Below are 57,671 nucleotides of genomic sequence, written 5' to 3'. Positions count from 1 at the left end.
TTGACGACCAGACCAGCTCCATGAAAGAGACCGTAGGCGATATAGTACCAGGTCACACCATGCCAGAAGCCCATAATCAGCATATTGATTAGATAGGCCACACTAGAGGTCGTGTTGCGGTTTTTAAAGACCTTATTGCGCATCAGGACCATGACCAGCCGCATAAAGACAAAGTCACGGAACCAAAAAGACAAACTCATGTGCCAGCGATTCCAGAATTCTTTCAAATCACGTGAGAGAAAAGGCTTATCAAAGTTGATAGGGCTCTTGATTCCCATGAGATTGGAAATAGCTAGCGCAAACATTGAATAACCGGCAAAGTCAAAGAAGAGATCCAGACCAAAGACATACATGACGCCCAGAGTTCCCAGATTAAAGAAACCGCCGGTATAGAGAGCGTAGGTCTTGACATGCCCCAGCAAGAGATGTCCAAAGATATGGGCTAGGATAAACTTATAAAGGAAGCCTAGCATGATATACTTGACAGACTGCTCCAGCATATCCAGCAGCTCATCTCGCTCAGGAATGTTCAAATAGTCTTCATTGAAACGCTTAAAACGATCAATAGGACCGCTTGAAAAGGTCGGCATGAAGAGCAGGAAACGCAGGAACTCCCAGAGCGTGAATTCTGTCAGAACTCCATCGCGCATCTCAATCATTATCCCTACCGAACGAAAGGTCAGATAGGAAATCCCCAAAAAGCCAAAGAGAGATTGATGGCCGCTGATTGCGGGCTCTACCTTGACAAGCACAAGCGGCAGAACCGCCAGCAAGGTATGCAGATAAAAGATCCACTTGCTGTCCCGCGACCGGCGATAGAACTTGTATGAATAAACCCAGACTATCTGCCAGATAACATAGCCCAGCAGAGCACAAAGCTGCGCCAGACTGGGACCTGTCAGCATCAGGATGATAAAGACCAAACTGACCAAGGCTTCATAAAGGGGGAAACGTTTCTTAAAGAAAAGTCCAACAAAGATTGGCAGAACTGCTAGAACGATATAGACAAAGTAAACTGGATTGCCGTAGGGTTCCAAGTGAGGCAGCTGTTTCAAGAAATCCATCATCGCTTATTGACCTCGCTAATCAGCCCCTTGATGTCAATCTTGCCATTCGGGGTCAGAGGCAGGGTCTCTCGATAGAGGAACTTGGACGGCATCATATAGGACATCATGATATCCTGCAGATCTTCCTTGATTGCCTTGGTAATATCGATTTCCCGCTCAAACTGCTCAGCCACACCGTCTTTGAGAATAACATAGGCCAGCAAATTTTGAACCTTGTGATCCTTGTTGTAGCGGGGCACAGCCACTGCAGATTCAACGTATTTCGATTTGTTGAGGTTCTGAGACACATCCTCCAGCTCAATACGGAAACCATTAAACTTGATCTGGAAGTCCATCCGGCCACCGTAGAGTAGCAGACCTTCATCTGTCATCGAGCCTACATCTCCTGTATGATAGGCTGGCAGACCTTCAAATTCAAAGAAGGCCTCCGCTGTCTTCTCAGGATTATTCAGATAGCCTTTGGATACAGCTGGGCCGCAGACGATGATTTCTCCCTGCTGGCCATTCGGCACCTTCTGCCCTTCTTCGTCAATGACAAAGGTCGGAGAGTCCGCCTTAGTATAGCCAATCGGCAGGCGCTTGCAATTTTGCAGCATCTCATCTGTCACTGCTACTGCAGACAGGGCCACTGTTGCCTCAGTCGGACCGTAAGCATTGATGATGCGAGCTTGAGGGAAGCGATCACGCAGTTTCTGAGCTGTCTTGACTGTCAACTCCTCACCGTCAAAGTAGAAATGCGTCAGCTGAGGCAGCTTCTGACTATTAAAGTCATCCGACAGCAAGGCCATGTCCGCGAAGGAAGGCGTCGAAGTCCAGATAGCAATAGGCAGACTGAGAATCGTCTCAAACAGCTGCTTAAAATCCTGAGTCACAGCCGAAGGTAGGGCAAAAAGAGTCCCTCCCAAAGCCAAAGTCGGTGCCCAGTACATGACCGACAAGTCAAAAGAATAAGGCGGCTGAGCCAACATTTGAGGACGCTCCGGAGTCGCAAACTCCTTATCTGTAATCATCCAATTCGTAAAGCTGAGCAGATTATTGTGGGAAATCTGCACTCCCTTAGGCTTGCCAGTCGTCCCTGATGTGAAAATGATATAGTAGTTATCATCTCCCTGCACTGGATGGCTAAGCTCGTAGGATGCTCCCTCTCTGAAAGCCGTCTGAACTTGCTCCGCACTAAAAATAGGAGCTGCCACATCTGCCAGCAGAAAATCATTGATGGCAATAATCAAGCTTGGCTCAGCAACTTCCACAATCGCTGCCACGCGCTCCAAGGCTGAGTGGCTGTCGATAGGAATGTAGGCATGACCAGACTTGGTCAAGGCCACAAAAGTAGCCAGCATTTCGTATTCCTGACCGCCAAAGACCACAACTGGAGACTTGTCAGGAAGTCCCAAACGGTCAATCTGAGCCGCCAACGAATCGGAATCCTTCTTTAAATCGCCATAAGTATGAACTTGACCTAAAATATCATAAACTGGAAAATCCGGCTGTACCTGAGCAAAATGCTCAATCGCTTCAATCATATCATGTATCACTTTATTTGACATTGTTTCCTACTCTCTCACATTAAAATTCATTATAGATAAAGCCACCCTGACCCTGACCCAGATAGCTAAAGAAATAAAGCAAGGCCAGAAAGATAACAAAATATAGTAGGGTTTGGCCCAAAAACTTATATAGGGTTTGATGTTTTTTCATTGATCTCTCTTATATTTTTAGTTAGACTTACACCATTTTACCATTTTATGGAAGATGTTTTCAACACAAAAGCTAAGGAAGATGTAAAGTTCTTGTAAGGAAGAAAGGTACTTTGATGTGCCTTATAAACAGCCATTAAAAGACTTTTTCAAAAAATATATAAAAATTTTATATATTTTGCTTGACTTTTTCTCTAAGAGGTTGTAGACTATATATAGAAAGATTATATATAAATATTTTACACAAGGAGGTGGTCCTATGTCTTTCCCCACATCATCGGCTTTGATTGAGTTTCTCATCTTAGCCATCCTTGAAAAAGACGATTCCTACGGTTATGAAATCAGCCAGACGATTAAGCTGATTGCCAATATCAAAGAATCAACACTTTACCCTATTCTGAAGAAGCTGGAGCAAAATGACTGCCTCACGACTTATTCGCAGGAGTACCAAGGACGAAAACGAAAATACTATTCACTCACTGCCTACGGGCATGAACATCTACTCACTCTAAAAGAAGAGTGGCAAACTTATACTACGACCATCAGCGGTATCATAGAAGGGAGCATCCGTCATGACAAGAACCGAGTATCTAGCTGAGCTAGAAAAATATCTGAAAAAACTGCCACGCAAGGACTACCAGGAAGCTATGGATTACTTCACTGAGTACTTCGACGAGGTAGGCTCAGAGGGTGAGGCGGCTGCTATTACTGATTTAGGCAGCCCTAAGGAAGCGGCCCACGAGATTATGTTGAATCTTTTGGACAAAAAAGTCGAGGAAGATAATCAAGACAGCAGTTCATCAAAAAACACTAAGAACATCGTCCAGATTGCTATCCTATCCATTTTGGCAGCACCCTTGGCTATTCCGCTCTTTATTGTAGTGGCACTTTTGACTTTCGTTTTCTTCCTCTTAGTCTTTATCTTTGCTCTAGTCATGGCTATAGCTGCCTTTGCCTTCTTTATCTTTGGCATCAGCCTGATCTGGGACACTTTGACAGTGGGACTGACGACATCGATCCCGGCCTTCCTGTTCACTCTGGGGCTCAGTGTTCTAGCTCTGGGACTGTCTGGCATCTTCTACGCAGGCATTTCTCCTGTTACTCAGTTTGGCAAGGCTGGCTTTGTCAAACTAGCTCAACTTTTCGCAAAGAAAGGAGCACGTCATGGCTAACATCAAATTGAAAAAACCTCTTTTATCTGCAGCTATTTTAGCCTGCCTCTTTGGTGGCGCCCTGACAACTATCGGCTCCATTACAGGCGGTGTCAACGACTTGGTCAATTCTGCCAAAAGCAAGGTAAAACTAACGAAAAAAGAAGAAAGCTTCTCTGATCTTTCTTCCCTAAATATTAACTTAGCAGCTAGAAACCTCGTCATCAGCGAATCTCCTGATGACAAGGCTCACTTGACCTATTACCAAAGAGACGGCAACTATCAGATTGGCGGCAGCATGCTTGGAAAAATAACAACAAGTTCTGAAAATGGAAACTTAAACATCAAGGAAGATGGTGCAGACTCCTTCCACATAAGCACTGACATCCGCTCCTTCCACATAAGCACTGGCATCCGCTCCTTACTCAGCTTATTTGACCAAGAATCTCAGGAGAAGCGTACTGTGGAGCTTTCCCTGCCTAAGGGGACCAAGCTTGAGACATTCAGCGGCAGTTCGTCATTAGGAGATGTTACGCTGTCCAATCTATCAGCCAAAAATGCTGACTTCTCTCTATCTCAGGGCTCGTTGACTGTGAATGATGGCCAATTCGCATCTGGTAAATTTAAGAACTCTCTGGGAGAGATTACCATCAATAACAGTCAGATTAGCTCTGGAAAAATCATTGATTCTTCGGGTACCATCACTCTGAGCAACAGCCAGTTCGCATCTGGCGAAATATCAAACTCTCTGGGAGAGGTCAATCTAAACTCGAGCAAAATCTCCGACAGCACTCTGAAAATCTCAAGCGGCTCACTGAACTCTGAACAGTTGGAATTAGCTGGTACAATCTCTATCACTAATCAACTGGGCGATATTAATCTGCATCTGGTTTCTGGCAGTTTGTCGCAGCTATCCTTTGATCTGAAAACGGATCTAGGTGAAATTGACATCCCTAGTAGTATAAGTGTAGAGCACTCCAAAGGCCATGAACTTGGCGGCTCTGCCATCCGTAAAGTCGAAAATCCGACAACTACACTTACTGCCAGCGTCGAAAGCGGTAGCATTAAGCTCAGCGAATAAATCATAGAAAAGAATATATACAATCAGGGAGTCTTCAGCGGCTCCCTTTTTTTGATAAAAATTCCCGCACTGACCTAAGTTTGCTTTACAGGTCTTGGCCTTTGTGCTATGATATTCTATAAAAATTTATCATAAGGAGGTCCCTATGAAAAAACTCGCACCTGGTATGCACATTCGGGTCGTCAGCCCTTCGGCATCAATCGAACACATCGGTGGCTTTGAGGCCAATCTAGCCGCCAAGGAGCGCTTGGAAAAGCTGGGTTTTATCGTGTCTTTTTCGGAGCATTATCTGGAAAATGATATGCTAGACTCTGCCTCCATCGAAAGCCGGGTGGCAGACATCCATGCTGCCTTTTCGGATGACTCCGTTGATGCTATTCTGGCCACTATCGGAGGTTTTAACTGCAATGAGCTCCTGCCCTATCTGGACTTTGAATTGATTGCTAGAAATCCTAAGATTTTCTGCGGTTACTCGGACACGACAGCCTTGCTCAGCGCTATCTATAGCAAGACCGGCATGAAAACTTATATGGGACCGTCCTACTCCAGCTTTAAGATGGATGCCCTGCAGGACTATCAGACTGAGAGCTGGCTCAAGGCCGTCAGCCAGACTTCTTACGAGCTGACTCCTAGTGAAAAATGGGGCGACAATGCTTGGTATCTGCCTGATGCCCCACTGACCTTCCATGAAACGGAGTGGAAGGTCTATCATCACGGGCAAGCCCAAGCCACTGTTATCGGTGGCAATCTCTCCACCTTCTCACTCCTGCGTGGCACCCCCTATGCCCCGACAGATGATAACTATGTCCTCTTTGTTGAAGAGGCGGAGGAAGATGATTATGTGGAGTTTGACCGCAATCTAGCTGCCCTCCTTCAGGCCTATCCCAACCCGCAGGCCCTTCTCATCGGCCGCTTTCCAAAAGAATGTCAGATGACAGAGGAGCTGCTCCTTTATATCTTGGATAAACATCCTATTCTAAAGACAATTCCCGTCCTCTATGACTTGGACTTTGCTCATACTCAGCCACTTTTTACCATTACCATCGGTGCTCAAGTGACCGTGGATACGGAGAAGATCTCTATCAAAATTGATGAATAGCAAGAAATCCTCATTCCAATTGGAATGAGGATTCTTCTCTTTCATTAGACACTATTTCATTGTTATCTTGTCAGCTTTCTTATCGTCCACCAAAACCGCCTTGGCCGCCCGGGACACCGCCGCCACCAGGTCCACCAGAGCCAGGTCCGTCGGCAGTGATTTCTGTCCGGCTTTCACCATTGACCGTGATGGTACCACCAGTATAGGTAGCCGTTCCGTCAAAGTCAAAGGCAGATACCGTAGAAGTAATGTCTAAGTTTCCTCCTGACATAATGACATCGCCGTTGGAGTCTATAGCATCGGTATCGCCTTGGCCGACCTCGACCTTGATATCGCCACCGGTAATCTTGATAAAGATATCAGCTCCAGTTACGTCACTAGCTGCATTGATACCATCATCCGTCGCATAAAGGTCCAGCTTGCCGTCGTTAATGGTAACATTGGTTCCTTCCAGAGCTTCTACACTCTTGGAAACCGTAATCGTTCCACCATCAATCAAAGCAATATTGCTAGCATGCAGACCATCATCACCAGCATTAATCGTGATGGTGCCGGACTGGATATAGAGATTTCCCAGAGAAGTATCTTCATCATTGTCCGCGTGGATAGCATCTTCTGTCGCTGTGATGTCAATAGTAGCATCCTTGATATTAATGGCTGAAGCTGCTGACAGACCATTCTTAGCTGCCTTGAGTGCATAAGTGCCGCCTGTCACCCGCAAGGTCTGCTCAGACTTAATCGCTGTTTCATACTTGCCGTCAACTGTCAGACTTCCAGAGCCATTGAGAGTCAGGTCAGAGTTACTATAGATAGCTGCATCTGCATCCGTATTACTGTGATTTGATGAGTCTGAGATTGTATTTTGGCTGCCGTCAGCCAGAGTCAGGCTTGTTTTACCCGCATTTTCTACTAGAATAGCTGCGTCTGTCCCGCTCATATTTACGCCATTCAGGACGATTTGAACCTTGTCGCTATCACCTGCTTTGACGACAACCTGCACATTTTCACTCGTTCCGGAAACGACATAGGTCCCAGCCTCAGAGATTGTCACGGTAGAGCCGGAGACACTAGCGCCGTCACCAGAGGTCTTAGCACTGGATCCACTCAGGCTGATGGTCGTCACCTTGGACTCATCATAAGAAGCGTCTGAGTCCTCTGAGGCAAAGTAATCAGAAGTATTGGTCTTGGTCTGACTGGTACTGGTAGCATTAGCAGTCTGGGTAGTGCTTGAAGCTGTAGAGCTGTTGGCGTTTGAACTGCATGCTCCCAGCACTGCTGTCATCAAGACCAGTGGAATCATCAATTTAATTTTTTTAAGGGTTGATTTTGATTGTTTCATTTTTCTTTTCCTATCTATTTTATTTGCTGCTGATATAGTTTAACTTTTTGTAAGCAAAACCATATTTGGAGAAAGAGCTCGGAGACAGCTGGTAGCGATCCATGATCTCGCTAAGCCATAACGGACAAGCTTCTGGAATCTTAACTTCCATAATCACGTGGTTGGCTGGCAGGAGATGATCTCCATGGCGACCAGCCAAGAGACTCAGATCATAAGGACGGTAGGTCAGGTCGTGATCAAAGGTAATCCGAATCCGTTCATCCTCAATCCCCTTCATCGAATAACGATTGTAGCCGATATACATCATAGGCTGAATATGGCCAAAATGCCGGGTCAACCAGACCATTTCCTTATCTATCTGAAGGTCAGTCAGCTGACTATAATCACCGTCCAGATAGGCTTCTGCCGTCAGCAAATCTGCTGCAAGACGGCGTTTGGTTACCAGATTCTCAGTCTTTTTCTTGATTTCCAAAAATACTTGACTATCCTCGGTCGGATGCTCTTGATAAGTCCGCAAGCGCACCTTTTCGTCAAAGTGAGGATTTTCCAAAGACTCACAAATGAGCTGATAAGATGGCGTATCGTAGTAGAGATTGTTAATGGTCGAATAAGCTCGCTCATCCTCCACTAGATATCCTTCAAACTCTAGCAATAGATCCAGCAAGGTTTCCTTGGAAATGATGTATTTGGTTTCAAAGCGCTGAAAATGATTTTGAAAAAATTTTTTTGCCATGGGCTTCTCCCCTCTCTATCTTTCTTGAATGTAATGCAATTTTAAAGATGAAAACTTAAAAGAAAGATAAAGAAAACTTAAAGAAAACAAAACACCTCCCTTTTCAGGAGATGTTGATTAGAGAAAAAGTAAAAGAATTACAGATAGACTTTCCATCTACATTTTTACAGATTCATAAAAGCACGTGCACTAAGCTAGCTGTTTTTTATCTGTTCGATAGACCAGAGTACCAAGCGCCATGAAAAGAACTAAAACAAAAGCAAGGAAGAGCACCTGAGTACCTATTTGGCCATTCATGGAAATCGTTTGGCGTAAGCCCGATACAGAATAGCTCATTGGCAGCCAAGGGTTGATAACTTGGAAAATCTTACTAGTCAGCTCCAGCGGATACGTTCCTGCACTAGAAGCCAGCTGTAAAAGCAAAAGAATCAGAGAAGCAAAGGCACCAAGCTTGCTATCCCAAGTAACCAAAGCTGTCACAAGAGCCATAAAGGTCATGCTGGCTAGGACAATCAAACCGAGGGTTGCCCACTCATGGTTAGCAGATAGGCCTATCAAGTGCACAGCACCATAGACCAAAACACCCGCCACGACAGAAATGACTCCATTTACCTCTATACGGGCCTTCAGCCAGTCTCGTCTCGTCTTAGGTTCTTGACCCGATGGAAGTGTGCTAAAGATGATATTGGTTGAAATAGCTGCCACAAATAAAGCTACTGAAATCATATATGGCGCCATCCCAATGCCGTTTTTTTCTACCTTATTCTCATCTGTCTTGCTCAGTGTCAGAGGATCTGCTAGAGTTTTTGCATTGTCTTCCTTGGTTGAAACAGCCGACAATTTATCACCTACATCCGCGAGTCCATTGGACAAATCACTTGTTCCCACAGTAAGTTTGGAGAGATTATCTGTTAAAGCACTGCTGCCATCAGCCAGCTTTTCTGTACCGCTCGCTAATTGATTGGTTCCATCTGCTAATTTCCCGAAACTAGAGGTCAATTCTGGCGATTTATCTGTTAATTGGGCAGCCCCGTTTGCTAATTTTGTTGTATTTGCTAGCAAATCAGGGTTCTTACTTGCCAAAGCTGATGTCCCCTCAGATAGCTGACCGACTGCATTGGTATAACTTGTCACCCCTTGTTCCAATTGTGTCGCGCCAGTCGTTAGTTTATCATTTAAGGTGTCTACACCTGCGACTAGTTGATTGGCTCCTCCGCTTGCTGAACCGAGGCCTGCACTCACTGTTGATAAGCCATTATAAAGGCCATTGATCATGCTAGCTGCCTGTGGCAGAACTTGATTTGATGCACCTTCTAATTGACTAAGTTTTGTTTGACTAGCGCCTTTTATCGTTTCAAGAGAAGCCCTCATCGTATCAACTTCGGATAAAATTGCCTGAGCAGATTGGTCACTTCCCGCTTGACTAGCACTGACTGCTGCATCAATCTCAGCCTTAGCCTCGCTAGAAAGTCCTTGATAAGCACTCGTCCCTTGGACACTTGCTAAAGCTGCAGCCTTTGCATCCTGATTGTTATTGATAATGGCCTGAGCGGATGCTGCTATGCTAGTCAGTGAAGCCTCAATGCTGTCTGTCGAAACAGCTGAGTCACTTGCTGCAGCTTGAATACTTGCATTCAACTGAGTCAAGCCAGTTGCCAAATCATTCACGTTTTGCTGATTGTTAGCTAAGGTTGTATCTACCGATAACTTTAATGTAGCCAAGCCAGTGTTCAGATTCGTTACACCTGTCGATAAGGCCTGAACTCCATCTCCTGACTGGGTGAGCTGTTGGACTCCACCCAATAAGTCTGCTGATCGACCCGACAGCTGATTCGCACCTGTGGCCACAGTACTTACACCATTTGCATAAGTGTTTATCCCGTTTGACAAACTACCCAGTCCAGACGATACTTGTGCAACACTCCCAGTATAAGTCTGTAGTCCTGTATTAAATTGAGCTGCACCGGACGATAATTTGTTCGTAGCTTGATTCAGAGTTCTTAAGTTATCTGCAATTGTCTGACTGCCTGAACCTAGCTGTTGGCTGCCAGATGCTAATTGCTGAGCACCATCAGATGCCTTAACCAATCCCGTTTTTAGATCTCCCATATTCTTAAATATGGCGCTTGTATAAGTATCCGTCACATTTTGCGCCACCGTCTGCTTCAAAGAAGCCATGGCTGAATCACTCATCTTACCAGCAATAAAACTGTGGCCGCTAGACGTTTGATAGTCAATCTTCATTTGCTTAGGATTATCGGTCAAAATACTGGCTGCACGTTCAGATAAATCACTTGGAAGCGTCACAACCATGTAGTAATCACCCTTTTCCAAACCATTTTGAGCATCTTCTTTACTGACGAAGTGAAAATCCAGATTTTTATTTTCCTTGAGGCTGGAAACAACATCCTCGCCTATAGACAAAGTCTTGCCACTAGCAATTACAGCTTTATCCTGATTGACGACCGCCACTGGCAAGTCTGATACCTTTCCATACGGATCCCACATGGAGCTCAAGAAAATAACATTATACAAGGCAGGAATCAAAGATACTCCTAACATCACAATGATAAAAGTCGGCTTTTTTAAAATAGCTTTCCATTCTCTTAACATGTCTACCTCCTAAAATTATACACAGTGTCCAAATTTCGATAAAATTGATTATACACCAATCGAAAATTATTACAAGTTTATTCTTTAAAAATTGGACATGGTGTCTAATTTTGTTTAAAAAGATTATAGGGAAGCGGAATAAATTGGTTCTACTGTATTTAAGCTTTAAATCATGTAGATAAAAAATTTTTGCCACAGGTAGCTACACTGGAAATCAGTATTATGTTAGAATGATAAGCGAGGTAAATGGAGTCAAGCATCGAGCTCTTAACTTGACGATACGGTTCCATGTGAAACACTGCTGCCAGCAGATGCCTCACATCACAATAGCTCAAGTCAGATTGAGCATAGTAAAGAAAGGTTTAAGACAATGAAAAAAAGAACACTATTTAGCTTATTTTCTCTAGTTGCAGCACTATTTCTGCTGTCAGCCTGCAGTTTGTTTTTGCCACAAAGGTCAAATCGTCCAGCTCAGTCTTCTGAGACTAGAAAGCTAGAAAAGAAAGATAGCTCCAACAAGTCTAAAAGTTTTGACAGCAAAAAATCTGAAACAAAAGAATCTTCATCTTCCAGCAGCTCTGAACATCAAGAGGACGGAAAAGAACAAGAAAAAACCACAGATGGTCTTCCAGAAGATGCCGATCATGCTAAGAAAGATAAGATTTATGCGACTGGCGATGCCAAGGTTTATTACCAATCCTATGAATCTGGGGGTTTTGAAGCTCAAATTCCTGAATTTAAAGGATATACCCAAGAAAAAGTTAAAAGTATTTTCGGCGAGCCAGAAAAAGTAAGCACCGACCTCGCTTCTGAATACGAAGCCTTCCAAAACAAAGAATTAGAAAATCTGAAGAGGCTGGTTCAAGAGCAAAAAATCAACACCGAACAAGCGCGTGCTTTCTTAGCAGGTGTAGTTGATATTTCTCAAGCATCAAGGTTACAAAATACCTATACGATTTACTCTTATAAAAATGAACAAATTTCTATTATCTTCTCGCAAGAGGGTGAGTTGCTTTACGTCACTCCCGACCCCGACTACCTCTACTTTAAATAATGCTCAAAACGAAGGCCGAGACTTTGCTTTAAGTCTTGGCTTTATTATTTTACCAGTCTAAGAAACCTAACAAAATAAAATTTTGCCTATCTATGCCTATTTTCGGAATTTAACTCTTTTCCACTTGAAAAACATTTGATATAATAGTACATGGAGAAAAAGAAAAAGTAGTTTGCTATGATAGCTATTAGTTTGAAGAGCAGACTGAGGCTTAGCCTCAAAGGGAGATTTTATGTTAGAAAGCAATAAACGCCGAAAAACCAAGGCTATTATTGAGAGAGCCATGGTTTCACTACTGCATCAGCAGTCCTTCGACCATATCACTACTGTCCAGCTAGCTCAAGCTGCTGGCATCAGCCGTAGTAGTTTTTATACTCACTACAAGGATAAGTACGATATGATTGAACGTTATCAGCAAAACCTCTTTCATCAACTGGGGTATATTTTTGATAACAATCAGGAGGATATTCAAACTGCGATTACGGAGGTCTTTCAGTTCCTCCAGCTAGAGCCGCTTTTAGCTGCTCTTCTGACGGAAAACGGAACGAAAGAAATTCAAAATTTCCTGCGCCATAAGCTGCAGATGATGCTAGCTGATAGCCTTCAGGATCGCTTTAGCAATCGCATTTACAATCATTTTGAAAAAGAATACAGCCGGGTCTTTCTCGCTAATGCCTTTTTCGGCGTCTGCCAGATGTGGGTTTCCAGAGGAAAAAAAGAAAGTCCTGAACAAATAGCAGAATTTCTTTTAAAAATGATATAAGAAGTTGCTTAAGCCCATCGGGCACACTTCTACTCAAATTTTTGAACAATTAAACAGGGTGTACGAAACCAAAAGAGGTTCTGTACACCCTATTTTTATTGTATTATAATTTCATAGCCAACATATTGACTGTCATACCAGCTGCTGTTCCCATCAGAGCGATGGTGTCTCCTTCCTTGACTAGATTGCGCTCCAGAGCATAGCAGAGAGAAAAGGGCACTGCTACTGACACCATATTACCATAGTCTTGCACAATATTAAGGTATTTATCATCAGGAATACCCAAGCTGCGCATGACCATTGGCAGAGCACGACTCGCCTGATGCGGAATGATATAATCCAAGTCAGACAGGCTGAGACCACTCTTTTCCTTAAACTCTTTAAACATTTCTGGAATTTTTCTGGCAGAGAGCAAGAGTATCTTCTTACCATTCATGTCAAACATGTAGTGAGTCTTGGTAGCATCCGAATACTCCTTAGGCTGAAAAGATGTCAAACCACCGCGAATCTCTGTATCATGAGCTCCCTCGGACCAGGTTCGCTGCAGACTGGAGATAACCCCTCTCTCTTCCTCTGTTGCTTCAAAAATCAAAGCTGCTGCTCCGTCACTGAACAACTCAAAACTTTCTTTCTGATTGGGATTAAGCCCTAAACTTCCAACCTCACTAGACACGATGAGGATTCTATGATACTCACCAGCCTCCAACAAATGAGACATGAGACTCAAAGCCGAGATAAAGCTGGTGCAAGTCGTATTGATATCCATGGCTGGAATGGACAAGCCCTTGGCCACCAACTCATGAATCAGAGCCGCAGTGCAGGGAATAGGCTGGACGCCCACTGCACTGGCCGACACGATGCAGTCAATGTCTTTGATTGTCAAGCCCGCTTGCTGCAGGGCTTTTTCAATCGCCTTAACAGCCATAGAAAGCTGGGTTTCTTCATTTTCCACCACTCGATAACGGGTCTGATCCTTAAAAGTCACAGTATTTCTAGGTAGATGCGTACCATAACCAACAATCTTTATATGATTCTTTACTGCAGTCATATTAAACTCCTTCTTGTCAGACTTGGGGCTGCTCAGCAGCTGAGTAAACTGCCAAAGCACTTGAGCCACCAATTCATATGTTTTCCAAATTGGGGCATTCTTAAGCCCGATAGATGCGTTTCAACTTACGGCTTCTGTCCCGCTGATAATCTTTAAAAGAAATAGCAGGCATAAGAAAGTCTTTATCAGTCGCTAAGTTCTGAAACTGCTGGACAAGCTCGTCTTCTCGCTGCTGACTACGATGTTCGATAGCAATGGTCAGCGTATGGTCCTGTTTCTGAGCGACTTGGTATTCTCCAATCCCATCAACTAAGAGCAGGCAGCGGCGAATAAAGTCTGGAAAGACCTCCACCGACTGACCTGCAGCATTTTCAAAAATGAAAATATCATCCGAGCGCCCCTCAATCCTATCAATCCGTGTAAAGACCGAACCGCAGGGGCAAGGTTCAGGATTTTCCACCAAGATATCATTCAGCTCATATTGAAAAATTGGCTGAGATGTCCGCTTGAAATCAGTAATTATTGGATAAAAGCGTCTATCATCCAAGTAGTGCTTATCTACATGGACAATGTCTTCATTTAGATGAAGATTCCCGTGGATACAAGTGCAGGCTAGAAAGCCCTCGGTCGCTTGGTAGACCTGATCCACCTTTTTTAGAGCAAATCCTTCTTGAATCCTCTGCCGATCTGGCTCTTCCAAAATCTCTGCCACTGATACGACTTTGCTAGGGGCAATTTTCAAATTTCCTGCCTGGACTTGTTTAGCCAGATCCAAGAGCATTGATGCTGGCGCTACCAAAATTGTCGGCTGGTAAGCATTCAAGCGCTCTACATGCTCTTCGGCTCCCTGAAAAGTATCAAAATACTCCAGAGAAATCAAGCCTGAATTGACAGTCTGATAGAGCTGGTTGTCTGCCCGAAGAAAGAAAGCTATTTTGTGCCCAAAGAGTTTGCCTGTAGGCAGCATCTTGGCCAAGATGGCTGCCGCCCACATACTGCGCTCCTTTTCAGTGGTGACAAATAAACCTCGGTGACCGGATGTCCCTGAAGACAAGCCGACAGCAATCTCTCCTATCATGGGACTAAAATCACGTGTTCGCTCGCTCTCCAGTGCCAAAGCTAGCAACTCATCTCGATCCAGCCCTTGAGTATTGAGCTCATTGAAATGCTCCATCATAAAGGCCTTATTCATCTTAAAATCTGCTGGGATGCCTGATTTAAAATAAGGTGATTCCTGCTGCAGAAATTCCCGATAGGCTGCTAAAGCCTTGACTTGATAGCTTTCCAGAGCCTGTTGATCTTTAAATCGATGCCCCCAGCGCATGACGCTAAAGGTTTTTAGAAATGTTCCTAGTTTCATACAAAATCTGCTCCGCTCTCTCAGCCGGATCATGACTGACTAGCACCTGATAGCCAACAGCAAGCAACTGCCGCAGCAAGGCCACACCAGCCATGTATTCTTCCTTGTTATCTTGGATTAGTGACGGCAAGAAACGCATCTGCTCCGTATAAGGCAACAGATCCACGCCCCAGCACAAATCAGCTCCGATAAACAGATGATAATCTGGCAAAAAGAGACAAGCTTGACCAGCGGCATGGCCATCAACTGAGGCCAGATATATACTGCCATCCCCAAACAAGTCAACTGTCTTGCGATAGAGGAATTCTGCTTGGACCTGCTGAGGTTCCACCACTTCCAACCGACTCTCAAAATCCTGCGGAAGAAATTCCTTGAAAATCAAATCCTTAAGCTTGGCATGTTGATAAGTTTTGAAGACGGTCTTGGTCAGAATGAAGCGAGCCTTGGGAAAGAAAGCAGCTCCGCCGATATGATCTGGATGCAAGTGCGACAAGATGACATAAGAAATATCTTCTGGCGCAATTCCTTTTTGCTCAAGCAGACGATCTACACGCTCCTCTTCTGACATATCAACAGGCGTTCCCAGACCATAAAGCCAGTATTTAAGTTTGGGCTTCAGAATAGCTGGAGAATAGCCAGTGTCATAGAGAATATAGCCTTTCTCACGATGCTTCAAGAGGAAAACGCCAGCTGGAAAAATTATTTTTTTCTTGGCAACTCCCTTAAACATCTGCTGCAAGTGACTGCTGCAGCGCCCAGGCTGAAGATACTCAATTTTCTCGATAATGTTGGACATATTTTGCAATCCCTTCACTGATTGTCAACTTGGGTTGATAGCCCAAATCCCTTACTGCTGCTGATATATCCAGCGTTTGACTGTAACGCATTAAGTAATAAGTGTAAAGAGTCAGAGGTGGCTCTTTTTCAATGTTAAAAAAGCGATAAAAGCTTTCAAATCCTTGTGCCAGAAGACCTAAAAAAGCAGCAGGTAACTTAATGTAACGTTTACGAACCTGTAAACCTTCCAAAGCTTCATCCAGCATATCCTTGAAACTACGGGATTCTCCGTTGGTAATGTTGTAAACTTGTCCTTGCGCTTCTGGAATTTCCAAAGCCAGACGAACAGCCAAGGCCACATTTTCCACACAGGTCATATCCATCATTTGCTGGCCATTTCTGATGAGTGGAATCGCCAGTTTTTGGCTCAAGCGCAGAATCCTAGGAAAGATACTGGTATCTCCAATACCAAAAAGCCCTCTAGGACGTAAGATAACCGATGGAACTTGAGGATAGCTTCGGACAATCCGCTCAGCCATGAGCTTGCTTTTAATATAGAAATTCAGCTCGTTTTCCTGAGGAGCAGCCTCTTCTTTGATAGCAAGTTGGTCACGCGCCGCAGCATAAATACTCGGAGAGGAAATATAGACCAGTCGTTGCACTCCAAAATGTCGGCAGGCTTCCATAACCAGCTTGGTTCCTACTACATTGGTCTGATAAAACTGCTCCCATGGTCCCCAAATCGTTGAGAGGGCACCAGCATGCACCACTGCATCCACTCCTTCGCAGGCTGCAAAAATCTCTTCTTCTCTGGTAAAATCCCCAGCAAAAAACTCTACTAAGGGACCTTCTAATTGCCGGCCCGCCTTCAGATTGCGTCCAAATGCTCGCACCTGATAGCCTTGTTCAGCCAGCTCTTCAACAACATACTTTCCTAGAAAGCCAGTCGCTCCTGTCACTAGAACCTTCATCGCTACTCCTTTCATACAATTTTCTGTTTCTGTCTTGTCCCCATTATACACCATTTCAGCAAATCTTCCGTAAAAAAGCTGGAAAAAATCTTTACAGAGTGTCTCACCTGATTGGATAGGAGCAGAAAGAAATAAGATAATTTCCCAAAACAGCTGTCTCAATCCATTGACATTTTTTAGTTGGAAATAGCTCTAATTAATTCATTGAGAGTATAAAAAAGAAGCCGGGAAACCGACTTCTGAACAAATACAAATTAAAGCATTTTGTTATAGAATTCAACGATAAGTGCTTCGTTGATTTCTGGGTTGATTTCATCGCGCTCTGGAAGGCGAGTCAATGAACCTTCTAATTTTTCAACATCGAATGATACGAATGCTGGACGTCCAAGAGTTGCTTCAACAGCTTCAAGGATTGCTGGAACTTTCAATGATTTTTCACGAACTGAGATCACTTGACCTGGAGTTACGCGGTATGATGGGATATCAACGCGTTTTCCGTCAACAAGGATGTGACCGTGGTTTACGAATTGACGAGCTTGACGACGAGTAGTCGCAAGACCAAGACGGTAAACAACGTTATCCAAACGACGTTCCAAAAGAAGCATGAAGTTGAAACCTAGGATTCCGCCTTTGATTTTTGTAGCTTGTACGAACAAGTTACGGAATTGTTTTTCACCTACACCGTAAGTGAAACGAAGTTTTTGTTTTTCAGCCAATTGCAAACCATATTCTGACAATTTGCTACGGTTGTTTGGTCCATGTTGACCAGGTACATAGTTGCGGCGAGCCAATTCTTTACCTGTACCAGTAAGAGAAAGACCCAAACGACGAGCTTGTTTCCAAGATGGTCCTGTATAACGTGACATAAAAATGTCCTCCTGTAAAATATTTTTGAGGAAATAGTCACTTGGAAAGCCCTGATTCGTGCAGAACATTTTCGCCCAAACAGCTAAGGCTACTTTTATAGCTGATGTTCTGTTGACGAGCTCCATGCTTTCCTGCTGCTATTTCACACAAGGGCTATTGTACCATGAATAAAGTCAAAAGTAAAGGGGCTCATGCAAAAAATCAAGCCAAAAGGCTTGATTGAAGTTGTTTCTTGAAAGCAAAGGAATTCAGGCAGTTGCTTCATATTCCCAAAATCCTCAAAATCTCCTGCTTGTATCGCAGCTTCTGCAGTTCCTTATCCTCGCCGTCTAACCAGGTCAATTGGAGATCTGCAACGATTTGCCCAGGCCTATTTTTCAGAATATAGATACGGTCACTGAGAGCCAGAGCTTCCTCGATGCTATGAGTGATAAGGAGAGTCGTCAGACCCAGTCTACGATGAATATCCAGATACCAAGTGTGCAGCTCCATCTTGGTCAGCTCATCCAAGGCACTAAAGGCCTCGTCCAGAAGAAATAGCTTGTGGCCGAACATATAGGTTCGCAGCAGAGCCACGCGCTGCCGCATCCCCCCGCTCAGCTCATGTGGATACTTATCTGCCACATCAAAGAGCCCGAACTCCTTCAAAATCTGAGTCGCCTGATCCGTCGCTTCCTTTTTGGATACCTTTCGGATTAGCATGGGCAAGATGACATTGCCCAGCACCGTCTTGTGCTCCAGCAGCAAGTCCTTCTGCAGCATATAACTCACCCGACCCTTGGGATTTTCCTGCCCGTCTAGGACAATCCTGCCCGACTGGACCTCCAAAATCCCAGCAATCAGATTAAAGAGGGTCGTTTTCCCGACTCCACTAGGCCCCAAAATCGCTACAACCTGGCCTGCTTCTACCTCTAGACTGATGTCTTTCAAAATCTGTTGCTCATCGTAAGCATAGCTTACATTTTCAAGTTTGATTTCTGTCATTATTTCACAAATTCATTGCTGAATCCCTTGTCACTCAAGTCATTGTCCACGATATCATTATCCTTAGCCCATTTGTAAAAGGCGTTCCAGCGGCTAGCCTCAAACTGACCCCACTTGTCCTTATTCGATGCATATTGCTCAGACAGATATTTTTGCGAAGCCAAGACAAAGTCGCGCTTGTTTTTCAATTCCGGCGCATGCTTGATTAAAATATCCGCTGCTTCTTCAGGGTGCTCCATGGCATATTGATAGCCTTTCTTGATAGCCTGCAAGACCTTTTTCGCCTCTTCCGGATTCTTCTTGAGATAGTCATTATTAGCAATAATCACTGGAGAATAATAGTCAAACTCCTTTACATAGTCCTTCATATAAAAGAAATTAGTATCCATGCCCTGAGTCTGAGCCATGATGCCGTCCCAGCCATGATAAATCCACGCTGCATCAAACAAACCATTTTCAATCGGCGTAATTGAGTTGGAATCGTTGTTGGGAACCTTTTCTACCTCATCAAACTGACCGCCTTGGCTTTCGACCAAGGTTTTGAGCATGCCCAGCTCCACCGGATCATTCCAGGTGCCGTATTTCTTGCCAGCCAGATCCTTAGGACCTGTAATCCCTGCAGACTTCTTGGAAATGATGCCTGAAGTATTATGCTCAACGATGGCCGCAACAGCAGTGATTTCCGCACCCTTATCCAATTTTTTAGCCATGGAGTCCTGGAAGTAAATACCAAAAGGTGCCTTACCATTGATAATCAGATCCGAGCTGCTGTCTTCTGGTGGCAACTTGATATCCACATCCACGCCTGCTTCCTTAAAATAGCCCTTTTCCTGAGCCACATAAAGGCCGGTATGGTTGGTGTTAGGTGACCAGTCTAGGATAAAATCAATCTTTTTATCCTTGCTTTCAGATGTAGATTTCGACTGACCGCAGGCCGCTAGGCCAACGATAGACACGGCAGCTAAACCTGCCAGCAGCATTTTGTAACTTTTTTTCATCATTATCCTCTTTTCTTTCTTTGGGAAATAGCAGAGCTGAACTCCTATTTCCACTTAATGACATATTTTTCACTGACAGCCACCAGCTTCATTCCCAGAAGGCTGATGACCGAAACCAATATGATAATAGCAAACATGGTGTCGTACTGGAAAAGCTTCTTAGACTGGATCATATAAACACCCAGCCCTTCAAAACCGCCCAGCCATTCGGAAACCACAGTCGTGATAAAGGCATAGGAAACACTGACGCGCAAGCCCGCATAGAAATAGGGCAGACTAGCTGGAATCTTAAAATGCCAGAGAATCTGCCAGCGATTGGCCTGCATAAGCTCAAAGAGAGTCAGAGTATCCCGGTCACAATGCCGAAAACCGTCCAGAATACTGACGATAATCGGAAAAGTTGTCGTCAGAATAATGAGCACAATCTTGGGCAAAATCCCATAACCCAGCCAGAGAACCAGAATTGGCGCCAAAGCAATGGTCGGAATAGTCTGCACCACGACCATCATGGGATAAATCAGATCATTGAGCCAGCTCATGCTGTCCATGAGTATAGCTAGTATACAGGCCAAGATAAGACCCAGCAATAAACCCAACAAGGCCACTTTTAAGGTCGCCCAGCTATGACTTGCTAGAAATCCAGCATCTCTGATAAAGGCCTGACCGATTTCCAGAGGTGTCGGCAGGATAAACTTGGGCAAGAGCTTGAGCCAGCCCATGACCTGCCAGATGACAAGGACACCCAGCATACCTAAGAGACCGATTTGCTGCCGCATCAGCCTTTGTAGTGCTTTCATTAGAACTATTTTCCTCCCTTCCTGCATTTTGGTGCTGCAATTCTTCAAGATATCACCATCGATAAAGATGATAAAAGAAAAGGCCTTTTCCATATATGGAAAAGGCGCACAAATACCACTATTTTCGGTATGATTCCTACGCTGGCATTACCCAGATCAGGTGCGGTCGAAGCTTACACTTCCTCTCAGACTGTACACAGACTCCCATATATAGGACTATGATAGCGCAATCATCAGCAAATGTCAAGGTTGAAGCTTGGACTCACTCCTTTTCAACGATAAGTAAAGCAAACGATCATCAATCAGTCAAACTTCCCTTTCGCAGCCAGCAAAGTCTCCATAGCCCTGATATTCTCTGTCTCGCTTGTGGATAAGATGGTTTCAAAGCCCAATTCAGCTGCCGTATCTAAGTTAGCCTGAATATCATCAATGAAGACGGATTCTACTGGATTCAGATTATATTTTTTCAACAGCTTTTGGTAAATCTCTGCTTCTGGCTTGACGACACCGACCTCTGAGGAAAGGATATAGCCCGACAGCAGTGGGTAAATGGGCAACAAACCAGCTTTTTCAATATGATAAAAAATCTCACAAGTGGTTGACAAGATATAGATTCGATAACCTTGATCAGACCATAGCCGAATCCTTTCCTGTAAACCACTGTAAACATGCACAACCTCATACCAGTGATAGAGGATATTCTTAACGGCAGAATGATAGGAGACGTCCAACTGAGCCAGGACTTCCTCACAAGCTTCTTTCAAACTCCGCTCTCCCCTGTCCGTCTGATGCCAGACACCCGACTCAAAAATGACCTGCCTAAGAACCTGCTGCCGCTCTTTCTCAGGTTCAAAATATGTCAAGATTTTCTCAGAATTCCATTCAATCAGAACATTGCCCAAATCAAAAACCAAATTTTTAATCATGATGACCACCTGTTTTCTTTGCTTATCATCCTCTATATAAGTCGATTTGACTGAGGAATTGCTTCAAATATAAGTAAAAAGGCCCACCGGACCTTTCTATTCATCAAAATAACGGATGAGGTTCTTTTCTGTCAAAATGTCAGAATAAGTATAAGACTCTACATAGGTATTAGAGATTTCCCCTGGCTGACCGCCTTCATTGGAATATTCCACGATAAACAAAGACGGATAGACTTCAATCAGACGGCCTTGCTTGCTTTTTTGGCGCTTACGACCGTTTTCCAGCGTCATCTCAACGATTTGTCCCTCATGCGCCTTGATATCTTCTTTGATTTTTTTCATTTTTGCCACATCTGTAAATGCATCACTCATCTTTATTCGTCCTCTCTTTTGGAAATACTTGAGAATTTATTATACTCTTTCTGGAAAATTAACTCTACTGTACCACGCGCTCCACTCCGGTTTTTCTCGATAATGACTTCAACCTTGTTGTTGGGAATGCCTTCTTCCTCCTCACCAGCTCGATCATAATAATCATCCCGGTAAAGGAAGGCAACGATATCCGCATCCTGCTCAATGGAACCTGATTCCCGAATATCAGACAGCACTGGTCGCTTATCCTGCCGCTGCTCCACGCCACGCGAGAGCTGACTCAGCGCAATGACCGGCACCTTGAGCTCCTTCGCCAAGATTTTCAACTGTCGGGAAATTTCCGAAACTTCTTGCTGGCGATTTTCACGACCAGTTCCTGTGATCAGCTGCAGATAGTCAATCAAGACCAGCCCTAGATTGCCCGTTTCCTGGGCCAGTTTTCGAGCCCGCGAGCGAATCTCCGTAATCCGAATCCCTGGTGTATCATCGATATAAATACTAGCATTGGCCAGATTAGCTGTCGCAATGGTATATTTTTGCCACTCTTCATCTGTCAGTTGCCCCGTACGAATGGAATGAGAGTTAATCACCCCTTCTGAAGCCAACATCCGGTCCACCAAGCTCTCCGCACCCATTTCCAGAGAGAAAATGGCCACAGTCTTATCCAGCTTGGTTCCGATATTCTGAGCGATATTAAGGGCAAAGGCTGTCTTTCCGACCGCTGGCCGAGCCGCCAGAATGATTAATTCTTCCTCATGCAGACCAGTCGTCATCTTGTCCAGCTCACGATAGCCAGTCGCAATCCCAGTGATATCTGATGTCTGCAGAGATCGAGCCTCCAGATTGCCAAAGTTAAGATTCAGCACATCACGGATATTTTTAAAGCCACTGCGGTTAGCTGTTTCACTGACATCAATCAGTGCTTTTTCAGCTCCGGCGATAATTTCCTCTGACAGCCGGTCGCCATCATAGGCTTGATTGATAGACTCTGTCAGACGCGAAATCAGCCGCCTTAGAATGGCCTTCTCTGCAACGATTTTAGCATAGTATTCAGCATTGGCAGATGTTGGCACAGAATTGACCACTTCCACCAAGTAGCTGAGACCGCCGATATTCTGCAAGTCACCCTGGCTGTCTAAAATATTGCGAACCGTCGTTGCATCAATGGCATCGCCGCGGTCAGCCAAGTCAATCATAGCCTTGAAAATCAAGCGATTGGCATACTTAAAGAAGTCAGCAGGCTCGATATACTCACGAACAAAGACCAGTTTGCTCTCATCAATGAAAATGGCTCCTAAGACGGACTGCTCCGCTAAAATATCCTGAGGCTGAGCTCGGAGTTCATCAATCTCTGCCATCGGTAAATCCTTCCTTCAAATCACTATTATCCTTCTTTAACCCGCAAACGGATCACCCCAGTTATATCCTGATAAATTTTCACTGGAACATCTATCAGACCAATGGAACGAATCGGTGAGTCCACCTTAATATGGCGCTTATCAATTTTAATGCCAAACTGCTTCTGTAGCTCTTCTGCTATTTTCTTGCTGGTAATAGAGCCAAAGGTACGGCCGTCCGGACCAACTTTTTCAGTAAATTGAACAAGAGTAGCTTCTGCTGCTAACTTAGCTTTAATAGCTTGAGCTTCTGCCACTAGTTCTGCGTGAGCTTTTTCTTCGGACTTTTGCTTGCCGCGCAGTTCACCAATAGCCTGCGCTGTTGCTTCCTTGGCTAAATTTTTCTTAATCAGAAAATTTTGAGCATAGCCAGTTGGCATTTCCTTGATTTCGCCTTTTTTGCCCTTGCCTTTTACATCTGCTAAAAAAATTACTTTCATCCTTTTTTCTCCTCGTCTATTATTACTTCCTCTTTAATGACTTGGTCCATAATTTCTTGATTCAGCGACTGAAGGACCTCAGAAACTGTTTTACCTTCAATTTGAGCTGCTGCCAGATTGAAATGACCGCCACCGCCCAGCTTTTCCATAATTCGCTGAACATTGATCTTGCTGCGACTGCGAGCCGAAATAGACACATAACCTTTGGTATTCTTGCTCACGACAAAAGTAGCTTCAATTCCTGACATGGAGAGCATGGTATCAGCTGCCTTACTGATGACAACCGTATCATAAGTGTTCTCCTCTGGACCAGCTGCTACAATGACATTAGGCAAAATCTTCTTACCATTTAAAATCAGCTCATTAATCGCACGATATTCCTCAAAATTCGTAGCTGAAATGTCCTGAATCACAACACTGTCACTGCCCCGAGTTCGTAGATAGCTGGCCACATCAAAGGTCCGACTGGTGACTCGAGATGAAAATCCTTTGGTGTCAAGCATAATCCCCGCCATGAGAATGCTGGCTTGCATCTTACTGAGACGGTTCTTTTTAGAATTCTGGAACTGAATCAGCTCCGTCACCAACTCACTAGCACTGCTAGCCCCACTTTCGATATAGGCAATCACAGCATTTTCCGGAAAATCTTCATCACGGCGATGGTGGTCGACTACGATAATCTGACTGAATTGATCAAAGAAATCCTTAGACAGAGTCAGAGATATCTTGGAGTGATCAACCATAATCAAAAGAGAACGATTGGTCACCATATTTACTGCTTCAGAAAGCGGCACCAGATAGTCAGCCCCTTCCTGCTGGAGCTTTGTAATGGACCGCTCAATATCAGAAGCCATCTGAGACGGATCATAGACCACATAAGTTTTCTCGATGATATTACTAGCAAAAAGCTGCATACCAAGAGAAGAACCCAAGGCATCCATATCCAGATTTTTATGTCCGACTACAAATACCTGATCCACACTCTTAATCTTATCAGAGATCGCAGTCATCATAGCCCGAGTTCGGGTGCGCGTCCGCTTAACAGCTGACGCCGTTCCTCCACCAAAGAAAATTGGGTTCATGTTGTCGTTATTTTCTTTGACGACAGCTTGATCCCCACCCCGAACTTCAGCTAAGTTGAGGTTAAGCAGGGCTACCCGACCGATTTCATCATGATTGCCATCACCATAAGAAAAGCCCATACTAAGTGTCAGTGACAGCTCTCGATTTTTAGCTTCCGTCCGGAATTGATCAATGATAGAAAATTTATTTTCCATCAGCTGTTCCAGCACTGTGTAATCCGTAAAAAGATAGAACCGATCCATGCCAACCCGACGGTAAAACATGTGAAACTGCTCAGAAAATTCTGCTACGAAGTTGGCCACAAAGCTATTGATATGACTGATATCCGTGTCTGAAACGACATCTTCCAAATCATCATAATTATCCACAGAGATAATCCCAATCACCGGGCGCGTTGTCACCAGACCAACAGTGGCTTCGTATTCATTGGATGCATCAAAAAAATAAAACACACTGGATGCACGGTCCAAGTAAACCGAATATTTCTTGTCTCCAACCGTAGCATAATGACCAGAGTCTGAATAAGCAGCCTTCATGATATTCTTGAGCATATCAGCATCAAAATCACCATCTTCGGTTGTAAAAATCAGTTCTGCATATGGATTAAACCACTCTACATCACTACTATCTTCACTGATTTTAATGACACCAACTGGCATCTTATCCAGCAAGGAAGCGAGGCTTCCTTCTGCTTGATGATTGACATAATGAATCTGCTCAATCTCATCTAGCTCGGATACTCTCTGTTGCTGGATAAAAAGCACAATCAAAAGAGCCAGCACAAGCATGAGAGCAGCTAGCATGGCCAAACTATCACCGAAAAGCCTCAGACAGATGGCTAAGATTATAAAGGAAATTAGACCCGCCATCGCCAAGTGAATTGGGGCAAAACGAAATTTTTTCATCATAGACCTCTTATTCCGCCATTTTACCATAAATCCTAGAAAAAAGCGAATTTCTCCCAATAATCAAAGCATTTAAGAAGGGTAAAGGAAGCGAAAAATAGTCTTTCAAAGTTTACAAATTTGTAAACCTATTGTAAATTTACACAAAAAGGCTGCTTCCCAAAGGAAACTAAGCCTTTTACAAGAGTTACTTCGCTTGATTTTTAGAAATACTTCTAGATTTGCCTTCTAAGTAAACCATCAAAATAGAAATATCTGCTGGATTGACACCAGAAATACGACTTGCCTGACCAATCGTTTCTGGATTGATTTTCTTGAACTTTTGCCGCGCTTCAGTCGCAATCGAGTCAATATCATCCCAATCAATGTTAGCTGGAATCCGCTTCTCTTCCATGCGCTTCATCTTTTCAACCTGATCGAGAGCTTTAGAAATATAGCCTTCGTACTTAATCTCTGTCTCAATTAGCTCGATAATCTTTTCATCAAGCTCCTCTGCCGCCGGACCAATGAACTGAACTACATCTTGGTAAGATACTTCCGGACGCCGCATAAATTCTTTGGCAGTCACTGCATCCGTCAGAGGCTTAAAGCCAAGCGCTTCTACCTTAGCGTTTGTTTCCTTAATAGGCTTTAGTTTGATAGATTCCAAACGCTTCATCTCGTTGTTAAATTGATTCTTTTTAATCTCGAAACGAGCCCAGCGCTCATCATCTACCAGACCAATTTCTCGTCCCATCTCTGTCAAACGCATATCTGCATTGTCATGGCGGAGAATCAAACGGTACTCAGCTCGGCTAGTCAAGAGGCGATAAGGTTCTACGGTCCCCTTGGTCACCAAATCATCAATCATGACTCCAATGTAACCATCACTGCGCTTCAAGATCAACTCCGGCTTACCTTGGATTTTCAAGGCCGCATTAATCCCAGCGATAATCCCTTGACCTGCAGCTTCTTCATAACCAGATGTTCCATTGGTCTGCCCTGCTGTAAAGAGTCCTGAAATTTTCTTGGTTTCTAAGGTTGCCCGCAACTGGTGGGGCATAATCATATCGTACTCAATGGCATAGCCTGTCCGCATCATCTCAGCATTTTCTAGACCCTTGATAGAGTGAACCAAGTCCTTCTGTACATCTTCTGGCAAACTGGTTGACAGCCCCTGTACATAAACTTCTTCTGTATCACGACCCTCAGGCTCTAAGAAAAGCTGGTGGCGTTCCTTGTCTGCAAAACGGACAATCTTATCCTCTATAGACGGGCAATAGCGTGGCCCCACTCCCTTAACGATACCTGAAAACATAGGAGCCCGGTGCAGGTTATTTTGGATAATTTCGTGACTTTCCGCATTGGTATAAGTCAACCAGCAAGGCACTTGATCTTTCACATAGTCCTCATCACGAGAAGTGTAAGAGAAATGATTGGCCTTTTCATCACCTGGCTGAATTTCAGTCACATCATAATTGATAGATGATGCCTTGACACGCGGTGGCGTTCCTGTCTTAAAACGACCAATTTCAAAACCTAGATCACGCAGATTATCAGCTAAAGGAATGGCTGCTAGACTGTGATTAGGGCCAGATGAATACTTGAGATCACCAATGATAATTTCTCCCCGCAAGGCTGTTCCAGTCGTAACAATGACGGCTTTAGCCGCATACTCCTGATGGGTCGCTGTCTTAACCCCAATGACCTTACCATCTTCTACCAAGATTTCATTAATCATGGTTTGCCGTAGAGTCAGATTTTCTTGATTTTCAACAGTCTTCCGCATTTCTTTGGAATAAAGTTCTTTATCCGCCTGCGCCCGAAGAGCTCGAACAGCAGGTCCTTTGCCTGTATTGAGCATTTTCATCTGGATATAGCTCTTGTCAATATTCTTGGCCATCTCTCCGCCCAAAGCATCTACTTCACGAACGACAATGCCTTTTGCAGATCCTCCGATAGATGGATTGCAGGGCATAAAAGCCAGCATCTCAATATTGATGGTTGCCAAAAGAACCTTACAACCCATTCGACTAGCAGCAAGCGATGCCTCAACCCCAGCATGCCCTGCTCCAATCACGATAATATCATAACTTTCAGTAAAATTGTGTGACATTTCTTTTTCCTTCATTTTTTCACCAAAAAAGGCCAAGTCTCTAGAAGTGCAGGACAAAAAAGCCTGCAACATCCATGAGCTTTGACCATCATAGGTATTGCTTATCTTATTTTAGCAGATTGAGCTGAATTGTCAATCTAAATGTACTGCAAGACTTGACCATTCTTATAAGCTCTGTCAATCAAGCCACCACCTAAGCACTCATCGCCATCATAAAAGACAACTGCTTGACCTGGAGTAACAGCCCTTTGAGGCTGATCAAAGTTGACAACTGCCTTGTCACCCTTTACAGTAACTGTCACTTTGGAATCAGGCTGACGATAACGGAACTTAGCTGTACATTCTATAGTAAATTCTTCTGGCATTTCTTTTGTAAAATGAACCTGACTAGCGTCAAGGCTGGTTGACATCAAATTGTCATGGTAAAAGCCCTGACCGACATAAAGAATATTTTGGCTGAGATCTTTTCCAACCACAAACCAAGGCTCATTATCTCCCCCGTGCTGACCACCAATTCCAAGACCACCTCGCTGGCCAATAGTATAATACATCAAGCCAGCATGCTGGCCCATATCTCGGCCTTCCAAGGTCATCATGCGCCCCAGCTGGGCTGGTAAATATTGACTCAGAAATTCTTTAAAATTCTTCTCACCAATGAAGCAAATACCTGTCGAGTCTTTTTTCTTAGCTGTAGCTAAACCAGCTCTTTCAGCAATTGCTCGAACTTCTGGCTTTTCTAAATGACCCAGAGGAAACATAGTCTTTTGCAGTTGTTCCTGTGATAGTTGGCTTAGGAAGTAAGTCTGATCCTTATTATTGTCCTTGCCACGCAGCATGTGAACCACGCCTTCTTGGTCTCTCTTCACCTGAGCATAGTGACCCGTTGCAACATAATCTGCACCCAGTGTCAAGGCATAGTCAAGGAAGGCTTTAAACTTGATTTCCTTGTTACACATAACATCTGGGTTCGGAGTCCTACCAGCTCGGTATTCCGCCAAGAAGTATTCAAAAACGCGATCCCAGTACTCTTTTTCAAAGTTGACAGAGTAGTAAGGAATGCCAATCTGGTCTGCAACAGCTGCTACATCCTTGTAGTCCTCTGTGGCTGTGCAGACACCAAATTCATCTGTGTCGTCCCAGTTTTTCATGAAGATGCCAATTACATCGTAACCTTGCTCTTTCAAGAGCAAGGCAGTTACTGATGAATCAACACCTCCGCTCATACCAACAACGACACGAATCTTAGAGTTATCACTCATTGTGTTCTCCCATCTTTTCGTTATTTCACGATTGAAGGTCGTGCTGTGCTTTCAACGATTGAAGGTCGCTTGAGCAAGGCCTATTATAGCATGAAAGGCCTAGGAAAACAAATCAGAAATTCAACTAGAATTATCAACTGTAAAGAATGTTTACAAAGTTGTAAATTCATTGATTTTCTCGTTTACTTTCCTATCTAATGAAATTTTATAATCTCCACTTTTAATTCATTTAAAAAATCAGCAGAAAGCCCTTAACTTTGTTATAATGAAAATAATAAATAAGCTGCAAGGAGAAATCATGACTTCACTAAGATTTCAATCTGTTTTTGATATTATCGGACCTGTGATGATAGGTCCATCAAGCAGCCATACGGCAGGCGCAGTCCGTATTGGAAAAATTGTCTCCTCCATTTTTAACGATGAGCCTACGGAAGTAGAATTCCAGCTCTTTAACTCTTTTGCCAAAACTTACCGAGGTCACGGAACTGACTTGGCTCTTGTAGCAGGGATTTTAGGTATGGATACAGATGATCCAGAGATTCCTAACAGTCTTGAAATCGCCCATAAACGCGGTATCAAGATTGTCTGGACGATTCAAAAAGATAGCAATGCTCCCCACCCAAATACGACAAAGATTACAATCAAAAATGACCATAAAACAATCAGTGTGACTGGAGTCTCTATTGGTGGCGGCAACATTCAAGTAACGGAGTTGAATGGCTTTTCAGTATCTCTGAGCATGAATACTCCGACCATCATTATTGTCCACCAGGATGTCCCAGGTATGATTGCCCATGTCACCGAAGCTCTGTCACGCTACAATATCAATATAGCACAGATGAATGTCACCCGTGAGAAGGCTGGGGAAAAAGCGATTATGATTATTGAAGTTGACAGCCGCAGCTGTGAGGAAGCCATCAACGAAATTCGCAATATTCCTCATCTGCACAATGTGAATTTCTTTAAATAGGAGAAAATATGTTTTATTCCATCAAAGAATTGGTAGAGCAAGCTGACTTGGATTACCAAGGAAATGTTGCTGAATTGATGATTGCTACCGAGTATGAATTGACTGGTCGTGAAAGAGATGAAGTCCTGCGGTTGATGCATCGCAATCTGGAAGTCATGAAAGCCTCTGTCCTTCTTGGACTCGATGAGAGCAAGTCTCGCAGCGGATTGACTGGCGGAGACGCAGCAAAACTTGACCACTATATCCAGTCAGGAAAGGCTTTATCAGACCACACTGTGCTGACTGCTGCAAAAAATGCTATTGCTGTCAATGAGCATAATGCTAAAATGGGCTTGGTTTGTGCAACACCTACTGCCGGCAGCGCTGGCTGTCTGCCAGCTGTTCTTACATCTGCCATTGAAAAATTAGGACTCTCAGAAGAAGAACAGCTAAACTTTCTATTAGCCGCAGGTGCTTTCGGCCTCGTCATTGCCAATAACGCCTCAATTTCGGGTGCTGAAGGTGGCTGTCAAGCTGAGGTCGGCTCCGCTTCTGCTATGAGTGCAGCTGCTTTAGTTCTAGCTGCTGGAGGTTCACCTTTTCAAGCCAGTCAAGCTATTTGTTTTGTCATCAAAAATATGCTGGGTTTGATTTGCGATCCAGTAGCTGGTCTAGTGGAGGTGCCTTGTGTCAAGCGAAATGCCATGGGAGCCAGTTACGCCTTTATTGCAGCTGATATGGCTCTTGCGGGAATCGAGTCTAAAATTCCTGTTGACGAAGTCATTGACGCCATGTATCAAGTTGGGTCAAGTCTGCCTACTGCTTTCAGAGAAACAGCTGAAGGCGGTCTAGCTACAACACCTACAGGACGCAGACTTTCAAAAGAAATCTTTGGAGAATAACTTTGACAAATTTGTCAAGTAGATTTACTAGATAGTAAACAAGGAGACAAGATGAATCATTTGAAATATATCTTCTTTGATTTGGATGGAACTTTAGTTGACAGTTCAAAGGGCATCCAAGAATCTTTTGAATACAGCTTCAAACAACTTGGAAAAGTGTGCCCTGAAGAAAGTATTATCAAAAGTTTTATGGGGCCGCCTCTGGAAGTAAGCTTCGCCTCCGTTCTTGAAGAAAGGCAAGTTCCAGAAGCGATTAACTATTATCGTAGCTTCTATAAGGAAAAAGGCATCTGGGGCGTTCGCCTCTATGAAGGGATACCAGAATTACTGACACAGTTAAAAGAAGCTGGTTATAAAATTTATGTAACAACGAGTAAGAATCAACCCACAGCACAAGATTTATTAGCAAATCTAGCTATCTCTGAGCAATTTGATGATATTTTTGGCTCACTGCCAGATTCATTTCACAAAGCAGATGTTCTGCGCCGAGCTCTGCAAACACTAGATGCAAATCCAGAAGAAACCATAATTATAGGTGATACAAAGTTTGATATAATTGGCGGTAAAGAAGTAGGAATCTCAACTCTAGGAGTCCTTTGGGGCTTTGGCAGCCAAAGAGAGTTACTAGAAAATGGAGCAGATTTGCTGGCTAATTCTCCCAAGCACATTTTAAAAATATTGAAAGAGCACTTTTCATAACTTTACATAGCTGTCAATCTAGATAAGATTGTTATCTTTAAATCTTTATCTACACTACCATTTTCTGCTTATAAATTGTCAATTTTATGTAAACTAAAAAAAACACAGGGATTCTGTGGTTTTTTTAGTTTTATCTTAGTAACCCCAAGCTGAAAGTCCTTGAGCACTGTAGGCACTATATGCTGATTGAATTTGATCATCAACAGTAGCTGTTGATCCCCAACCTGGCATCGTTTGGAAAAGACCACTAGCACCTGAAGGGTTGTAAGCATCTACTTGACCATTTGATTCACGGGCAATAATAGCTTCCCAAGTTGATGCAGGAACACCTGTCATTTCTGCCATACGTGATGCTGCATAAGAACCAGTTGCACCAGCGGTATTACCATTGCTAAGTACAAGGCCTCCTGAAGTTGCTGCTGAATTAGCTGTTGCTGCAGGTGCTGCATAATTATTTACGGGAGTTGCAGTTGCTGCTACGCTTGTTTCAGACGTTTTGGCACTATTTCCAAGTTCCAAGATTTGACCAACACGGATGTGATTTGGATCTGCAATCTTGTTTAACTCTACTAATTTCTCAAGAGTTGTATTTTTTTCGTTAGCAATAGCTGATAAAGTATCACCGGCTTCAACTGTATAGGTCTCAGCATTTGCAATACCTGAAACCAAGAAAGCCGCTGCAGCGACTGCACCTGTTAAAGTCCATTTTGCTGTTTTTTTGTTCATTAAAATGTAATTCTCCTTTCGGTGATAATACTATCTTACACATAAAATATTACCAAAAAGTTACATTAACAAGTCAAACGTTACAATAACATTTAGTTTAGACGTTAAAAACAGACTTTTACAGCTTTTTTGCCAAATATTTTCTTTGATCAAGCAAAAAATAGACAAGTTTAACTTATACTATTCTCTAAAAACTCTTTAAACAGCAGGTCAGTTTTTCAATATATAAAGCAGAATGCCTAATATAAGTAAGCTAATAATAGCCAAGCTGTCATTTCTTTTCCATGCCAAGCGGCGAAAACGTGTCCGACCTTCACCTCCATTATAGCCACGCGCTTCCATGGCAATTGCTAGAGCATCTGCCCTTTTAAAACTAGAAGCAAACAAAGGGATTAGAATGGGAATAATAGATTTAACCTTTTGAACAAGCTTTCCCTCGCCAAAGTCAACACCACGCGCCCTCTGGGCGTTCATAATCCGAGTAGTATCATCCATCAAAGTTGGAACGAAGCGCAGGCTCATAGAGAGCATCAGACCAATCTCATGTGCTGGCACCTTGAAAACCTTCAGAGGCTTCAGCAAAGACTCCACAGCATCAGACAAGCTTAAGGGTGTCGTTGTCAGAGTCAGAAGAGTAGAAAAGAAAATAATCAGAATAAAGCGGCTAAAAATAATGCCAGCCTGTGACAGTCCTAGTTCTGTAATTCTGACAAAAGCGAATCGAAAGATTGTGGCCCCTCCCGAGGTCAAAAATAGCTGGAACAAGGTAGTAAAAGCTATGATAAAAACCATGGACTGGATACCCTTTAAAAAGAACTTCAAAGGAACCTTGGACAGCAAGACCAAACTAAAAACGAAAACAAACAGCAGCAGATTGGTCACAAGATTATTAGCCCAGAAAATTAATAGAATAAAAAGAAACATCGCTAGCAACTTGCTCCGCGGATCCAAACGATGAATAATTGAATTTCCGGGAATATAGCGACCTAAAATCAACTTATCCATGCAAGATCTCCTTGAATTCTTCAATTGTAATAGGATAGTGCGAGAAAGTCAACCCCTTCTCCGCCAATTCGTGAGCAAATTTTGTAATCTTAGGAACACCCAATTGAATACTCTCCATAAAATCAAGATCTTGAAAGACCTGAGCAGGCTGACCGCTCTTGACTACTCTGCCCTTATCTAAAACATAGACTGTATCAGCAAAGTTGGCTACATCATCCATTAGGTGTGTTACCAAAACAATGGTCATACCTGCACGATGCAGCTCTTCAAAGAGCCTCATCAGTTCTTTTCGACCAAATGGATCAAGTCCTGCTGTCGGCTCATCCAAAACCAAGATATCGGGCTCCATGGCTAGTATACCAGCGATGGCTACCCTACGCATCTGGCCACCAGAAAGTTCGAAAGGACTGCGATTGAACAAATCCTCAGAAATTCCGACTAAGTGCAGCTTTTCACGCGCCAAAGCTTCCGCTTCTTCCTTAGAAACACCAAAATTCTGAGGACCAAAGGCCACATCTTTCAAAACTGTTTCATCAAAAACTTGACTTTCCGGAAATTGAAAGACTAGACCGACCTTCTTGCGCACCTGTTTAATGTCTTTATTGACAGAATCAGCCGTGATGACTGTACTGCCTACTTCAACACTGCCTTGATTGGGAACTAGTAAGCCATTTAAAAGCTGGAGAATGGTTGACTTACCGCTGCCAGTATGGCCGATAAGAGCGGTATAGCTGCCGGATTTTATCTCCAAATCCACTCCAAAAAGCGCTGGTCCCTCAAAAGGAGTGCCAGCTTGATAAGTATAACTTACATTTTTGAGAGTAATGCCCATAGTTGATCCTGCAATTCTTTTTCTGTTAAGTAAGAGTCTGGCAGAGAAAGCCCAGACTGACGCAAAGCCGCCTTTACCTGATTAACAAATGGCTGATCCAATCCTAGCTCTTCCAAATCTTCTCGAGAAAAAAGTTCTCTCGGGGTAGCGGTAGACTCAACCTGACCCTCTTTCATAACCAAAACACGGTCGCTTAAGGCTATTTCATCCAGGTCATGAGTGATAGAAATGACGGTCAGCTGATTACTATCTTTAATTTTTTTCACGGTCTGAATAAGATCCAAACGTCCCTCTGGATCCAGCATACTAGTTGCTTCATCCAAAATAATAATATCCGGTCTCAGAGCTACTACACCTGCAACAGCTACCCGCTGTTTCTGGCCTCCAGAAAGACGAGCTGGTTCACGCTCCTTAAAATCCTGCATGCCGACAAGCTCTAATGCCTGCTGGACTCGCTCTACCATCAGATTATAGTCCAACCCTTGATTTTCCAAACCAAAGGCTACATCGTCTTCTACAGTTGCTCCAACAAACTGATTATCTGGATTTTGGAATACCATACCAATCTGTCGACGCTTTTCCCAGACGTTTTCAGCTGTTAGCTTATCGCCTGAGATAATAATATCTCCGCTTTCCGCTTCTAAAAGACCGTCAATCAAACGAACAGTGGTTGATTTTCCACTGCCATTATGACCGACAATAGACAGCCATTCTCCTTTTTTTACCTGAAAGGAGACATCGTTTAAAGTGTAATTCTCAGACTCACTATCGTATTTGTACTTAAGATTTCTTACTTCGATGATATTTTCCATATTATTTAAAAGTATCTTTAAAGAGATAGGCACTTCCCTTGAAGTAGTCATATCCAGAATAAATCGTAAAGATTAAAGCGATATACAGAAGGATTTGCCCTAAGAGAGTCCAATGAATCAGTAGAAAAATAATAGCAAACATCTGCGTGAAGGTCTTGATTTTACCAGGCATAGCAGCCGCCAAGACTGTACCGCCTGTTTCCACTAAAAGCAAGCGTAGACCTGTTACTGCCAATTCCCGGCAAATAATAATAGCCACAACCCAGGCAGGAGCCATTTTCATCTCAATCAACATGATAAAGGCAGACATCACTAAAAGCTTATCAGCCATGGGATCAGCAAATTTACCAAAATTTGTTACCACTTCCCACTTTCGAGCCAAATAACCATCTAGATAATCAGTTATACTAGCAAAAGCAAAGATAAAAGCTGCCAAAATATGCATGATGGAAGAATGACCGAATGTTAAAATCACAACAAATACAGGGATTAAAGCAATCCTGACAAGAGTTAAGGCGTTTGGAATATTTTCTTTTTTCATGGGATTCCCTTCGTTTCTATCCTTTCGTAATGTTCAAACTAATGGTTCCACTATCACTAGTCAAAGCCGAAGTATCTAGTTTTTGTCCCTCTATCGTTACAGTTGCCCCTTTAACAGGTGCTAACGTAATAAGATACTTATTGCCTGGCTCAAGAGCAACCGTCTGGCTTGATTTTTCAGGAGATAAGGTGATACCTTCGGCTAGTTCTGAATCGCTTATGCTTACCAAATTGGTCGTTTGCTCCACAGAAACGGTCACTTTGACAGGCTGACTTGCTCCGCTATACTCAGCAATCAAATTATCTCCGCTTCCACCAACTGTCAACTTGCTAGCCGAGGAAGAAACTGACTTAGAATCAGCCGAAGAAAAGGAACCCATCTGACTATTAGTACTTGTAGAAGACACCAGACTATAATTGCTGTTAGATGCTTTGAAACTTACCGAATTAGTGTGAGCATAGCTCCAGATATAGTATGCCACGAAAGCAGCAATAGCTGAAGCCAACAAGAGAAAATAGAACAAGGGCAGAAAAGAGCTTTTATTTTTATTTTTTCTGCTCCTGAATTCCTCATCTGCTGCCAGTGCCACTTCATCAAAGACAATCATCTCACCAGCTTCGTAAGCCTCCAGAATAATGGATTCATCCAAATCTACAGCCCAAGCATATTTCCGCAAGAAGCTGCGGGCATAGAAAGGACTAGGAAGCAAATCATAGTCATTCCGTTCCAGCGCTTCCAACAAATCCTGCTGGATATCTGTCTTTTTTGACAGTTCCTCTAAGCTCAGCCCTTGATTGGTCCGGGCAAGTTTCAACACTTCTCCTATCGTTTTTTTTCTCATACGTACTTTTCCCTTATTTCTATTTTTCACTATTTTAACAAAATTTTAAAAACGATTCTGGAATTATTTTGGAAAAATAGTAAAATCTGTCATATCACACTGATTGATAAATCGATGACCTAGTTTTATCACATCATTCAGGCTGATATCCTGTAAAATTTTCGGCAAATCAAACAAATTCTCACCCGTCAAATGCGGTTCATATTGGGTTGCAATATACTCAAGCGAGTTTAAACCGTGCAGAAAATCACCAAACATCTCACTTTTAATCGTATCCAAATGCTCTTCTGTCACATCCGGATCCTTATCAAAATTCTTGATGGCTGAGCGAAATTGATGAGAAAGTCCCACCGGCTCCTGAGTATCCATCGTCAGCATGACAAAGTGAAAATCTTTTTCTACTTCCACTTCCAGCGTTAAAGAATTATCCATTTTTCCACTTTCATAGAGGGACTGGAAACGCTTGGAAGTCCAGCCAAACATCATGGCAAATAAGAGTTTCAAAGTGATTTTATAGCGATACAACTCCGATTCATCAACAAAATCTGTACCTCGAATCCCAACTGCCAGTTTTGGACTAGCCACCTCCATTCGGTAGGTATCCGTTGACACCACTGGGTGAAGGCTAACAGGAATTTTTTCAATAGGTTCCGAACTCCCAGCAAAAACTAGTTTTTCCTGCTGCTCAGCAATCTCAGCAGCTATCTGTTCCAAATCGAAATTACCAATAACAAACAAAGTCATATTAGAAGGATGATAAAAGTTACTGAAATTTTCCTTTAAATTTTCGACGGTAATCTCAGAGATAGACTCTTTCGTTCCTGCAATGTCTTCTGCCAGAGGTGTTTGAGGATAGAGATTGGCCAAGGCTCCAAAAAAGAGACGATAATCTGGATTATCCTGATACATTTCAATTTCTTGACCGATAATATCCTGTTCCCGCAAAATGGATTCTTTTGTGAAATCAGCCCGATGCACAAGTTCTTGCAAAAGTTGGAGGTTTTCTGAAATGTTATCCGTTGCAGAAAATAAATAGCTAGTCCGAGTAAAGCTTGTAAAGGCATTGCTCTCAGCCCCTAGCTTAGTAAATTCCAGCAGCAAATCCTTTCCCTGCCGGCCTTCAAAAAGCTTATGTTCCAAAAAATGAGCTATTCCAGCCGGATATTGAGTGACCTGCTTGGTTTCACGTGAAACAATCCCTGTATCCACTGAACCAAAATTAGTTGAGATAATCCCATAAGTTTCATTAAAATCATTTTTAGGCAGAAGAAAAACACGTAAACCATTTGCTAATACTGTCTGATAAACAGTTTCTCCCACTGCTGAATAATTGATTTTTTCTAGCACTTCTCCCTGCATTATTTTCCTTCCATAAAGTAAATAGCTTGTAATTTTAAGAGACCAGCTGCTTTGATAATATCATCCTTACGAACCTGTTCCAAAGCTTCCAGCCAAGCTTCAAGAGATAAGAATTTTTTCCCTAAAACAGAAGCCATATAAGCTCTCTCTAAGATTGTATTCTGTCGATCCTGAGCTAACAACACTGAAGTTCTCAGCATTTTCTTGGTTTGATTCAGTTCTTCCAGACTAAAATTCCCACGCTTCAAATCAACAATCTGTCGGTTGATTAAAGCAACTGTTCTGGTCCGATTACTGCGGTCAATACCAGCGTAAATCCGCATCATTCCTGAAAAAATATCAAAATTGCTAGAAATTGTATAAGCCAGCCCTTCCTTTTCACGAAGATTGACAAATAATTTTGAATGGGCAAAGCCACCTAGCAAAGCATTTAAAACAACTAAAGGCAAGTGCTCACTCTCTCCGTACTGAATAGGGAAGTGATAAGCCAACTCAATAATTGACTGATGGACATCTTTCTGCTCCAGTCCTTCTCGCAAAACATTGGAATATTCTTGCTGATGAACTAACTGAAGTTCTTGCTGGCGAGGTGCAAAATTGAAAGATTGAATTTTCTCCCGAACAGCCACTTCATTAAAGTCCCCAATAAAGAAAAAGTCAATCTGATTTTCCTGAAGCATCTGCTGAAAAGCAACAAAACTGCTTGCAGCTGTCTCTTTCTGGATTAATTCAATCGTCCCAACACGAGGCATCTGCATTTCCTCTTCTTCATAAAAGAGTTTGTCTAATTCTCGATGAGCATGATAAAAATGATTCTCAATTTCTGCTTCCAAATCATTCAAGATATTTTTCTTCTCAATTTCAAAAGCAGATTCATCAAAAGCGTCCTGACTTACCAATGGAGAAAACAAGCTAGCTTTCAAAAAATCAAGCATGGCATCAGTCAGGACATTTTTGCGACTCAAAAATTTATCCCGCACAAAAGAAAGATTGATATCTAAATAATGGACCAATCCTCTCCTTGAAAGACTCGTAGAATAATCAGCACCATACAAATTGGCCAAACGCTCCCTGAAGGCCTGCGAAGTAGGATAAACTGCATTGACAGTTTCTAGCATGCTGGCTGTTAAAACCCGACCAGCTACTGTTTCTTTGGACATAGGCGCTGAAAAACGAACCCTAATTTTGTTTGTTTTAAATTTTTCTGATTGAATAAAATGGAGACGAACTCCTTTAGTGATTTCCATGACGCCCCTCATACTGAATAATATAGACTACTATTATATCATGAAATGCCTCTGATTTGTTTGTTCTACCAAGCTTTTTGCTGATTAAAACGTTTTCTGATAACAGGAGAAAATTTCCACTTTTATCCAAAGCACCTCAGCACTTTTTACTAACAAATATGGTATAATGACAGGGTTGAGGTGAAATATGGAATATAAATTATTTGATGACTACATCACGCTACAAGCACTTTTAAAAGAAACAGGAATTATCCAAAGCGGCGGAGCAATTAAAACATTTCTAAGTGAATATCCAGTTCTTTTTAACGGTGAGCGAGAAAACCGCCGGGGAAAAAAACTCCGTGTCAATGACACGATTTCCCTTCCCAAGCAAGGAATTGAAATTAATCTGACAGGTCCTAGTCAAGAAGAAATTCTGCAACACCAAAAAGAAATCGCAGAAAAAAAACGAGTTGCTGAACTTGTCAAAGCCATGAACAAGGATTTAAAAAAATCGCAGACTTCTAAAAAAGAAAAGCGTAGGAATACAGGGGTACCTAAAAAGCAGAAAACTACTAAAAGCCCTGTTCGCTTCCCTGGTATCTAATCATGTGGCTGCAATCATTAAAAATCAAGCATTTCCGAAATTATCAGGAAGCTGATATTGACTTCCATCCTGGCTTAAATGTCTTTCTAGGCCAGAACGCACAAGGTAAAACCAATATTTTAGAAGCTGTTTATTTCCTAGCCTTAACAAGAAGCCACCGTACACGCTCAGATAAGGATCTGATTCATTTTACAGAAAATGACCTCCTTGTTTCTGGCATCTTAGAAAAAAAGACTGGTAAAGTCCCCCTTGACATTAACTTGACACCAAAAGGTCGCATCACAAAAGTCAATCACTTGAAACAAAGTAAATTATCAGACTATATTGGAACTATGAATGTTGTCCTGTTTGCTCCTGAAGATTTACAGTTGATTAAAGGCTCTCCCAGTCTACGCCGTAAATTTATAGACATTGAACTTGGACAAATCAAGCCTGTCTATCTATCCGATTTATCCAATTACAACCATGTTCTCAAGCAACGCAATGCCTATCTGAAAGCTAATGACAAAGTTGATGAAACCTTCTTGACTGTCCTTGATGAGCAGCTAGTTGACTATGGCTGTCGTGTCATAAGGCATCGGTTGGATTTTTTGCAAAAATTAGAAATCTTTGCTCAAGACAAGCACTGGGACATCTCTCAAAATTTGGAAGAATTGACTGTCAAGTATCTGTCATCTATACCTTTACACCAAATTGACAATTTAGAAGAAACTTACCGTTCTTCCTTATTAAGCAGCCGTAAACGCGACCTATTCAAAAAAAATACAGGTGTTGGTCCCCATCGTGATGATATTGCTTTTTTTATCAACCAGATGGATGCCAACTTTGGTAGTCAAGGTCAGCATCGCAGTCTTGTTTTATCACTAAAACTAGCTGAAATCAAGTTAATAGAAAGCATTACAAAGGAGACCCCTATTTTGTTGCTTGACGATGTAATGAGCGAACTTGACAATAACCGTCAACTAAAATTATTAGAAACTATCTCTCAGGATATTCAAACTTTCATCACTACAACAACTTTAGAGCATTTAAAAAATCTTCCACAAGATATTAAAATTTTCACCATTCAGCAAGGACAAATCATGTCTCAATCCTAGCATTACATGAGATTTACGTTTTTGTAAATTTCATTTACAAAATATTGCTTATAGTGTAAACGAATTATATCAAATTATTGTTATAACAGCTTTTATAGCCTTTTGAATTGTAAATATATGTCAATTTAAATCGTAAATTTAAAACGAGGTTAGGAAAAATTCCCGACCTCGTTTTATTTTTTTTATTGAACTGAATAGTTAGGGGCTTCATTTGTAATTTGCACATCATGAGGGTGGCTTTCCTTCAATCCAGCGCCACTCATCTCAATAAACTGAGCATTATCGTGAAGTTCTTGCAGATTTGCAGCACCAACATAGCCCATTCCAGAGCGGATACCACCCAGCATCTGGAAGACAATATCTGCAGCAGCTCCCTTGTACGCCACGCGGCCTTCAATTCCTTCTGGAACTAACTTATTAGCTTCATTAACAGACCCTTGGAAGTAACGGTCACTAGAGCCCTTCTTCATAGCGGCGATGGATCCCATACCACGGTAAGTCTTAAATTTCCGACCTTGGAAAATTTCCGTCTCGCCTGGCGCTTCGTCTGTTCCTGCAAACATTGAACCCAGCATAACAGCATTTCCACCTGCAGCCAAGGCCTTAACAATATCTCCAGAATACTTAATCCCACCATCAGCAATGATGGTTTTTCCATATTCACGCGCCACAGCAGCTGCATCATAAATAGCAGTTACTTGAGGAACACCAACACCAGCAATGACACGGGTTGTACAGATAGAGCCTGGGCCAATTCCGACCTTAACAACATCCACACCTGCTTCATAAAGAGCGCGTGCACCTTCAGCAGTTGCAATATTTCCAGCAATCAAGGTGCGATCAGGGAAATGAGCACGAATCTCAGCAATCTTGCGTAAAACTCCAGCTGAGTGGCCATGAGCAGTATCAATAACAATCGCATCTGCACCAGCTTCAAAGAGAGCTTCCGCACGTTCAAAAGTATCTGAAGTAACACCGACAGCACCAGCTACCAAGAGACGGCCAAACTCATCTTTAGCAGCATTTGGAAACTCAATAACCTTTTCAATATCTTTAATGGTAATCAAACCTGAAAGGCAGCCCTTATCGTCAACCAAAGGCAACTTTTCAATCCGGTGCTCCTGTAAAATGCGCTCTGCTGTTCCTAAATCTGTACCAACAGGCGCCGTTACAAGATTCTCACTGGTCATATGACGAGAAATAGGTTGGTCATAGTCAGAAATAAAACGCAAATCACGATTGGTCAAAATCCCTACTAACTTACGATTTTCAAGAGTTTCTACGACAGGAACACCACTGATACGGTAACGTCCCATCAACTCATCTGCTTCAGCAATCGTATGCTCTGGCGTTAGGAAAAAAGGATCAATAATTACGCCATTCTCAGAACGTTTAACCTTTCGAACTTCATCAGCCTGTTGCTCAATAGACATGTTTTTGTGGATAACTCCAAGACCGCCGGCACGGGCAATAGCGATAGCCATCTGACTCTCTGTAACAGTGTCCATGGCAGCAGTAATGATTGGGATATTCAAAGTCAGATTCTCAGCAAGCTTGGTACTCAAATCAGCATCGTTGGGCAGTACATGGCTTTCAGCTGGAATCAGCAGCACATCATCAAAGGTAAAACCTTTTTTCAAAAATTTAGTGTCCCAGTTAGACATCCACAGTTTCCTCTTTTCCTTCTTATTTGAACTAATACCCAAAGAAAATTGAAGTTCAGATTTCTTTGAATAAGAGCTGGTTTTTTTGTTGTTAATATCATACCATTCTATAGGAAATTGTCAATCATTATTAAGCAAAAAATAAAAACCATCATTTTTAAAACTAAAAACGATAGTTTTTGTGGTTTACAATCAATAATGTTCGTTATTTAAAATAATTAATCCCCATCGCAGACTTCACTTCTGAAAGAGTCTGAGCGGCAGTTTGACGTGCCTTATCACATCCTTCTTGCAGCATCTGATAGACCTGTCCCATGTCTTTAGCAAACTCCACACGACGCTCACGAATCGGACCTAACTCTCGCTCTAAAATTTCTAACAGATAGCGTTTGGTTTTGACGTCTCCCAGACCACCTCTTTGATAATGCTCTTTCATTGCAGCGATATCCGCAGCATCTTCTGGGCGACCAAAAACATCCAGATAGTGAAAGACCATATTTCCCTCAACTTTCCCAGGATCTTCCACTCTGATATGATTAGGATCTGTATACATGCTCATAACTTTCTTTTGCAGAATATCCATATCATCTGCCAGATAAATACCGTTATTGAGAGACTTAGACATCTTAGCATTGCCATCCAAACCAGGCAAACGTCCAGCTGCTTCATTTTCAGGATAAATTCCTTCCGGTTCTACCAAAACATCTGTCTGATAAGCGTTGTTAAAAGAGCGAACAATCTCCCGAGTCTGCTCAATCATAGGCTTTTGATCATGTCCTACTGGTACAAAATTAGCTTTAAAAGCAGTAATATCTGCTGCTTGAGAAATTGGATAAACTAAAAACCCAGTCGGCAAACTTTCACCAAATCCTTTTTGCGCAATCTCAGTCTTGACAGTAGGATTACGCTCAAGACGAGCCAATGACACCAAATTCATGTAATACATTGACAACTCTGCCAACTCAGGAATCTGACTTTGAATAAAAATAGTCACCTTTTCAGGATCCAATCCAGCCGCTAGATAATCCAAAGCTACATTCCCAATGGACTCAACAATTGTCTGAGGATCCTTTGCATGATCTGTCAAAGCTTGCTGATCAGCCAAAAATACGAACATCTCATATTTACCTTGATCCTGCAAAAGCACGCGATTCCGTAAACTTCCTACATAATGACCAATATGCAATTTTCCTGTCGGACGATCTCCTGTTAAAATAATTGGTTTAGTCATTTATTACTCCTCAATTTATAATGAGTTCATTATATCATTTTCAATGAAAATGAGAAAGAAGTTTCTAGAAAAAAGCGAAAATTCCAGTTTTTACAGCTTGATTGACATCCCTTTACAATATTTGTAAATTTAATTGACAAACCATTCTGGCTGGAAAACCTAAAAGTCTTAGTTCATTCTATTCTCCTTTTTTCTTTTTGCTTAGATTTTTTCTTTTTATCTCAGAATTATTTGAAAAAAGTTCTGTTTTCTAGTAAAATTAAGAAGATTATATATATAGGAGAAAGACATTGCTTACAGTATCAGATGTATCACTGCGTTTCAGTGACCGAAAATTGTTTGATGAAGTCAACATCAAATTTACAGAAGGAAATACTTATGGATTGATTGGAGCTAACGGCGCTGGAAAATCAACCTTTTTAAAAATTTTAGCTGGAGATATCGAGCCAACAACAGGCCACATTTCTCTAGGACCAAATGAACGTCTTTCAGTCCTTCGCCAGAACCACTTTGACTATGAAGAAGAACGGGCTATTGATGTTGTAATCATGGGAAATGAGCATCTCTACAACATCATGAAAGAAAAAGATGCTATTTATATGAAGCCTGATTTTTCTGATGAAGATGGTGTACGTGCGGCCGAGCTTGAGGGAGAGTTTGCTGAACTAGGTGGCTGGGAAGCTGAAAGTGAAGCCTCACAATTATTGCAAAATCTCAATATCCCAGAAGATCTTCACTACCAAAATATGAGTGAGCTCTCTAACGGAGACAAGGTTAAAGTACTCTTAGCTAAAGCCCTTTTTGGTAAACCTGATGTCTTACTTCTAGACGAGCCAACTAACGGTTTGGATATTCAGTCTATTACTTGGTTGGAAGACTTTCTTATCGATTTTGACAATACAGTTATTGTTGTATCTCACGACCGTCACTTTTTGAATAAAGTCTGTACTCATATGGCCGACCTTGACTTTGGAAAAATCAAGCTCTATGTCGGAAACTATGATTTCTGGAAAGAATCAAGTGAACTAGCGGCTAAGCTTCTAGCTGACCGAAATGCCAAAGCAGAAGAAAAAATCAAGCAACTTCAAGAGTTTGTTGCTCGCTTTTCTGCCAATGCTTCAAAATCAAAACAAGCAACTTCCCGTAAAAAGATGCTTGACAAGATTGAGTTAGAAGAAATTGTTCCATCTAGCCGTAAATACCCATTTATTAGCTTCAAAACAGAACGTGAGATAGGTAATGATCTCTTGACGGTGGAAAACCTTTCTGTCAAGATAGATGGAGAAACTATTCTTGATAATATTAACTTCATTTTACGTCCTGGCGATAAAACAGCTTTAATTGGCCAAAACGATATCCAAACAACAGCTTTGATTCGTGCCTTGATGGGTGATATTGAGTATGAAGGAACTGTCAAGTGGGGTGTCACAACCAGTCAATCTTACCTACCAAAAGATAATTCTCGTGACTTTGCTAGTGGCGAATCAATCCTTGACTGGCTGCGTCAATTTGCTAGCAAAGAAGAGGATGACAACACCTTCCTTCGAGGATTCCTTGGGCGCATGCTTTTCTCTGGAGATGAGGTTAACAAGTCTGTCAATGTCTTGTCAGGAGGAGAAAAAGTTCGGGTCATGCTATCTAAGTTGATGTTGCTTAAATCCAACGTTTTAGTCTTAGACGATCCAACCAATCACTTAGATTTGGAATCAATCTCCAGCTTAAATGATGGATTGAAAAACTTCAAAGGATCCATTATTTTTGCTAGCCATGACCATGAATTTATTCAAACCTTGGCCAACCATATCATTGTCTTGTCTAAAAACGGTGTGATTGACCGCATTGACGAAACCTATGATGAATTCTTGGAAAATCAGGAAGTTCAGGCAAAAGTCAAGGAACTTTGGAAAGATTAATTCCTTGTCAACTTATATTTACAAAGCTTTACAGAGGCATGAAACAACGTTTCTGCCTCTTTCTATATAAGAAATATGAATCACATTAAAGAATATTTTAAAAAAAATTGGCCTTATTTTTGTGCCTTCTTTCTTCCATTTTTCATCATGTTCTTTGTCTACTTGATGTACGGAATTTACTGGAATAGCGAAACGTCTCCCTTGCTTGGTGATGGTTTTCATCAGTATGTCATTTTTGACACCAACCTAAGAAATATCCTTCATGGCACAGATAGTATTTTCTATACTTTCTCCAGTGGACTTGGGCAGAATTTCTATGCTTTATCCAGTTATTATTTAGGTAGCTTCTTATCTCCCTTGGTTTATTTCTTTGATTTGAAATCAATGCCAGATGCCGTCTATCTATTTACCTTAATCAAGTTTGGATTAATTGGACTCTCTGCCTTTATCAGTGTCAAAGGAATATTTAAAAAGATTCCAGCTTTACTCATCATCACTCTTTCGACCTCATTTTCTTTAATGAGTTTTTCAGTCAGTCAATTGGAAATTAAAACCTGGCTGGATGTATTTATCCTTGCACCTTTAATTATTCTAGGTTTACATAGGTTGATAACTGGAAAAGGAAGCGTACTATACTTTACAACACTGTCAATTCTCTTCATCCAAAATTATTATTTTGGATATATGATGGCAATCTTTTTGGTCTTTTGGTACCTTCTTCAATTATCTTGGGATTTCAAAAATAGAATTAAAAGTTTACTTGACTTTACAATCGTATCTGCTTTAGCAGGTCTGACTAGCCTAATCATGATTCTGCCAACTTACCTAGACATAAGTACTCATGGTGAAACCTTGACAAAAGTTTCTTCTTTGCTGACAGAAAAAAGTTGGTTCTTAGATGTGTTTGCTAAAAATTTTATTGGCAGTTTTGATACAACCAAGTATGGTTCTATCCCTATGATTTATGTCGGCACCTTCCCCTTGATTCTGTCTATCTTATTTTTCACCTTAAAATCTGTTAAGTTTCACGTGAAACTTTGTTACTTTTTACTCATCGCAATTTTCATAGCTAGTTTTTATCTTCAATATTTAGACTTACTTTGGCAGGGAATGCATGCTCCGAACATGTTTCTTCACCGTTATTCTTGGCTATTTTCTCTGGTAGTTATCTATATGTCTGCTGAGACTTTAAATCGTTGGAAAGATGTGAAATTAATGAATGTTGCCATTAGTTTCACTTTACTCAGCCTTGGATTTATTATGACGTTTATTCAGAGAAAACATTATGACTTTTTGGGTCCTGAGAATTATATTCTAACATTAGAATTTCTGCTGGCTTATCTCTTGATTAGCTTTGTCTTAGCAAAATCTTCGATTCAACCAAAAATCATTCTCCCTGTCTTGCTTTTCTTTGTTACTTTTGAATTGTCGCTTAATTCCTATTATCAAGTTGGAGGAATTGCTAAAGAATGGGTATTTGCCACTCGTTCTTCATATGCCAGTCACCTTGACGAGATTGACAAGCTTGTCAATTATTCCAAAAAGGAAAATATTGACTTTTTTAGAACTGAAAGATTGAATCCACAAACTGGGAACGACAGTATGAAATTCAACTACAATGGAATTTCTCAGTTTTCATCTGTCAGAAATACTCAGGCAAGTTCTACTTTAGATAAACTTGGTTTTAAATCAGCAGGAACAAATCTGAATCTCCGTTATCAAAATAACAGTATTTTAATGGACAGTATTTTTGGTGTTCGCTACAATCTATCTGAAACAGATCCTCAAAAATTTGGTTTTCTTCCTGAAAAAACTGAAAAAGAAATGTCTCTCTACCAAAATGATGCTGCACTTGGTTTAGCTTTTCTGACCAATGATATTTACCATGACGTAAAGTTTACAAATTTGACTTTAGATAATCAGACAGAATTTTTGAATCAATTGACTGGCTTTGATTTTAAATATTATGATAAAGTAGATGCTATAACTACTAATGAAAATGTCAAGCAAATTGGTAACAGAGTGACTGTGAATGTTGACAGAGAACAGAATACAAGCTTTGCTAGCGTAGTCTATACTGTCAATGTACCTGCTAACAGTCAACTATATGTTAATGTTGCTGGGATTGATTTTAGTAATGATGATCAGACAGATGTTGACATTACTGTCAATAATTTTACGGAACGTTATACAACTAATAATGTTTTTCCTTTCTTTAATGCTGGCTATTTCAGTCAAAGTCAAACAGTATCTATTCGCTTTACATTCCCAGACAATTCGACAGTTTCATTTGATACGCCAGAATTTTTTGCCGTTAATACTGAGCAATATCAAAAGGTCATTCAAAAATTAAAAGAGCAGCCTGTTTCCACAACTACTGATTTAAACACAGTAAAAACAAACTATAGAGCGGAAAAGGATACTTCATTATTCTTTACCATTCCTTATGATAAGGGATGGTCAGCCACTCTTAATGGGAAGCCTGTCACACTAAAACGAGCTCAAAATGGCTTTATGAAATTAGATGTGAAAAAAGGAGAAGGAAATGTTGTCCTCACTTTCATTCCTAATGGACTGAAAGAAGGTGGCATTGCTTTCATATCTGGCATAATCTTATTTGTTTGCTATAATTTTCTACGTAGGAAACGACATAGAATGTAAATATATAAAAAAATAAGGCTCTTCATTAAAATGCTAGTGAAGGCCTTTTTTGAATAATAAAAAAAAACACTCACAAGGAGTGTCTCTAGCTCCGGCAGTAGGACTCGAACCTACGACATCATGATTAACAGTCATGCGCTACTACCAACTGAGCTATGCCGGATAATATAGTCCGTACGGGATTCGAACCCGTGTTACCGCCGTGAAAAGGCGGTGTCTTAACCCCTTGACCAACGGACCATATGGTATGCTCTCTTTCAGAACATATTCCATTATATCAGGTTTTTAAGCTTTGTCAACTCTTTTCCCTTTATTTTCGAAAATATCTTTCAGATATTTCACTCTTAAACGAGTGACCGGACAGCGATGATTTTCGTAAAAAATAATTTCTCGATTTTTCTTGTCATAATCAACAATGTTGCCAATATTAACCAAATAAGATTTATGTGGTGAAAAAAATCGTTTGGATTGCTGATCCTTTTCTTGAATATCTGTTATCGTTCCATAAAACTCCTTAAGAAAATTTTTACCGACAATCCGAAGTTTATGAGAGCTCCCTGTCGTTTCGATATACAAAATATCGTTATAAGGCATTCGAACATCATTGCCACGATAACTATATTCAAAATAATCTACCATATTGGTATTTTCAATTAGTGTACTCTTAGTGTAAAGAATACTGTCTTTGATTCTATTTTTAAAAGCATCATTGTTGATATCTTTATCGATAAAATCAAGTGCTGATACTTTATATTTAAAAGTCATAGTGGCAAATTCAGATTTTGAGGTTACAAAAACTATAATGGCATAAGGATTATGATGACGGATAAATTGAGCTACTTCCAGCCCTTTTGTTTCCTCCCCCTTAATGTCAATATCCAAAAAATAAAGCTGGTTAACATCTCCATTTTCAATATATTTTTTGAATTCTTTGATTTTTCCTGTAACCTGAACCTGGATGTCAATTCCAAGTTCCTCAGCAATTTCTGCTAATGTCGTTTCCATCCTGACTTGATGAGATACGGTATCCTCTAAAACTAACACTTTCATAAATTCTATCTCCTAATTGTTAAAATCTGTGTAAAATTGTTTGGCTCAATTTGTGTATCAAGAGTGATAAATTCATACCTATCTAAAATTTCCTTGATATTATTCAATCCATAGCCTCTATTTTCTCCTTTAGTTGAAAACTCTGGCTGATAGAGTTCTTCCAAATCCAATTTTCCTTCTTTACGAGAATTTTGAACAACAAAAATGGTTCTATCATCCAGTTGAACCAGAGAAACATGGACAATTTTTTCTAGACTGTCAATGGCACTCTCAATAGCATTATTTAATAAAATACTAGCAATTCTGACCAGATCTAACAACTTGATTGGAAGGCGTTCCACTTTATCCTTAACTTCAAAAGTCAGCTGAATCTGATGTTCACGCGCTTGAAAGATTGTCTCAGTCATGACACTCCTTAAAGCTGAATCTCCTACATTATTCAAATCAAAAACTGTATATTTATCTGAACGCAGGTTCAAATTTGCATCAGCCAAGACCTCTTGATAAATGTGCTCAATTTCCTTGATATCTCCAGTTTGAATAGCCACTTGCATACTTGTCAGCATGCTAGCATAATCATGACGAAATCCTTTGATTTCATAGTACAATCTCACAATTTCATCAGTATATTCCTGAAGTCGAAGCTGTTCAGATTCTTTTTGACGCAAACGCTCTTCTTTTTCGTATTTCTCACGGCTGTCCTTGAACGTCACCAAGGTAGAAAGAAAGGCCAAGAAACAAATAGTAGCAATCATACTGCTAAAACTGTTGAAATGCTTTATATTACTAATCCAGTGAGAGAGATTTAAAATCAGCCAATTCATTGCATATAAACTACTAATCATCAGAATCTGAGATTTAAAGAAACTTCTTTTAAGATAATCTATTCTGAAATCAAAAATATCAATAACTTTTACCATAAAGAACAAGGATATTAAGTTGATACATGTCAGAAACAAGCCCATGTACTGAGCTACAAAATCATCTCCTAAAACAGATGAAATAATAACTGAAAAGAAAGTAGTAGAGCTATCAATTGACAAACATAAAAAGAAGGAAAGTAAGAAAGATTGGTATCTTTTAATCTTTTCAACTCTACAAAAATACCAAACTATAAATAGAGGGAGAAAAAATGACAGCGCATATGATGGAAATGAGATTTCAAATGAAAACACATGCCCTAAAAAAGCAATTATAAACGGAATTATAATCTCAAGACCAAAGCAAACACCTACAAAAAAGTAAGTATGCTTAATTTTAGTGATTTTTGATAAAATCACTAAAAATGCAGCTACATTAATAAAAGGATGAACAATTAATCCTATTATTTCAAGTGACATAAATTTCTCCCCTAAACTTTAAAATTCTTATCTTCCAAAAATCCAATCCCATGGATTTGGAATACCTCTTATATCCCAAAAGGTTTGAACAAGTGAATTGCTATTTGCAGCAATTTGAAAAGAATAGATTTTCATAACTATCTCCTATCTTTTTATCTTGTAAGTCACCTTACATTTATCATTATAGAAAAATAGAAAGAGTTAGTGACAATTTTCCCTGAAATGTCATTTTTTATCCCCAAAATGACATTATACCAAAAAAATAGAAGAAAAAAACACGAAATATTGTAAAATACTTCGCATTTTTTTACCTTTCTGATCTCAGCAGGATTCGAACCTGCGACCGTTCGCTTAGAAGGCGAATGCTCTATCCAGCTGAGCTATGAGACCAATACTATCTCATTCTATCAGAAAATAGGATTGCCGTCAAGATTACTTATGATAAGGACTCCCCTGCTGAATCATAAAAGCTCGATAGATTTGCTCTATTAAAACAAGGCGCATCAGTTGATGAGGTAGCGTTAATTTGCCAAAACTCATCAGAAGATTTGCCCGTTTTTTTACTGCAGGAGATAAACCTAAACTTCCGCCAATAACAAAAGTGATATCAGAAAAGCCATGCACTGTAGTATCCATCATGAGCTGACTAAATTTTTCTGACGGAAATTGCTTTCCTTCAATTGCCAAAGCAATAACAAATTCACGCTCATTGATTTTAGCCAGAATTTTATTTCCTTCTTTTTCAAAAATCTGCTGATTTTCTAAATCACTAGCTTTATCAGGTGTTTTTTCATCCGCTAGCTCAACCATTTCCACCTTGCAGAATCGATTGAGACGCTTCATGTATTCGGCAATTCCATCCTTTAAATATTTTTCTTTCAGTTTTCCAACTGTTACAAGTTTTATTTTCATAAGTTTATTCTATCATATTCATCTATACTTCACACTTTATTAACAAGTAAAATTTATCTGGGAATCGGCTAATCTGTGTATTTTCTAATGCCTATCAACAGTTTTTCTAAGTTTTCCACAAGGTGTGGAAAACTTAGAGGATTTAAGTTATAATTAAGTTTAGCTAACTATAATTTCATCAATTGTAATTCAAGGAGGAAAACATGAAAAACTCTTCAAATGCCATCAAAAAGGCTTTATTGCTTTTTGCAGTGTTAATTGTAGGTTTTATCGGCGGAAGTTTAGGGAATTATGTTACTACATTAGTAACTTCACGTGTAAAAATGAATGGAAATTCAACAACCAGTGTAACTACTTCATATAAAAACTCTACAGACATTTCAGAAGCTGTGAAAAAGGTTCAAAATGCGGTTGTTTCAGTAATTACTTATGCTGAATCTTCTAGCAGCGTTATCAATGATGAATCTTCCAACGATGAATCACAAATCTCCAGTGAAGGTTCTGGCGTAATTTATAAAAAAGACGGAAAATCAGCCTATCTGGTAACCAACACCCACGTTCTTAACGGATCAACCAATGTAGATATCTTGCTAGCTGATGGAAACAAGGTTCCAGGAGAAGTAGTTGGATCAGATGTTTATTCAGATATTTCTGTCGTTAAAATTAGCTCTGAAAAAGTAACTGATGTTGCTGAATTTGGAGATTCTAAATCTCTGACAGTTGGTGAGACAGCTATTGCTATCGGAAGTCCTCTTGGAACAGAATACGCTAACTCTGTCACACAAGGAATTATTTCTAGTTTAGGCAGAAACGTTACATTACAATCTGAAAATGGTGAAAATATTTCAACAACTGCACTGCAAACAGATGCTGCAATCAATCCTGGTAACTCTGGCGGCCCATTGATTAACATCCAAGGACAAGTTATTGGGATTACTTCAAGTAAAATTTCAACAAATGGCCAAACCTCTGTTGAAGGGATGGGATTTGCCATTCCATCTAATGATGTCGTAAATATTATCAATCAACTTGAGAAAAATGGAACAGTCACACGTCCTGCTTTAGGGATTCAAATGATGGATTTATCTAATCTGACAACTTCTGATTTTTCTAAATTAAATCTTCCTTCTTCAGTGAAATCAGGTATTCTTGTTCGCTCTGTTCAGCAAGGGATGCCTGCTGATGGCAAGCTTCAAAAAAATGACGTCATTACAAAAGTAGATAATACAGATGTGGAATCCACTAGTGATTTACAATCTGCTCTCTACAAGCATAGTATTGGAGATGAAGTAGAAATTACTTATTATCGAGATGGTAAATCTCAAACAGTCAAAATCAAACTCACTAAATCAACAAAAGAGTTAAGCTCAAATTAACTTATTTACAAGATTGTCAACACACCTTTACACAATCGTAAAGGTGTGTTATTCTATATACAAATGGAAAACTTTCAATATATTGCACTTAAAGACATTCGAACCAATCCTTATCAGCCTCGTAAACAATTTTCACAAAAAAAGATTGAAGAATTAGCAGCATCAATCAAAGAAAATGGTCTCATTCAGCCAATCATTCTTCGGAAATCTTCACTTTTTGGTTATGAAATTTTAGCAGGAGAACGGAGATTTAGAGCTGCCTCTTTTCTTGGCCTAGAAACGATCCCAGCTGTCGTCAAAGAATTATCTGATGATGAAATGCTGAAACAGGCCATTATCGAAAATCTTCAAAGAGAAGACTTGAATCCTATAGAAGAGGCTGAGTCTTATCAAAATTTGATTGACAAAGGCTTGACACATGATGAAATTGCTAAAATCATGGGAAAATCTAGACCCTATATCAGCAATATTGTCAGACTTTTACAGCTGTCTAAAGAAGTTCGCCAAGCTATCAAGGAAGAAGAGATTTCTCAAGGACATGCTCGCCTGCTGGTTCCCTTAAAAGAAGAAGAACAGTTACTATGGCTGGAAAAAATCTGTCGAGATGATTTATCAGTTCGAGCAGTTGAAAAGCTTCTCCAGCAAAAAAAGAGTCTCAAAAAGAAACCTAATAAAGAACTGTTTGCTAAATCTGAAGAGGAAAAAATTAAAAAAATTCTCGGTCTGGAAGTTTCTATTCAGTTAAAAAGCCAGAGTAAAGGAAAGCTGATTATTCCTTTTGAAAGCGAAGAAGAATATCAAAGAATTATAAACAGTTTTAAATAAAACTGTTATTTTCTTTTTTTAAAATAACAAAATTATCCACTGTTAAATCAATTAGGAAGCCTATTAGAATAAGAAATTTTAGCTTTATTCACATTCTGTGGATAACTTCAGCTAACAATGTGAATTCTTTTCCAGTTCTTGTGGAAAACTTTAAGCCTTTATGATAAAATAAGATGCGTATGAATCAGAAAATTATAGAAAAGGAGGGAAGTTATGACCAAAGAACAGGACTTTTGGAATCGTATTTTAGAATTGGCTCATGCTCAGCTAAAACAGACAACTTATGATTTCTTTGTTGCTGAAGCCAAGCTTGTCAAAGTTGAAGAAAAACAAGCTGTTATTTTCCTGGATAGTCCAGTAAAACAACTATTTTGGGAGCAAAACTTAGTAGGAGTTATTCTTACTGCAGGATTTGAGATTTTTAATGATCAGATTGCTGGAAAGTATATTTTTGAAGAAGAGACTAACATTGATACACCGAAATCTGCAGTAACCAGTCCTCAAATCAGCACTGTTCAGCCAAGCTTGCCACCTATTGATACTGGCTTAAAGTCAAAATATACCTTTGACAATTTTGTTCAGGGAGACGGAAATATCTGGGCTAAAGCCGCTGCCTTAGCGGTATCTGAGAATCTAGCCACAACCTATAATCCTCTTTTTATCTACGGAGGGCCTGGCCTGGGCAAAACTCATTTATTAAATGCTATTGGCAATCAGATTTTAGAAAATATTCCAGATGCGCGTGTCAAGTATATACCGGCTGAAACCTTTATTAACGACTTCCTCGAACATTTAAGATTGGGAGAAATGGATAGCTTTAAAAAAATCTATCGTAGTCTGGATCTTCTGCTGATTGATGACATTCAATCTTTGGGAGGAAAAAAAGTTTCAACTCAGGAAGAATTTTTCAACACTTTCAATGCTCTTCATGGTGAAAATAAACAGATTGTTTTAACCAGCGACCGCAGTCCTGATCATCTTGACAATTTAGAAGAACGCTTGGTAACACGTTTCAAATGGGGATTAACTCAGAATATTACACCGCCAGATTTTGAAACACGAATTGCAATTCTAAGAAACAAAATTGAAGACTTGGATTATATTTTCCCGAATGATACCTTGGAATATCTTGCGGGACAGTTCGATTCCAATGTCCGCGACTTGGAAGGCGCTTTGAATGACATCAGTCTCATTGCTAGAGTTCGTCATCTGAAGGAAATCACCATTGATATCGCTGCAGAGGCTATTCGAGCACGCAAGCAGGATTCAAGCCAGGTAACAGTTATCCCGATTGACAAGATTCAGTCTGAAGTTGGGAAATTCTATGGTGTTAGTGTCAAAGAGATGAAAGGCAGCCGTCGAGTACAAAATATCGTTTTAGCTAGACAGGTAGCTATGTATCTGACTCGTGAGCTGACTGACAACAGTCTGCCTAAAATTGGTCGTGAATTTGGCGGGAAAGATCATACGACTGTTATCCATGCACATGGAAAAATCAAAACCATGATTGAATCAGACGACAATTTACGTTTAGAAATTGAAAGCATCAAGAATAAAATTAAATAGCGTGTGGAAAACTACAGAATTTTTTCAAAACTTATCCACACTTTGTGAACAAGTCTCAAAACTTGTTAGAATAAGGACCAAGCTATTTTTCCACATAATTCACATAAACTACTATTACTATTAATCTTATAATTATAAATAAATAAAAAGGAGATCCTATGATTCATTTTTCTATTAATAAAAATCTCTTCTTACAAGCGTTAAATACCACTAAAAGGGCTATCAGCCATAAAAATGCAATTCCTATTCTTTCTACTGTGAAAATTGATGTTACCAAAGAGGGAATCACTTTAATTGGTTCGAATGGGCAAGTGTCGATTGAAAACTTTATTTCTATTCAAAATGAAAATGCAGGCTTGCTTGTCAACTCAACAGGTTCAATTTTATTAGAAGCAACTTTCTTTATTAATGTTGTTTCCAGCCTGCCAGATATTATTCTGGATTTTAAAGAAATTGAACAAAAACAAATCGTTTTGACTAGCGGCAAATCAGAGATTACCCTGAAAGGAAAAGACGCTGACCAGTATCCACGAATCCAGGAAATTTCTGTCAGCAATCCCTTGGTTCTTGAAACAAAAATTCTCAAAGATGTCATTAACGAAACAGCCTTTGCAGCCAGTGTTCAGGAAAGCCGTCCAATTTTAACTGGTGTTCACTTTGTTTTGATAGATAACCGTTCTTTGAAGACTGTTGCGACAGACTCCCACAGAATGAGTCAAAAGAAAATTACTCTGGAGAAAAATGGAGATAATTTCGACGTAGTCATTCCAAGTCGCTCTTTACGGGAATTTACGGCTGTTTTTACCGATGAAATTGAAACGGTAGAGGTTTTCTTTGCTAACAATCAAATTCTTTTCAGAAGCGAAAATATCAGCTTCTACACCCGCCTCTTGGAAGGAAATTATCCAGATACAGATCGTTTGATTCCGACTGAATTTACGAGTGTCCTTACTTTTAATACTTCTGATTTGCGTGCAGCTATGGAACGCGCTCGTCTCTTGTCTAATGCCACACAGAATGGAACAGTTAAACTGGAGATTGCAGGCGGTATTGTCAGTGCCCATGTAAATTCACCAGAGGTTGGCCGTGTTAACGAAGAAATTGATACAGAAAGTGTAACTGGCGAAGATTTGACTATTAGCTTTAATCCAACTTATTTGATTGATGCTTTGAAGGCCATTGACAGTGAAAAAGTAACGATTAGTTTTATCTCATCCGTTCGTCCTTTCACCTTGGTACCAAGTGAAGACACAGAAAACTTTATTCAGCTGATTACACCTGTCAGAACTAATTAAGATGAAAAGCAGTGGGCCAAGTTAAAGATTTTTAATTCTTGGTTCTAAGCTCTTTTCATTTACAAAGTATGATAGATGCTTAAGTTTTCTTCCTGGACTATGCTAGTTCCTTGAAAGGAGAAAGAAAATGTATGAAATTGGTCATTTTATAGAGATGAAAAAGCCCCATGCCTGCACCATTAAAGCGACTGGGAAAAAGGCGAATCGCTGGGAAATCACAAGGGTTGGTGCAGATATCAAAATCCGTTGTACTAATTGTGAACATCTTGTGATGATGAGTCGTCACGATTTTGAAAGAAAAATGAAGAAAATAATTGATTGAACTAAAAATCATCGTAAATGCTATTGTGGAAAACTAATTTGCATTGCTGAAGTTCAGATTTAGATTTAATTTTTCAAGCAAAAATGGATAAGACTTTTAAGTCCTATCCATTTTGCTTTTATTTAAGATTTTCAAATTTACCGTCTTTTACTTCTTTATAACCTGCTTTTTCGAGTAATTTAGCAGTTTCTTTAAAGCTGATGTAATCAGCTTTTTGATTACCAGATGTTTGAAGAAGCTGTTTACTTTGTAGTTCTTCAATATCAGCTTTACTGAAATCAATTGTCAGTTTTTCAGTTAAATAATCATCTTTGTACTCGATTTTATGAGTTAATCCTTTGATACCCTCAATAGATTTAGCATAGGCTTCTGTCTGCTCTTTAGCAGTGTCTTTTGTCAAGCCAACTGGTTTATAGTAGAAGGTGTTGTTTGTTTCGTTTATAAGAAGCTCATCACCTTTATATTCAACAGTGATGCGGCTATCTTGTTTAGTATTTTGGTCAATCAGCTGGAAATAAGCTTTTTTAGGACTGCTGCAGGCAGCTAAAACAAACAAAGCGGAAACCGCAAGGAAGGAAAGAAAAAGTGTTTTGAAAGTATTCTTTTTCATTAGGGACTCCTTTAATAAGAATATTAGCTATATTATACCATTTTTTTCTTCAATTTATTTTACATTTTTGTAAAGAAAGCTAGAAAAAATAACTTAAATCCGCTGTTTAGGATAAGGATTTATGGTATAATGGTTTGGATTGAAAAGATGAATGGAGAAGATAAGAATGGCTTTGACAGCAGGAATCGTTGGTTTACCCAATGTTGGTAAGTCAACTTTATTTAATGCAATTACAAAAGCAGGTGCAGAAGCAGCTAATTACCCTTTTGCGACAATTGATCCAAATGTCGGGCGGGTAGAAGTTCCGGATGCTCGTCTGGATAAATTAACAGAACTCATCAAACCACAGAAGAAAGTTCCAACAACCTTCGAATTTACTGATATTGCTGGAATTGTGAAAGGTGCTTCAAAAGGAGAAGGACTAGGGAATAAAT

Annotated in this window: 55 protein-coding genes, 3 tRNA genes and 1 riboswitch (1 of these 59 running past the window's edge); of the genes, 19 read left to right on the top strand and 39 right to left on the bottom strand. The window is 40.8% G+C overall.

Annotated features, from left to right (window positions below; genetic code table 11):
• The 3 genes in view from dltB to RWS24_RS02805 are tightly spaced (at most 19 nt apart) and all read right to left on the bottom strand, a layout consistent with a single transcriptional unit that may run on beyond the window.
• Positions 1–1,067, bottom strand: the 5' portion of a protein-coding gene (dltB, locus tag RWS24_RS02815; RefSeq protein WP_314365174.1) for a D-alanyl-lipoteichoic acid biosynthesis protein DltB. 178 nt of this gene lie to the left of the window's left edge; the window shows 1,067 of its 1,245 coding nt (coding positions 1–1,067); its start codon is at positions 1,065–1,067; its stop codon lies off the left edge, out of view.
• On the bottom strand, positions 1,064–2,614 hold the full coding sequence (gene dltA, locus RWS24_RS02810) for a D-alanine--poly(phosphoribitol) ligase subunit DltA (RefSeq protein ID WP_314365173.1): 1,551 nt from the start codon (positions 2,612–2,614) through the stop codon (positions 1,064–1,066). The genes dltB and dltA overlap by 4 nt, the downstream gene beginning before the upstream one ends.
• Before the next feature lie 19 nt (positions 2,615–2,633).
• Positions 2,634–2,765 (bottom strand): teichoic acid D-Ala incorporation-associated protein DltX, encoded by a 132-nt coding sequence (locus RWS24_RS02805; RefSeq protein WP_002894209.1) that lies wholly within the window; start codon positions 2,763–2,765, stop codon positions 2,634–2,636.
• A gap of 258 nt (positions 2,766–3,023) precedes the next feature.
• Between RWS24_RS02805 and RWS24_RS02800 the strand changes: the two genes are divergently transcribed.
• The 4 genes from RWS24_RS02800 to RWS24_RS02785 all read left to right on the top strand — a co-directional run bounded on the left by RWS24_RS02800 (position 3,024) and on the right by RWS24_RS02785 (position 6,095).
• Complete coding sequence (locus RWS24_RS02800) at positions 3,024–3,362, top strand: PadR family transcriptional regulator (protein ID WP_002913906.1); 339 nt, start codon at positions 3,024–3,026, stop codon at positions 3,360–3,362.
• A complete protein-coding gene (locus tag RWS24_RS02795; RefSeq protein WP_314365170.1) occupies positions 3,337–3,936 on the top strand; it encodes an HAAS signaling domain-containing protein in 600 nt (199 codons plus the stop codon). The genes RWS24_RS02800 and RWS24_RS02795 overlap by 26 nt, the downstream gene beginning before the upstream one ends.
• Positions 3,929–4,996, top strand: coding sequence for a DUF4097 family beta strand repeat-containing protein (locus RWS24_RS02790; RefSeq protein WP_314365169.1), 1,068 nt, complete (start codon positions 3,929–3,931; stop codon positions 4,994–4,996). The genes RWS24_RS02795 and RWS24_RS02790 overlap by 8 nt, the downstream gene beginning before the upstream one ends.
• A gap of 145 nt (positions 4,997–5,141) precedes the next feature.
• Positions 5,142–6,095, top strand: a complete 954-nt coding sequence (locus RWS24_RS02785; protein WP_314365167.1) for an LD-carboxypeptidase — start codon at positions 5,142–5,144, stop codon at positions 6,093–6,095.
• 79 nt (positions 6,096–6,174) lie between these two features.
• On the opposite strand, the gene RWS24_RS02780 is transcribed toward RWS24_RS02785, so the two are convergent.
• The 3 genes from RWS24_RS02780 to RWS24_RS02770 form a co-directional block, all read right to left on the bottom strand.
• The gene (locus RWS24_RS02780; RefSeq protein ID WP_314365164.1) at positions 6,175–7,434 is read right to left on the bottom strand and encodes a carbohydrate-binding domain-containing protein; all 1,260 of its coding nucleotides are present in this window, start codon (positions 7,432–7,434) and stop codon (positions 6,175–6,177) included.
• 19 nt (positions 7,435–7,453) lie between these two features.
• Positions 7,454–8,167: a polyphosphate polymerase domain-containing protein gene (locus RWS24_RS02775; RefSeq protein WP_314365162.1), complete on the bottom strand. Its 714-nt coding sequence runs from the start codon at positions 8,165–8,167 to the stop codon at positions 7,454–7,456.
• Between the two features lie 189 nt (positions 8,168–8,356).
• Positions 8,357–10,780, bottom strand: a complete 2,424-nt coding sequence (locus tag RWS24_RS02770; RefSeq protein WP_314365159.1) for a YhgE/Pip domain-containing protein — start codon at positions 10,778–10,780, stop codon at positions 8,357–8,359.
• 370 nt (positions 10,781–11,150) lie between these two features.
• Between RWS24_RS02770 and RWS24_RS02765 the strand changes: the two genes are divergently transcribed.
• Together RWS24_RS02765 and RWS24_RS02760 are read left to right on the top strand one after the other, a co-directional pair.
• Positions 11,151–11,834, top strand: a complete 684-nt coding sequence (locus RWS24_RS02765; RefSeq protein ID WP_314365156.1) for a DUF4947 domain-containing protein — start codon at positions 11,151–11,153, stop codon at positions 11,832–11,834.
• Positions 11,835–12,066: 232 nt separating this feature from the next.
• Complete coding sequence (locus RWS24_RS02760; RefSeq protein ID WP_004189391.1) at positions 12,067–12,597, top strand: TetR/AcrR family transcriptional regulator; 531 nt, start codon at positions 12,067–12,069, stop codon at positions 12,595–12,597.
• 103 nt (positions 12,598–12,700) lie between these two features.
• Here RWS24_RS02760 and RWS24_RS02755 read toward each other — a convergent pair whose 3' ends face one another.
• From RWS24_RS02755 to mnmA, 15 genes are all read right to left on the bottom strand, one after another.
• Positions 12,701–13,645, bottom strand: a complete 945-nt coding sequence (locus tag RWS24_RS02755) for a 3-oxoacyl-[acyl-carrier-protein] synthase III C-terminal domain-containing protein (protein WP_314365152.1) — start codon at positions 13,643–13,645, stop codon at positions 12,701–12,703.
• A gap of 100 nt (positions 13,646–13,745) precedes the next feature.
• A complete protein-coding gene (locus RWS24_RS02750) occupies positions 13,746–15,005 on the bottom strand; it encodes a F390 synthetase-related protein (protein WP_314365150.1) in 1,260 nt (419 codons plus the stop codon).
• Positions 14,974–15,801 (bottom strand): MBL fold metallo-hydrolase, encoded by an 828-nt coding sequence (locus RWS24_RS02745; protein WP_314365148.1) that lies wholly within the window; start codon positions 15,799–15,801, stop codon positions 14,974–14,976. Before RWS24_RS02745 ends, RWS24_RS02750 begins: the two co-directional genes overlap by 32 nt.
• On the bottom strand, positions 15,776–16,807 hold the full coding sequence (locus RWS24_RS02740) for an NAD(P)-dependent oxidoreductase (protein ID WP_314365147.1): 1,032 nt from the start codon (positions 16,805–16,807) through the stop codon (positions 15,776–15,778). The genes RWS24_RS02745 and RWS24_RS02740 overlap by 26 nt, the downstream gene beginning before the upstream one ends.
• Before the next feature lie 200 nt (positions 16,808–17,007).
• The gene (gene rpsD / locus RWS24_RS02735) at positions 17,008–17,619 is read right to left on the bottom strand and encodes a 30S ribosomal protein S4 (protein WP_314365146.1); all 612 of its coding nucleotides are present in this window, start codon (positions 17,617–17,619) and stop codon (positions 17,008–17,010) included.
• 262 nt (positions 17,620–17,881) lie between these two features.
• Positions 17,882–18,604 (bottom strand): ABC transporter ATP-binding protein, encoded by a 723-nt coding sequence (locus RWS24_RS02730; protein ID WP_314365144.1) that lies wholly within the window; start codon positions 18,602–18,604, stop codon positions 17,882–17,884.
• On the bottom strand, positions 18,604–19,605 hold the full coding sequence (locus RWS24_RS02725) for an ABC transporter substrate-binding protein (protein ID WP_399553764.1): 1,002 nt from the start codon (positions 19,603–19,605) through the stop codon (positions 18,604–18,606). Before RWS24_RS02725 ends, RWS24_RS02730 begins: the two co-directional genes overlap by 1 nt.
• Before the next feature lie 41 nt (positions 19,606–19,646).
• Entirely contained in the window at positions 19,647–20,426 is a 780-nt protein-coding gene (locus tag RWS24_RS02720) for an ABC transporter permease (RefSeq protein ID WP_185767985.1), read from the bottom strand.
• A gap of 89 nt (positions 20,427–20,515) precedes the next feature.
• Positions 20,516–20,617: riboswitch (TPP riboswitch) on the bottom strand.
• A gap of 84 nt (positions 20,618–20,701) precedes the next feature.
• Positions 20,702–21,325, bottom strand: coding sequence for an HAD family phosphatase (locus tag RWS24_RS02715; RefSeq protein WP_002905662.1), 624 nt, complete (start codon positions 21,323–21,325; stop codon positions 20,702–20,704).
• Positions 21,326–21,421: 96 nt separating this feature from the next.
• Positions 21,422–21,697: a Veg family protein gene (locus tag RWS24_RS02710; protein WP_002894239.1), complete on the bottom strand. Its 276-nt coding sequence runs from the start codon at positions 21,695–21,697 to the stop codon at positions 21,422–21,424.
• A 2-nt stretch (positions 21,698–21,699) separates the two neighbouring features.
• Positions 21,700–23,055 carry a replicative DNA helicase gene (dnaB, locus tag RWS24_RS02705; RefSeq protein ID WP_002894241.1) on the bottom strand — a complete coding sequence of 452 codons (1,356 nt, stop codon included), beginning with the start codon at positions 23,053–23,055 and terminating at the stop codon, positions 21,700–21,702.
• 26 nt (positions 23,056–23,081) lie between these two features.
• Positions 23,082–23,534 carry a 50S ribosomal protein L9 gene (gene rplI, locus RWS24_RS02700; protein WP_002918016.1) on the bottom strand — a complete coding sequence of 151 codons (453 nt, stop codon included), beginning with the start codon at positions 23,532–23,534 and terminating at the stop codon, positions 23,082–23,084.
• Positions 23,531–25,552 (bottom strand): DHH family phosphoesterase, encoded by a 2,022-nt coding sequence (locus RWS24_RS02695; RefSeq protein ID WP_032905415.1) that lies wholly within the window; start codon positions 25,550–25,552, stop codon positions 23,531–23,533. The genes rplI and RWS24_RS02695 overlap by 4 nt, the downstream gene beginning before the upstream one ends.
• Positions 25,553–25,709: 157 nt before the next feature.
• Positions 25,710–27,617, bottom strand: a complete 1,908-nt coding sequence (mnmG, locus tag RWS24_RS02690) for a tRNA uridine-5-carboxymethylaminomethyl(34) synthesis enzyme MnmG (RefSeq protein ID WP_314365133.1) — start codon at positions 27,615–27,617, stop codon at positions 25,710–25,712.
• Between the two features lie 137 nt (positions 27,618–27,754).
• Positions 27,755–28,876, bottom strand: a complete 1,122-nt coding sequence (mnmA, locus tag RWS24_RS02685; protein WP_314365131.1) for a tRNA 2-thiouridine(34) synthase MnmA — start codon at positions 28,874–28,876, stop codon at positions 27,755–27,757.
• Between the two features lie 298 nt (positions 28,877–29,174).
• Between mnmA and sdaAB the strand changes: the two genes are divergently transcribed.
• Genes sdaAB through RWS24_RS02670 form a run of 3 tightly spaced genes read left to right on the top strand, consistent with a single transcriptional unit; the run spans position 29,175 to position 31,426 of the window.
• The gene (gene sdaAB, locus RWS24_RS02680) at positions 29,175–29,846 is read left to right on the top strand and encodes an L-serine ammonia-lyase, iron-sulfur-dependent subunit beta (protein WP_125402680.1); all 672 of its coding nucleotides are present in this window, start codon (positions 29,175–29,177) and stop codon (positions 29,844–29,846) included.
• A gap of 8 nt (positions 29,847–29,854) precedes the next feature.
• Positions 29,855–30,727 (top strand): L-serine ammonia-lyase, iron-sulfur-dependent, subunit alpha, encoded by an 873-nt coding sequence (gene sdaAA / locus RWS24_RS02675; RefSeq protein ID WP_002899542.1) that lies wholly within the window; start codon positions 29,855–29,857, stop codon positions 30,725–30,727.
• Positions 30,728–30,778: 51 nt separating this feature from the next.
• Positions 30,779–31,426, top strand: coding sequence for an HAD family hydrolase (locus RWS24_RS02670; protein WP_314365127.1), 648 nt, complete (start codon positions 30,779–30,781; stop codon positions 31,424–31,426).
• 135 nt (positions 31,427–31,561) lie between these two features.
• On the opposite strand, the gene RWS24_RS02665 is transcribed toward RWS24_RS02670, so the two are convergent.
• The 8 genes from RWS24_RS02665 to yfmF form a co-directional block, all read right to left on the bottom strand.
• On the bottom strand, positions 31,562–32,152 hold the full coding sequence (locus tag RWS24_RS02665) for a LysM peptidoglycan-binding domain-containing protein (RefSeq protein ID WP_002894257.1): 591 nt from the start codon (positions 32,150–32,152) through the stop codon (positions 31,562–31,564).
• A 210-nt stretch (positions 32,153–32,362) separates the two neighbouring features.
• Positions 32,363–33,157: an energy-coupling factor transporter transmembrane protein EcfT gene (locus tag RWS24_RS02660; protein WP_002905670.1), complete on the bottom strand. Its 795-nt coding sequence runs from the start codon at positions 33,155–33,157 to the stop codon at positions 32,363–32,365.
• Positions 33,150–33,989: an energy-coupling factor ABC transporter ATP-binding protein gene (locus RWS24_RS02655; RefSeq protein WP_314365124.1), complete on the bottom strand. Its 840-nt coding sequence runs from the start codon at positions 33,987–33,989 to the stop codon at positions 33,150–33,152. Before RWS24_RS02655 ends, RWS24_RS02660 begins: the two co-directional genes overlap by 8 nt.
• Positions 33,965–34,801, bottom strand: a complete 837-nt coding sequence (locus RWS24_RS02650; protein ID WP_314365122.1) for an energy-coupling factor ABC transporter ATP-binding protein — start codon at positions 34,799–34,801, stop codon at positions 33,965–33,967. Before RWS24_RS02650 ends, RWS24_RS02655 begins: the two co-directional genes overlap by 25 nt.
• A gap of 1 nt (position 34,802) precedes the next feature.
• Positions 34,803–35,342, bottom strand: a complete 540-nt coding sequence (pgsA, locus tag RWS24_RS02645) for a CDP-diacylglycerol--glycerol-3-phosphate 3-phosphatidyltransferase (protein ID WP_125382957.1) — start codon at positions 35,340–35,342, stop codon at positions 34,803–34,805.
• 16 nt (positions 35,343–35,358) lie between these two features.
• A complete protein-coding gene (gene rodZ / locus RWS24_RS02640; protein ID WP_149566286.1) occupies positions 35,359–36,213 on the bottom strand; it encodes a cytoskeleton protein RodZ in 855 nt (284 codons plus the stop codon).
• A 33-nt stretch (positions 36,214–36,246) separates the two neighbouring features.
• Positions 36,247–37,542 carry an EF-P 5-aminopentanol modification-associated protein YfmH gene (gene yfmH / locus RWS24_RS02635; RefSeq protein WP_314365117.1) on the bottom strand — a complete coding sequence of 432 codons (1,296 nt, stop codon included), beginning with the start codon at positions 37,540–37,542 and terminating at the stop codon, positions 36,247–36,249.
• Complete coding sequence (gene yfmF, locus RWS24_RS02630; RefSeq protein ID WP_314365115.1) at positions 37,542–38,789, bottom strand: EF-P 5-aminopentanol modification-associated protein YfmF; 1,248 nt, start codon at positions 38,787–38,789, stop codon at positions 37,542–37,544. The genes yfmH and yfmF overlap by 1 nt, the downstream gene beginning before the upstream one ends.
• 187 nt (positions 38,790–38,976) lie before the next feature.
• Here yfmF and yaaA point away from each other — a divergent pair, with 187 nt between their 5' ends.
• Both yaaA and recF read left to right on the top strand, forming a co-directional pair.
• Positions 38,977–39,375, top strand: a complete 399-nt coding sequence (gene yaaA, locus RWS24_RS02625) for a S4 domain-containing protein YaaA (RefSeq protein WP_314365112.1) — start codon at positions 38,977–38,979, stop codon at positions 39,373–39,375.
• Positions 39,376–39,377: 2 nt separating this feature from the next.
• Positions 39,378–40,472: a DNA replication/repair protein RecF gene (recF, locus tag RWS24_RS02620; protein ID WP_314365111.1), complete on the top strand. Its 1,095-nt coding sequence runs from the start codon at positions 39,378–39,380 to the stop codon at positions 40,470–40,472.
• 182 nt (positions 40,473–40,654) lie between these two features.
• On the opposite strand, the gene guaB is transcribed toward recF, so the two are convergent.
• Positions 40,655–42,136: an IMP dehydrogenase gene (guaB, locus tag RWS24_RS02615; RefSeq protein ID WP_002910933.1), complete on the bottom strand. Its 1,482-nt coding sequence runs from the start codon at positions 42,134–42,136 to the stop codon at positions 40,655–40,657.
• 205 nt (positions 42,137–42,341) lie between these two features.
• Positions 42,342–43,367, bottom strand: coding sequence for a tryptophan--tRNA ligase (trpS, locus tag RWS24_RS02610; RefSeq protein WP_314365110.1), 1,026 nt, complete (start codon positions 43,365–43,367; stop codon positions 42,342–42,344).
• A 290-nt stretch (positions 43,368–43,657) separates the two neighbouring features.
• Here trpS and RWS24_RS02605 point away from each other — a divergent pair, with 290 nt between their 5' ends.
• A complete protein-coding gene (locus tag RWS24_RS02605) occupies positions 43,658–45,280 on the top strand; it encodes an ATP-binding cassette domain-containing protein (RefSeq protein ID WP_002905681.1) in 1,623 nt (540 codons plus the stop codon).
• Between the two features lie 75 nt (positions 45,281–45,355).
• Positions 45,356–47,941, top strand: coding sequence for a YfhO family protein (locus RWS24_RS02600; protein WP_314365107.1), 2,586 nt, complete (start codon positions 45,356–45,358; stop codon positions 47,939–47,941).
• An 89-nt stretch (positions 47,942–48,030) separates the two neighbouring features.
• On the opposite strand, the gene RWS24_RS02595 is transcribed toward RWS24_RS02600, so the two are convergent.
• From RWS24_RS02595 to rlmH, 7 genes are all read right to left on the bottom strand, one after another.
• Positions 48,031–48,104 (bottom strand) — tRNA-Asn (locus RWS24_RS02595).
• A gap of 5 nt (positions 48,105–48,109) precedes the next feature.
• Positions 48,110–48,181, bottom strand: a tRNA-Glu gene (locus tag RWS24_RS02590).
• A gap of 45 nt (positions 48,182–48,226) precedes the next feature.
• Entirely contained in the window at positions 48,227–48,991 is a 765-nt protein-coding gene (gene comE / locus RWS24_RS02585) for a competence system response regulator transcription factor ComE (protein WP_002899424.1), read from the bottom strand.
• A 5-nt stretch (positions 48,992–48,996) separates the two neighbouring features.
• The gene (gene comD, locus RWS24_RS02580) at positions 48,997–50,331 is read right to left on the bottom strand and encodes a competence system sensor histidine kinase ComD (protein WP_314365101.1); all 1,335 of its coding nucleotides are present in this window, start codon (positions 50,329–50,331) and stop codon (positions 48,997–48,999) included.
• A gap of 27 nt (positions 50,332–50,358) precedes the next feature.
• Complete coding sequence (locus RWS24_RS02575; RefSeq protein ID WP_032909851.1) at positions 50,359–50,466, bottom strand: hypothetical protein; 108 nt, start codon at positions 50,464–50,466, stop codon at positions 50,359–50,361.
• A gap of 181 nt (positions 50,467–50,647) precedes the next feature.
• Positions 50,648–50,721, bottom strand: a tRNA-Arg gene (locus tag RWS24_RS02570).
• A 42-nt stretch (positions 50,722–50,763) separates the two neighbouring features.
• Positions 50,764–51,243 carry a 23S rRNA (pseudouridine(1915)-N(3))-methyltransferase RlmH gene (rlmH, locus tag RWS24_RS02565; RefSeq protein WP_111676896.1) on the bottom strand — a complete coding sequence of 160 codons (480 nt, stop codon included), beginning with the start codon at positions 51,241–51,243 and terminating at the stop codon, positions 50,764–50,766.
• 203 nt (positions 51,244–51,446) lie between these two features.
• Between rlmH and RWS24_RS02560 the strand changes: the two genes are divergently transcribed.
• From RWS24_RS02560 to RWS24_RS02540, 5 genes are all read left to right on the top strand, one after another.
• Complete coding sequence (locus RWS24_RS02560; protein WP_111676898.1) at positions 51,447–52,619, top strand: S1C family serine protease; 1,173 nt, start codon at positions 51,447–51,449, stop codon at positions 52,617–52,619.
• Between the two features lie 63 nt (positions 52,620–52,682).
• Positions 52,683–53,444 carry a ParB/RepB/Spo0J family partition protein gene (locus RWS24_RS02555; protein WP_172454777.1) on the top strand — a complete coding sequence of 254 codons (762 nt, stop codon included), beginning with the start codon at positions 52,683–52,685 and terminating at the stop codon, positions 53,442–53,444.
• Between the two features lie 213 nt (positions 53,445–53,657).
• Positions 53,658–55,010, top strand: a complete 1,353-nt coding sequence (gene dnaA, locus RWS24_RS02550; protein WP_111675101.1) for a chromosomal replication initiator protein DnaA — start codon at positions 53,658–53,660, stop codon at positions 55,008–55,010.
• Positions 55,011–55,168: 158 nt separating this feature from the next.
• Positions 55,169–56,305, top strand: a complete 1,137-nt coding sequence (gene dnaN, locus RWS24_RS02545; protein WP_111675102.1) for a DNA polymerase III subunit beta — start codon at positions 55,169–55,171, stop codon at positions 56,303–56,305.
• A gap of 127 nt (positions 56,306–56,432) precedes the next feature.
• Complete coding sequence (locus tag RWS24_RS02540; RefSeq protein WP_002931702.1) at positions 56,433–56,627, top strand: DUF951 domain-containing protein; 195 nt, start codon at positions 56,433–56,435, stop codon at positions 56,625–56,627.
• 118 nt (positions 56,628–56,745) lie between these two features.
• Here the strand turns inward: RWS24_RS02540 and RWS24_RS02535 are convergent, their stop codons facing one another.
• Positions 56,746–57,237: a DUF1307 domain-containing protein gene (locus tag RWS24_RS02535; protein ID WP_111675103.1), complete on the bottom strand. Its 492-nt coding sequence runs from the start codon at positions 57,235–57,237 to the stop codon at positions 56,746–56,748.
• Between the two features lie 166 nt (positions 57,238–57,403).
• On the opposite strand from RWS24_RS02535, the gene RWS24_RS02530 reads away from it, so the two are divergent.
• Positions 57,404–57,671, top strand: a 268-nt coding sequence (locus tag RWS24_RS02530) for a GTPase (protein ID WP_314365309.1), incomplete at its 3' end; no start/stop codon positions are given.

This window comes from uncultured Streptococcus sp. (assembly GCF_963528215.1).
Classification (GTDB): domain Bacteria; phylum Bacillota; class Bacilli; order Lactobacillales; family Streptococcaceae; genus Streptococcus.
This window is presented reverse-complemented; position numbering and strand designations above follow the sequence as displayed.

Coding starts and splice junctions, on each gene's coding strand:
- trpS (WP_314365110.1), bottom strand. CDS start 43,367: ATGACTAAACCAATTATTTTAACAGGAGATCGTCCGACAGGAAAATTG.
- RWS24_RS02770 (WP_314365159.1), bottom strand. CDS start 10,780: ATGTTAAGAGAATGGAAAGCTATTTTAAAAAAGCCGACTTTTATCATT.
- pgsA (WP_125382957.1), bottom strand. CDS start 35,342: ATGAAAAAAGAAAATATTCCAAACGCCTTAACTCTTGTCAGGATTGCT.
- RWS24_RS02710 (WP_002894239.1), bottom strand. CDS start 21,697: ATGAGTGATGCATTTACAGATGTGGCAAAAATGAAAAAAATCAAAGAA.
- RWS24_RS02555 (WP_172454777.1), top strand. CDS start 52,683: ATGGAAAACTTTCAATATATTGCACTTAAAGACATTCGAACCAATCCT.
- comD (WP_314365101.1), bottom strand. CDS start 50,331: ATGTCACTTGAAATAATAGGATTAATTGTTCATCCTTTTATTAATGTA.
- rpsD (WP_314365146.1), bottom strand. CDS start 17,619: ATGTCACGTTATACAGGACCATCTTGGAAACAAGCTCGTCGTTTGGGT.
- RWS24_RS02540 (WP_002931702.1), top strand. CDS start 56,433: ATGTATGAAATTGGTCATTTTATAGAGATGAAAAAGCCCCATGCCTGC.
- sdaAA (WP_002899542.1), top strand. CDS start 29,855: ATGTTTTATTCCATCAAAGAATTGGTAGAGCAAGCTGACTTGGATTAC.
- RWS24_RS02750 (WP_314365150.1), bottom strand. CDS start 15,005: ATGAAACTAGGAACATTTCTAAAAACCTTTAGCGTCATGCGCTGGGGG.
- recF (WP_314365111.1), top strand. CDS start 39,378: ATGTGGCTGCAATCATTAAAAATCAAGCATTTCCGAAATTATCAGGAA.
- rlmH (WP_111676896.1), bottom strand. CDS start 51,243: ATGAAAATAAAACTTGTAACAGTTGGAAAACTGAAAGAAAAATATTTA.
- RWS24_RS02755 (WP_314365152.1), bottom strand. CDS start 13,645: ATGACTGCAGTAAAGAATCATATAAAGATTGTTGGTTATGGTACGCAT.
- mnmG (WP_314365133.1), bottom strand. CDS start 27,617: ATGTCACACAATTTTACTGAAAGTTATGATATTATCGTGATTGGAGCA.
- RWS24_RS02790 (WP_314365169.1), top strand. CDS start 3,929: ATGGCTAACATCAAATTGAAAAAACCTCTTTTATCTGCAGCTATTTTA.
- RWS24_RS02655 (WP_314365124.1), bottom strand. CDS start 33,989: ATGGGCATTACTCTCAAAAATGTAAGTTATACTTATCAAGCTGGCACT.
- RWS24_RS02660 (WP_002905670.1), bottom strand. CDS start 33,157: ATGGATAAGTTGATTTTAGGTCGCTATATTCCCGGAAATTCAATTATT.
- dnaB (WP_002894241.1), bottom strand. CDS start 23,055: ATGGCAGAGATTGATGAACTCCGAGCTCAGCCTCAGGATATTTTAGCG.
- RWS24_RS02575 (WP_032909851.1), bottom strand. CDS start 50,466: ATGAAAATCTATTCTTTTCAAATTGCTGCAAATAGCAATTCACTTGTT.
- comE (WP_002899424.1), bottom strand. CDS start 48,991: ATGAAAGTGTTAGTTTTAGAGGATACCGTATCTCATCAAGTCAGGATG.
- mnmA (WP_314365131.1), bottom strand. CDS start 28,876: ATGAGTGATAACTCTAAGATTCGTGTCGTTGTTGGTATGAGCGGAGGT.
- RWS24_RS02780 (WP_314365164.1), bottom strand. CDS start 7,434: ATGAAACAATCAAAATCAACCCTTAAAAAAATTAAATTGATGATTCCA.
- RWS24_RS02785 (WP_314365167.1), top strand. CDS start 5,142: ATGAAAAAACTCGCACCTGGTATGCACATTCGGGTCGTCAGCCCTTCG.
- RWS24_RS02740 (WP_314365147.1), bottom strand. CDS start 16,807: ATGGTGTATAATGGGGACAAGACAGAAACAGAAAATTGTATGAAAGGA.
- RWS24_RS02745 (WP_314365148.1), bottom strand. CDS start 15,801: ATGTCCAACATTATCGAGAAAATTGAGTATCTTCAGCCTGGGCGCTGC.
- dnaN (WP_111675102.1), top strand. CDS start 55,169: ATGATTCATTTTTCTATTAATAAAAATCTCTTCTTACAAGCGTTAAAT.
- RWS24_RS02805 (WP_002894209.1), bottom strand. CDS start 2,765: ATGAAAAAACATCAAACCCTATATAAGTTTTTGGGCCAAACCCTACTA.
- RWS24_RS02715 (WP_002905662.1), bottom strand. CDS start 21,325: ATGATTAAAAATTTGGTTTTTGATTTGGGCAATGTTCTGATTGAATGG.
- dnaA (WP_111675101.1), top strand. CDS start 53,658: ATGACCAAAGAACAGGACTTTTGGAATCGTATTTTAGAATTGGCTCAT.
- RWS24_RS02800 (WP_002913906.1), top strand. CDS start 3,024: ATGTCTTTCCCCACATCATCGGCTTTGATTGAGTTTCTCATCTTAGCC.
- RWS24_RS02600 (WP_314365107.1), top strand. CDS start 45,356: ATGAATCACATTAAAGAATATTTTAAAAAAAATTGGCCTTATTTTTGT.
- rplI (WP_002918016.1), bottom strand. CDS start 23,534: ATGAAAGTAATTTTTTTAGCAGATGTAAAAGGCAAGGGCAAAAAAGGC.
- RWS24_RS02665 (WP_002894257.1), bottom strand. CDS start 32,152: ATGAACAAAAAAACAGCAAAATGGACTTTAACAGGTGCAGTCGCTGCA.
- RWS24_RS02720 (WP_185767985.1), bottom strand. CDS start 20,426: ATGCAGGAAGGGAGGAAAATAGTTCTAATGAAAGCACTACAAAGGCTG.
- RWS24_RS02695 (WP_032905415.1), bottom strand. CDS start 25,552: ATGGTAAAATGGCGGAATAAGAGGTCTATGATGAAAAAATTTCGTTTT.
- RWS24_RS02795 (WP_314365170.1), top strand. CDS start 3,337: ATGACAAGAACCGAGTATCTAGCTGAGCTAGAAAAATATCTGAAAAAA.
- RWS24_RS02775 (WP_314365162.1), bottom strand. CDS start 8,167: ATGGCAAAAAAATTTTTTCAAAATCATTTTCAGCGCTTTGAAACCAAA.
- RWS24_RS02730 (WP_314365144.1), bottom strand. CDS start 18,604: ATGACAGAAATCAAACTTGAAAATGTAAGCTATGCTTACGATGAGCAA.
- RWS24_RS02650 (WP_314365122.1), bottom strand. CDS start 34,801: ATGGAAAATATCATCGAAGTAAGAAATCTTAAGTACAAATACGATAGT.
- RWS24_RS02765 (WP_314365156.1), top strand. CDS start 11,151: ATGAAAAAAAGAACACTATTTAGCTTATTTTCTCTAGTTGCAGCACTA.
- sdaAB (WP_125402680.1), top strand. CDS start 29,175: ATGACTTCACTAAGATTTCAATCTGTTTTTGATATTATCGGACCTGTG.
- yfmH (WP_314365117.1), bottom strand. CDS start 37,542: ATGCAGGGAGAAGTGCTAGAAAAAATCAATTATTCAGCAGTGGGAGAA.
- guaB (WP_002910933.1), bottom strand. CDS start 42,136: ATGTCTAACTGGGACACTAAATTTTTGAAAAAAGGTTTTACCTTTGAT.
- yaaA (WP_314365112.1), top strand. CDS start 38,977: ATGGAATATAAATTATTTGATGACTACATCACGCTACAAGCACTTTTA.
- RWS24_RS02535 (WP_111675103.1), bottom strand. CDS start 57,237: ATGAAAAAGAATACTTTCAAAACACTTTTTCTTTCCTTCCTTGCGGTT.
- RWS24_RS02560 (WP_111676898.1), top strand. CDS start 51,447: ATGAAAAACTCTTCAAATGCCATCAAAAAGGCTTTATTGCTTTTTGCA.
- RWS24_RS02725 (WP_399553764.1), bottom strand. CDS start 19,605: ATGATGAAAAAAAGTTACAAAATGCTGCTGGCAGGTTTAGCTGCCGTG.
- yfmF (WP_314365115.1), bottom strand. CDS start 38,789: ATGGAAATCACTAAAGGAGTTCGTCTCCATTTTATTCAATCAGAAAAA.
- dltA (WP_314365173.1), bottom strand. CDS start 2,614: ATGTCAAATAAAGTGATACATGATATGATTGAAGCGATTGAGCATTTT.
- RWS24_RS02760 (WP_004189391.1), top strand. CDS start 12,067: ATGTTAGAAAGCAATAAACGCCGAAAAACCAAGGCTATTATTGAGAGA.
- RWS24_RS02670 (WP_314365127.1), top strand. CDS start 30,779: ATGAATCATTTGAAATATATCTTCTTTGATTTGGATGGAACTTTAGTT.